This window comes from Massilia sp. TSP1-1-2, assembly GCF_049896185.1.
In the GTDB taxonomy this organism is placed as follows: domain Bacteria; phylum Pseudomonadota; class Gammaproteobacteria; order Burkholderiales; family Burkholderiaceae_D; genus Telluria_A.
Genome location: NZ_JAFCTU010000008.1, coordinates 1 through 56,126 on the forward strand (window position 1 = coordinate 1; position 56,126 = coordinate 56,126).

Sequence of the window (56,126 nt, forward strand, 5' to 3'; positions counted from 1 at the left end):
CCCCCGCGCCCCCCCGCCCCGCCCCCCCCCCCCCCCCCGCCCCCCCCCCCCCCCCCCCCCCCCCCCCCCCCCCACGGCGGCTGGTCGAGAGCGGGCATGCACCGCCGGCTCATCAGCCAGTGCAGCTTCGATGGTGCATACTGGGTGGACCGCTTCCATGGCCGGGTTGGCCGAGCAACCGAGCTCCACATCGAAAGGAAATAATGACTGCCGATATCGACACCTATGCACGCGCGTGGGAATACGTAACGCTCAAGCACATGGGTCAGACCTACGGCGGGCGCAGTGCTGACCAGCAAATTCCTTACATCAACCACCTGGCCAGCGTGGCGGCCGAAGTGGCCTGGGGCATAGGCGGCGAAGCGGGATGGGATGCCGGCCTGGCCATTCAGTGCGCATTGCTGCACGACGTGATCGAAGATACGAACGCCACCTTCGACGACGTGCGTGACCGGTTCGGCATCGCAGTGGCGCGCGGCGTGCAAGCCTTGAGCAAGGATGCGCAGCTCGGCACCAGCGCCTTGCGCATGCAGGACACCCTGCGCCGCATACAACTGGAGCCGAAAGAGGTCTGGGCGGTGAAGCTGGCCGACCGCATCGCCAATTTGTATCATCCGCCGTTTTACTGGAACGCCGACAAGGTCGCGCAATACAAGATCGAGGCGCGTACCATCCTCGATGCGCTCGGTTCGGCCAGCCCTCGGCTTGCGGCCCGCCTGGCCGACAAGATTGCAGCATACGGGGCCTTGCTCTGAAGGCGGGCGAGCCGCCGAAATTGGGCGCGAGGTCCCTTCCGAGTTACAATATGGGGTTCAGGGTCGCGTATGCTGGTAGCGCCCATCGTCAATCGAATTAGAAAGTTTTCCCATGAGTCTGCAATGCGGCATCGTCGGCCTGCCTAACGTCGGCAAGTCCACCCTTTTCAATGCGCTGACCAAGGCCGGCATTCCGGCTGAGAATTATCCGTTCTGCACGATCGAGCCGAACGTGGGCGTGGTCGAAGTGCCGGATCCGCGTATGGATGCGCTCGCGGCGATCGTCAAGCCTGAGCGCATGGTCAACGCCATTGTCGAATTCGTCGACATCGCCGGCCTGGTGGCGGGCGCCTCGAAGGGCGAAGGCCTGGGCAACCAGTTTCTATCGCACATCCGCGAGACCGACGCCATTGTCAACGTGGTGCGCTGCTTTGAAGACGACAACGTGATCCACGTAGCCGGCAAGGTCAGCCCGCTCGACGATATCGAAGTCATCCAGACCGAGCTGGCGCTGGCCGACATGGGCACCGTTGAAAAAGCGATTCACCGCGAAAACAAGAAAGCGCGCTCCGGCGACAAGGATGCGGCCAAGCTGCTGGCCGTCATGGAACGCATGATGCCGTTCCTGAACGACGCCAAGCCGGTACGCGCAATGGGCCTGGACGCCGAAGAGTTGCTGCTGATCAAGCCGCTGTGCCTGATCACCGCCAAGCCGGCCATGTACGTGGCCAACGTGTCCGACACGGGCTTCAAGGATAACCCGCTGCTCGACCAGCTCACGCAATACGCCAAGAGCCAGGGCGCGCCGCTGGTAGCAATTTGCGCCTCGATCGAGTCGGAAATCGCTGATCTGGACGACGCCGACAAAGGCGCCTTCCTGTCCGACATGGGCATGGAAGAGCCGGGACTGGATCGCCTGATCCGCGCCGCCTATAAACTGCTGGGCCTGCAGACTTACTTTACGGCCGGCGTCAAGGAAGTGCGCGCCTGGACCATCCATGTGGGCGACACCGCGCCGCAGGCGGCCGGCGTGATCCACACCGATTTTGAGCGCGGCTTCATTCGCGCCCAGACCATTGCCTACGACGACTTCATTGCGTTCAAGGGCGAGAGCGGCGCCAAGGAGGCGGGCAAGATGCGCGCCGAAGGCAAGGAATATGTCGTCAAGGATGGCGATGTGTTGAACTTCCTGTTCAACGTCTGATTGCAGCCAGTACTTGTGCACAATTAAAAAGCCGCGAAAATTCGCGGCTTTTTTGTTGTGGTGGGAGTGGATTTTCCCAAGCGCTCAAGTCGACGCGCCCTTAGCCGCGCTTCGCCTTGCCATTCCTGCGCCGGCGCATGAACGCGCCGATCCCGATCACGCCAACGGCCGCGATCCCCGCCACCGGCAGAGGCACCGGGTTTGGTCCGGCAGCCAGCGGCGTGTCGCCCCGCAGTTCGGCTGGAAATGGACGCGGACCGACGGGCACGATCTTCCAGTCCTTCTGGTCGGGCGGGGTGCGGGCCATGAATTCGTCGAACGAAAAGATCGGGTTTGAGCCCATCGCGCGGCTCGATGGAATTTGCGGAATGCGCACCAGCACGATCGCTTCGACGTCGTCGCGCAACTGCTTTTCAAAGCCGGTCAGTTCGCGCACCGGCTTGGCCGCGCCGGCGCCGACCAGTTGCATCAGGTCCGTACCGGCCGCGTCGAAGGCAACCGCCGGATACAGGCGCGTCTGCTCTTCGGTCAAGTAATCGTAGATCTTGCGCCCGCTCGCCAGGCTCATGTCCTTGGCCGACAGGTAACCATAGGCGCCGATTGCCTTCAGGCTGCTGGTCGCACCCCGTTGCGGAATATTCCAGCCCAGGGCCTTGAACACATCCACGCTGATGCCGGCGCAATTGGCCGCCGCATGCCGGTAAGTGAAGTCGTGCTTGTAAAAATGGTTGAAGACGCGCTGCACGCCGCCCTGGTAGGCCACGGCCGTGCGCGCACTTCCAAGCACCGCCACCAGCATGTACGAGGGCCGGTAATACTGCTGCCCGCTGTTCAAGTCCATCAGGTAGTTGTCCATCGGGACGGGCGCGGCGACAATCCCTTTTTCGCTGAACGAATCGAGATTGTAGAAGTTGTTCACGACCCAGTCCGACATTTGCCCCTGCTGGCCGATGGTGCCGGTGGCAACCGCAAAGTGCCCGCCGAAGGCTTCATCGTCATCGCCCTGCGCGCCGTTGAGCATGATGCCGATGACCGGCTTGTCCTGCCACTGGCGGCCCTGGCCGGCGCTGCGCTCCCACAGCAGGCGCGTCGAAAACGCACTGGCCGCGCCGCCGCCCGCTTCCTGCACGAACGAGGTCAGGCTCTCGCCCGCAGCAAAGGGGCGCACCGGCATGCTGGCGGCATCGATGGCAAAATCCTTGGGCCAGACGGTGCGCGCCACAAAGGTCGGTGTGCCCGCCACATCCTTCATGCTGCCACGCATGCGCAGCGGCCGCTTGGCAAAGTAAGCCGTCGTCTTTTCATTCCAGTACGACAGATTGGTCGGGATTTTCGATGCCAGGTGCAGCGCGTTCAGGCTGCCGTCCGCGGCGCGCACCTCGCGCCCGTTGGGCAGCAGCGTCACGTCGTCGAACAGATAGGGCGCGCCCAGCCACACCAGGGGCGGATGGGCGAGCGTGGCCGCACCCAGCGTGGCCGACCATTCCTTTACATCCTGCATATTGGCGGCATGCGCGGCATAACCGGACATGGGCTGCGCGCTTTGGGGCACGGCCAGTACATCGTCCTTGAAGTACCATAAGGCTTGCGGCAAGGTGGCGCAGTCGGCGCACTTGCCATCCGTCAGGCGAAAATTCTGCACCGGCAGCAGGCCGATGCTGCCGTCGGCGAGCGCACTCTTCAAACCGGCGGGCGCCGCTGCCGCGGCCTGCGTTGCCGGCGTGACCGATAGCGCCAGCAGGGCGCTGGCGGCGGCAAAATGTTGAAGTTTGAGCATGAAGTCCCCGGTAAAAGTGTATTTAAATTTAATATTGCAGATACTAAACGGTTTTTTGTTCTTTTCCCAATTTTCTGCGCAGAATGGCTGTGGGGTTACCAGGACTGCCAGGACTGGCGGCAATTGGATTTGCGAGGCATACTACCCGCCATTATCTTTACGGAATGAAACAGCATGGCGATTCTCTCGGAAATCATCTTGTACCCTGTTAAGTCCTGTGCCGGCATTTCGGTGCGCGAAGCAACGCTGACCAGCGCCGGCCTGTCGGTCGATGCCGTCTACGACCGCGAGTGGATGGTGGTGGGCGAGGATGGCGTCTTCCTCACCCAGCGCGAGCATCCGCGCATGGCGCTGATCGTGCCGCGCCTGAAAACCGACACGCTCGAATTGCGCGCGTCCGGCATGCTGCGCCTGGAAATTCCGCTCGGCCTGCCTGATCCGGAGCACGAGAAAACGCGCCAGGTCACGCTGTGGGATGACACCTGGCTGGCCTACGACTGCGACGAGACCACCGCCGCCTGGTTTTCGAAAGCAATCGGCGTGGCGTGCCGGCTGGTGCGTTTTCACCCCAGCGTGACGCGCCTGACCAGCACCAAGTGGACCGGCGGCGTCGAAGCGCCGACGCTGTTTTCGGACGGCTACCCGCTGCTGGTGATCGGTTCGGCCTCGCTGGCTGACTTGAACGAAAAGCTGGCCGCAGCCGGGCGCGATGCACTGCCCATGAACCGCTTCCGTCCCAATCTTGTCATCGACGGCATCGACGCCTTCGAGGAAGACTACGCCGACTTGTTCGCCCTGGGCGAGGCGCACCTGAAACCGGTCAAACCCTGCCCGCGCTGCCCGATTCCCTCGGTCGACCAGGGCACCGGCGTGGCCGGTCCCGATCCGCTCGATATCTTGAGCCGCTACCGCGCCAAGCCGGCCTTGGATGGCGCCATCTGCTTTGGCATGAACTGCATCGTCACCCAGGGCGACGGCGAGCGCTTGTACGTCGGCCAGGCGGCGACCATGACGCTCGCCTTTTAAGGCAAAAGAATGCAAAACGCTCGCCGTAGGCGGGGCAGGGCATAATATGGGTCGCGTACGGCAATTGGCGTAACGTTGAGCTAAGTATGAACACGGAACAAGGGAAGGATCTGTATGCATGATGCGGGCGCTTTACCGCGCGACCTGGCCGAAGAAAACGAATCGCTGCGCGCCAGCATGGCCTACATGATGGAACAGGCCGAGCGCAATCACGGCATCATGTGCCGGCACCAGGCGTTCGACCTGGAGATCGTCGGTTCCGACAGCTTTCCCTCCCTGATCACCACCATCTTTCGCAGCTTGCCGGTGATTTCCGAGCTCGATATCGTCACCCTGAGCCTGGTCGACGAAGGCGAAGACATCCGCACCGTCATGAACAAGCTGGGCGTGGATTTCGCCGACTTCCCGCACCTGGTGTTTGTAGCCGCCAGCGGGGCGCTTGGCTTCGTGCCATCGCGCAGCGAGCACACCGGCCCGCCCAAGCCGATGCTCGGCCCCTACATTCCCGCCACCCACCAGCCGATGTTCCCTCACCCTCCCGCCGGCCTGCAAAGCATTGCCCTGGTGCCGCTGCTGCGCAACAAGCGGCTGATCGGCAGCCTGAATCTGGGCAGCCTCGATCCGGTGCGCTTCACGCCGTCGATGGGCACCGACTTTGTCGAGCACATGGCGTCGATCATCGCGATCTGCCTCGAGAACGTAATCAGCAACGAGATGCTCAAGTACATCGGGCTGACCGATTCGCTCACCGGCGTGTATAACCGGCGCTACATCGACCGGCGCCTGATCGAAGAAATTTCGCGCGCGCGGCGCCAGGCTTACCGCATCTCGGTCATGTACATCGACATCGACCACTTCAAGACCGTCAACGACACCGTCGGGCACCAGGGCGGCGACGAAGTGCTGCGCGAAATCTCGGCGCGCATCAAGGATGAATTGCGCGTCTCCGACGCGCTGGGGCGCTTTGGCGGCGAAGAGTTCGTGGTGCTCCTGATCGACGCCGAGCTCGACAGCGCGAGCATGGTGGCGCAGCGCATCCGCGCCAGCATCGCCGACCGCGCCTTTGACCTGACGTGCGGCTTGTCGCTGCCGGTCACGGTCTCGATCGGGGTGGCGACGCTGGACGACTTTGCGCGCGAAAACCCGGTGGAAGGCGTGGCCCAGGTGCTGCTGGCGCAGGCCGATTCTGCGCTGTACAAAGCCAAGCAGGCCGGCCGCAACCGCGTCATCGCGTACCACCCCGAACCGGCATAGCGCCGTCACGACGGCGCAAAATCGGCTATCAAAACTCGAAAAATCGGCCGCCGCCCGCAACCCGTAGGGCGCAAAAGCGCAGCGCATTGCGCCATGCATGCGTCACGTTGTCTAATCGTAGGGCGCAAAAGCGCAGCGCATTGCGCCATGCCTGCATCACGTTGTCTAATGCAGCAAGCGCCCCTCAGCCCGGTCCACCGCCTCGGCCGAGCCGCGCAGCACCACCACGTCGCCCAGCTTGAGTTCCGTGCGCGGCGTCACCTCCAGCCGCTCCTTGCCGCGCCGGATCGTGGTCACCTCGGCGCCCACCTCATGCAGCGCCAGTTCCTCGAGCCGCTTGCCGACCGCCCCCGCGTCGTCGCGCAGCGTCACCGAATGCAGCCGCACATAGGTATGCTCCGGATCGTCCCCGATATCGCTCGCGCCGTGAAAGTAGCCCCGCAGCGACGCATAGCGCTCGTCGCGCGCGCTTTGCACGCGGTGCACCACGCGCCTTAGCGGCACGCCCATCATCACCAGCGCATGCGAGGCGAGCATCAAGCTACCCTCAAGCGCCTCGGGCACCACTTCGGCGGCGCCGGCTTTTTTGAGCAAGTCCAGATCGGTGTCGTCATGGCTGCGCACGATCACCGGCAGCGCGGGTGCGAGCTCGTGCACCAGGTGCAGCACCTTGAGCGCCGACGGCGTGCTCGCATACGTGATCACCAGCGCGCTGGCGCGGTACACGCCAGCGGCGATCAGGCTCTCCCGGCGCGCCGCGTCGCCGTATGACACGTGGGCGCCGGCCGCCTGCGCTTCCTGCACCCGCTCCGGGTCCAGGTCGAGCGCCTGGTAGGCGATTTTTTCCTCGGACAGCAGCGTGGCCAGGCTTTGCCCGCTGCGCCCGAAGCCGGCCACGATCACATGCTTCTGGCTGGCCATGGTGCGCGTGGCGATCTGGGTCAGCTGCAGCGACTGCAGCATCCATTCGTTGGACGAAATCTTCATGACGATCATGTCCGCTTTCTCGATCATGAATGGCGCGGCCAGCATCGAGAGCACCATCGAGGCGAGCACCAGCTGGATGATGAACGGGTCGATCAGATTGGCGTCGGCGGTCAGTGTCAGCAGCACGAAGCCGAATTCGCCGGCCTGCGCCAGGCCCAGGCCGGTGCGAATCGAGGTGCCGTCGGAGGCGCCGAACAGCTTGGCCAGCGCGGCGATCAGCGCGAACTTGACCATTACCGGCCCGCACAGCAAAATCAGCACCAGCCACCAGTTTTCCAGCACCACGCGCACATTGAGCAGCATCCCCACCGTGATGAAAAACAGCCCGAGCAGCACGTCGCGAAACGGCTTGATGTCTTCTTCCACCTGGTGCCGGTACTGGGTTTCGGAAATCAGCATGCCGGCCACGAAAGCGCCCAGCGCCATCGACAGGCCGGCGCGCTCGGTGATCCAGGCCGCGCCCAGCGTGATGAGCAGCAGGTTGAGCATGAACAGCTCCTGCGAGCGGCGCTTGACGACGATGGTGAACCACTTGCGCATGATCTTCTGGCCGATGAACAGCAGCAGCAACAGCACAAAGACCGCCTTCAGGCCCGCCAAGGCCAGCGTGCCCGCCAGTTCGTCGGCCGGTTTGCCCAGCGATGGAATCAGAATGAGCAGCGGCACCACGGCCAGGTCCTGGAACAGCAAGATGCCGATGATCTTGCGGCCATGCGCGCTTTCCAGTTCGAGCCGCTCGGTGAGCATCTTGACGACAATGGCGGTGGACGACATGGCCAGCGCGCCGCCCAGCGCAAAGGCGGCCTGCCACGTGATGCGAATGCTGGCCGGCAGCTGGGTGGCGAGCAGCCACCCGAACAGCATGGTGGCCGCGATCGTGAGCACCACCTGCGCCATGCCCAGCCCGAACACGATGCGGCGCATGGCCATCAGCTGGGAAAGCGAAAACTCCAGGCCGATGGAAAACATCAGGAAGACGACGCCAAATTCGGCCAGCGTTTCGGTGGTATGGTTGTTTTCGGCCAGGCCCAGCGCGTGCGGGCCAATCAGGATGCCAACTGCCAGATAACCGAGCATGGGCGGCAGATGCAGCATGCGGAAGGCGACCACGCCGAGCACCGCACTGCCTAGCAATAAGAGGGTAAGTTCAAGTCCTGAAACCATGCTATGCCGTTGACGTGGAGGGGTAAAACGCTATTTGTTGCGTCTGGCAAGTTTTTTGCTTTCGCAATTCGTTTATACTGCTTCCATGAGTGTAACCGATGAAAAAACAATGCTGAAAGCTTTTGACAAAAACGTCGTCGAGCGCGCCATGGCGATGGCGCGCGAAACGCTGGAAATCGAAACCGACGCCATGCACGCGCTGCAGGACCGGCTGGTCGGCGACGACAGCGTCGGCCAGGCAGTGGCCATGCTGCTCGAATGCGGCGGGCGCGTGGTCGTCTCGGGCATCGGCAAGTCGGGCCACATCGCCCGCAAGATCGCCGCCACGCTCTCGTCCACCGGCACCCCGGCCATGTTTGTCCATCCGGCCGAAGCTGCCCACGGCGACCTGGGCATGGTGACCCCCAAGGACGCCTTTATCGCCATTTCCAATTCCGGCGAAACGGCCGAACTGATGTCGATCCTGCCGATCGTCAAGCGCATGGGCGCGCCGCTGATCGCCATGACGGGCAACCCCAAATCAAGTTTGGCGCTGCTGGCCGACGTGCACCTGGACGTTTCCGTGGCCAAGGAAGCGTGCCCGCTCAATCTGGCGCCAACGGCCAGCACCACCGTCACGCTGGCGCTGGGCGACGCGCTGGCCGTGGCGCTGCTCGACGCGCGCGGCTTCAAGGAAGAAGACTTTGCGCGCTCCCACCCGGGCGGCGCGCTGGGCCGGCGCCTGCTCACCCACGTCAAGGACGTGATGCGCAGCGGCTCGGACGTGCCGATGGTGACGGCCGATGTGCCGCTGGCCGCCGCGCTGCTCGAAATTACCCAAAAGGGCATGGGCATGACCGCCATCGTCGACGCCGACCAGCGTCCAGTGGGCGTGTTCACCGACGGCGACTTGCGCCGCCTGATCGAGAAAGTCCAGGACTTCACCAAGATCACGATCCGCGACGTCATGCATGCCGACCCGCGCCGCGTGCGCCCCGAACAGCTGGCGGTGGACGCGGTGGCCGTCATGGAGCAGTTTCGCATCAACCAGATGCTGGTGGTGGACGACGACGGGCGCCTGGTCGGCGCCCTGCACATCCACGACCTGACGCGCGCAAAGGTAATCTGATGAACCAGCTCGAACACATGCGCCGCGCCGCGGCCGTCAAGGTCATGATCTTCGACGTCGACGGCGTGCTCACCGACGGCAGCCTGACCTACGGCCCGGATGGCGAAACCACCAAGACCTTCAATGTCCTCGACGGCCTGGGCATCCAGCTGCTGCAAAAAAGCGGCGTGGCCACCGCCATCATCAGCGCGCGCGAGTCGCCGATTGTGGTGCGGCGCGCGGCCGACCTGGGCATCATGCATGTCCACCAGGGCATCCACGACAAGCGCATCGCCTTTGCCAGACTGCTGGAAGCGACCGGCTTGACGGCGCAGCAGTGCGGCTATATCGGCGACGACGTGATCGACCTGCCGCTGCTGCTGCAGGTCGGCTTTGCGGTCACCGTGCCCACCGGGCACCCGGAGGTGCAACACCGCGCCCATTACGTCACGCGCGCCGGCGGCGGGCGCGGCGCCGTGCGCGAAGTGTGCGACCTGGTGATGCGCGCGCAGGGCACGTACGAGGCGGCGCTGGCGCCGTATTTCGCGTGACAGGCAAGAATCAGGAATCAGGCCTGCGGGACCCATGCCTGCGGGGCGGGGGCCGCCATGGATAAGCGCACCGCCCATCGCTGGCCGCTGCTGCTGACCATCACGGCGCTCATCTTCTCCGCCTTGGGCAGCTTCTGGCTGGTGCAGGTGATGCAGCGCGGCGACGGCCAGGTCGATCCGGCCGCAGCCGGCAACGAGCCTGACTACATCGTTGAAAAATTCAGTTTCGTGCGCATGACGCCCGAAGGCAAGCCGCGCTACCTGTTCTACGGCGCCAAGCTGACCCACCGTCCGCTGGGCGACGTCTCGGACGTCGAGCAGCCCATGCTGCAAAGTCTGGCGCCCGGCCAGAGTCCAATGACCGTCAAGGCCAACAGCGCGCGCCTGCGGCATGCGGACGACCAGGTCGACCTGTTGGGCAAGGTCGACGTCTTTCGCCCCGCTTCGCCCATGGCGCGCCTGATGCACATGACCACCGAAGCGCTGACCGTGTTTCCGGAAGAAGACCGCATGGAGTCCCGCGTGCGGGTCGACATGGCGCTGGGCGCCAACACCATTACCGGCGTCGGCATGAAGGCCAACAACGCCACGCGCCAGGTGCAGTTTGCCGGCGGTGGCCAGATCATCGTTCCACCCAAGGGCAGTAGAAAATGAAAAAAATAATAGCAATTGCAGTGTTTGGCCTAGTGGCGCTGGGCGCCTCGGCCGAGAAAGCCGACGCCGGCAAGCGCGCGGTAATCGACTACGGCACGCTGCTGGTGGACGAAGTCGCCCAGGTCACCATCGTTACCGGCAACATCGTCGTCACTAAGGGCACGCTGGTGCTGCGCGCTGAAAAAGCGGTGATCAAGACCAGTCCCGAAGAAGACATGCAGGTGACGCTCACGGGCGTGCCCGGCAAGATGGCGACGTTTCGCCAAAAGCGCGACGGCGGCCCCGAGCTGTGGGTCGAAGGCAATGCGCAGCGCATCGAATACGACGAGCGCAGCGGCGTCGTCAAGCTGTTCGGCAGCGCGCATATCCGCCAGATCGAGGGCAGCAACATGACCGACGAAATCAAGAGCGAATTCATTTCGTACGACAGCATGCGCGAGGTATTCACCGCCCGTAACGACGCCAGCGGCGCGAGCAAGCCGGGCGAGGGCCGCGGCCAGCTGATCATCGCGCCGCGCAAGCCGCGCGCCGCGCCGGCGCCAACCGCGCCAACTGCGCCAACGGGGCCGACTGGCACGCCAGCTCCGACGGGCATGCCATGATCGAACCGAAAGCTTGTGGCAGCACGCTGATCGTGCGCGGCCTGCAGAAAAGCTACGGCAAAAAACTGGTCGTGCGCGACGTATCGCTGCAGGTTGAATGCGGCGAGGTAGTCGGCCTGCTGGGGCCCAACGGCGCCGGCAAGACCACCTCGTTCTACATGATCGTGGGCCTGGTGCCGTCGGATGCCGGCTCGATCGACATCAGCGGCGTGGATATCTCCAGCCTGCCGATTCACCGGCGCGCCGCGCTCGGCCTGTCGTACCTGCCGCAGGAAGCGTCGGTGTTTCGGCGCCTGACGGTCGAAGAAAACATCCTCGCCGTGCTGGAACTGCAAAAGGTCAACGGCAAGCGCCTGAGCAAACCAGAACTCAAGGAGCGGCTCGACACGCTGCTGCATGACCTGCAGATCGAAAAGCTGCGCGAGAACCCGGCCATGTCGCTGTCGGGCGGCGAGCGGCGGCGCGTGGAAATCGCGCGTGCGCTGGCCACCAATCCGCGCTTTGTGCTGCTCGACGAACCGTTCGCCGGGGTCGATCCGATCGCCGTGATCGAGATCCAGCGCATCGTGCGGTTCCTGAAGGAGCGCGACATCGGCGTTTTGATCACCGACCACAATGTGCGCGAAACGCTCGGCATTTGCGACCGTGCCTACATCATCAACCAGGGTGCGGTGCTGGCCTCTGGCCGTCCGGACGACATCATCGCAGACGAATCGGTACGCCGCGTTTATCTGGGTGAGCACTTCCGGATGTAAGCAGGTCAAACCGATGAAACAATCCCTGCAACTACGCACCTCGCAGCACCTTGCGCTCACGCCGCAGCTGCAGCAGTCGATCCGCCTGCTGCAGTTGTCCACGCTCGAACTGCACCAGGAACTCGAACAGCTCCTGACCGACAATCCGCTGCTCGAACGGCTTGACGATCCGCTCGACCATTCGGTGCGCCTGCTGGCCGACGGCGCCATCGGCAGCAGCGCCACGCCGGCCGAGGCGCCGCCCGAACCGGGCGCGCAGGATGCACCGGCGCCGGCCGAAGGCCAAAGCGCCGATGCACCCGAGGGGGAAGCTGCCAGCAACAACGACAACAACAACGACAACGACGGCGAGTGGGGTGACCTGGGCCGCGCCAAGAGCAGCGACGACGAAGATTCGCGCCCGCAGCTCGAGGGCAGCGCGACCACCCTGCGCGAGCATCTGATGGAACAGATGCGCGTGCTGGTGCTCGAAGTGCGCGACCGCGCGCTGGTCGAACTGATCGTCGACGCGCTCGACGACAACGGCTACCTGACCGAGACGCTGGAAGAAATCCATGCGCGCATGCCCGAAGAACTCGAGATCGATTTCGATGAATTCAAGACCGCGCTGTCGCTGCTGCAAAGTTTTGATCCGGTCGGCGTGGGCGCGCGCAATGCGTCCGAGTGCCTGGCGCTGCAGATTCGCGCCATGCGCGGCGTGCCGCTGGTGACGCGCCGCATGGCGCTGGCCATCGTCGAAAAGCACCTGACCTGGTTCGCCCAGCGTGAATTCAACAAGCTGAAAAAAGCGCTCGACTGCGACGACGAAGACTTGCGCGAGGCGCAGACCATCATCCGCCGCTGCAATCCGCACCCGGGCGCCGTGTTCGCCTCCGATGTGTCGGACTTCGTGGTCCCGGACGTGATTGTGCGCAAGGCCAAGGGCGGCTGGTCGGTCTCGCTCAACAACGACGTGATGCCGCGCCTGCGCGTGAACAATATGTACGCGAGCCTGCTCAAGCAGGGCAAGGGCGAAGGCCAGATGGGCGCCCAGTTGCAGGAAGCGAAGTGGCTGATCAAAAACATGCGCCAGCGCTTCGACACCATCTTGCGTGTCTCCGAGGCTATTGTTGAGCGCCAGCGCAATTTCTTCAGCCATGGCGCGGTAGCCATGCGTCCCCTTGTGCTGCGCGAAATAGCTGATACACTTGGTCTACACGAGAGTACTATTTCTCGTGTAACAACTCAGAAATTCATGCTGACCCCGCATGGCATGTTTGAGTTGAAATACTTTTTCGGTAGCCATGTCGCCACCGAAGCGGGGGGAGAAGCATCTTCCACGGCGATTCGTGCACTCATCGTGCAATTGACAGGAGCAGAAGACCCTAAAAATCCATTATCCGATAGTAAGATTGCGGACATGCTGGGGGAACAGGGTATGGTCATCGCTCGCCGCACCGTTGCCAAGTACCGCGAAGCGCTCAAAATCCCGCCCGTCAGCCTCAGGAAGTGTCTGTAATCGGCATTTTTATGCCGTTCCTCTGCGCGCCGCGCACGAACGGAAAGTGACACCATTATTAGGAGTGTGTATGAATCTCACAATTAGCGGACATCATCTCGAAGTGACCCCAGCCATCCGTGAATACGTACAAACCAAGCTCGAGCGCGTCAAGCGCCATTTCGATCACGTGATTGATATTGCCGTGATCCTCACCGTGGATAACCTGACTGAAAAAGAAAAACGACAAAAGGCTGAAATCAACCTTCGCCTGTCGGGCAAGACCGTGTATGTAGAAAGCCTGTCGCATGACCTGTACGCCGCTATCGACACCCTGATCGACAAGCTCGACCGTCAAGTCATGAAGTACAAGGACAAGGTCCAGGACCATAATCACCAGGCCATCAAGCACCTGCCTGAAGAAGAACTCCCTGAAGCCATCTAAGGCCCGGGATTCTTGACACGAGGGCGCCTGCGGCGCCCTTTTTGCATCTGCGGAGGCTAAAATATGGGTCTATCCATTTATTGTCAGCCTTCCATGAGCGAATACGTCCAGACCCGCGTTGCCAACCGTACCGGCATCATCACCCTCGACCGTCCCAAAGCGCTTAATTCGCTGTCGCTGCAGATGGTGCGCGACTTGACGGCGGTGCTGCAGGCCTGGCGCGCGGATGACGCCGTCGATGCGGTCGTGCTTGGCAGCAGCAGCCCCAAGGCGCTGTGCGCCGGCGGCGACATCCGTTTTTTCCATGAGGTGGGCGGCAAGAGCCCGATGGGCGGCAGTGCCTTGCTGGAAGACTTTTTTACCGAAGAATACGCGCTCAATCACCTGATCCATTTCTATCCCAAGCCCTACGTGGCGCTGATGGACGGCGTGGTCATGGGCGGCGGGATGGGCATTGCGCAGGGCGGGCCCGACTGCCGTATCCGCATCGTCACCGAAAAAACCAAGATGGCGATGCCGGAAGTAAACATCGGCTTGTTTCCGGACGTGGGCGGCAGCTACTTTTTGTCGCGCGCGCCTGGCCAGCTGGGCAACTACCTGGGCCTGACCGGACTGACGGTCGGCGCGGCCGACGCCCTGTACGCGGGGTTGGCCGACGTGTTCGTGCCGCAAGAGCAGATGGCCGCGCTGGCCGCACGCATCGACAGCACGCCCGGGGCCGAGCTGCGCGCCATGATCGCAGATTTTGCCGCGCCGTATGCGGGGTTCGCCGGCGCCAGTGAACTGGAAGCGCAGCGCAGCCGGATCGACCACCATTTCAGTGCGCCAAGCGTGGCGGCCATCATGCAATCGCTGGCGGGGGACAGCGACGTCTTTGCGCAAAGAGCCCATGCGGCCATGGCCCAGCGCTCGCCGCTGATGATGTGCGTGACGCGCGAACTGCTGCGCCGCGGTGCCGGGCTCGACGTTTCCAGCTGCCTGCGCATGGAGCGCACCTTGGTGCGCCACAATTTTGAGCATGGCGAAGTGCTGGAGGGCGTGCGCGCGCTGGTCATCGACAAGGATAATGCGCCGCAATGGAATCCGCGCACGCTGGACGAAGTGAGTGGTGAGATGGTCGAACGCTTTTTTACGCCGGTGTGGCCGGCTGGCGCGCACCCGCTGCGGCATTTGCAAGGGTGATGCTGTAAAGACACGGCAATGTCGGCGTTTTCCACGCAATTTCGCCGCTAGGGTTGAACCTGAATCAGCTCGCTAAGGAACCAAAGTGGTCAAACCTGACGGGGGTAGTGGGGCCGCTGACGGGCCTCCGAAAGTTTCGCAACTTTTTTTTAAGGGGCCGCTACCGTCGCCCTATTCCGGATGCACGTTGGCCCGTTTCGTTCGCCAAAACGCTACCGGTCAGACACCGGCAAGTGATCATTTCATTGCTTTGCCCACTGAGGACGCACGTTTTTCTGCTGGGTCGTGTACGGTTCGCCAGGCGCCGGCGAGAGTATCCGGAGTTCAACTTGCGCTCATTTCGACATTCATGAGAACCACCGCCTAATTCCAAATGCGCCACCAAGGTTGGTCCCGGACGCCCGTTGGTTTACTCGAATCCGGCGAGTCACCCCCAGTTGCAGTCCGTCGGCGGAACTCGTTCAGCCTGTTTTCATACCATGGGAACTGCGTAGCTCCGTGATAGATCCGCTGCCCTTTTGACCCAAACAGTCCTACTGGCTTTTGAGCGTCGATGACACTCGCGACAAGATCGCGTCCGTCATGCCGTTTATGGGATTTCGAAAGTTCCAGCACAATCGCCTCGGCGGACAAACCCTCGTCAATCAGTCGCCTTACCTCCTGAAAGGCTGCAAGTTCATCATCGAGCCAATTTTCGTAAAACGCGAGAAGCGAAGTGGCAGTCTCGGTGAAGCCGTCCTCATCCAAATCTCGAAACACGATCGCGTTCGCCTTCGGTCCCGACGAAATGACATAAGTTCGATGTCCGCAGCCTTGCTCACCGATGAATATGTATTTAGCATCCTCTGTCTGCAGCGAATTGACGGGCACGGTTCCGTAATATGGCCCCACGCCGCCATCGCCGACCTCGCGATAGAAGCCTGCGAGTTCACTTGGAAGTGCGCAGCCAAGACGTGCTTCCGCAGCGGCGATCTCCCCTTCACTCAATGGGGCTGCCGCTTCGTATTGATGAAGTTCCGCGCCGAAGGCTTGGCGTTGCGCGTCCAACTGTCTCAGACGTTGAATTTTTTCAAGTACCAGTTCCCACATCAGTTAATTCTCCGTGCACATGTCGGCAAATGGCAGCCATGAACCCGACATCATCGAAGTCAGAGCACACTGCAAAATCTGACAGTCTAAACCCGCTACTCAACAGGAGTGCCTTGATGATGCCCTATCACCGACTTCCGCGAGTGTCAGGTTATGGCCGGTCCCTGTCGGTCGATGGTACTCGACGGCATAGCGACGGCCTCAACTGGGCGGTCACGTCAGCAAATTCGTGCACAAACACAACATCTGTGGAGTGCGTCATTGAGCTCCAATTCAAAGCTAAAGAACCGACGGTCTGCCGTCAGAAGTATTCCGCCGAGTCCGAAGGAAAACCAAAGTACAAAACCCTCGGATGCTGCGACGATTACGGACGTGTCGAGGTCAATCCCCTGCTTGCTTAGAAAATTCCGGGCTCCAGCAGGAATCCACTCGCGCTAAAATGCTCCGCTGCGGCAAGCATTTCGTGAAACGCTAGTTCGTTCTGTTGTTGAACATTCCGTTGAAGCGACATGAGGAAAACTGTTTGGCGTGAATGAGTAAACGGAGAAAAAATCATTTAGCTTAGCCGCAGTACCAAGGCCGCTCGATGCAATGACCGCTTTGGCCGAAAGCGGCCTTTGTCCGGCTGAGTGTACGGCCAACCGTGTTATTTTCGCAAGCAACTATTACGGCCCCTGAGCAGTTCGATCGGGGTGTACCCAAACGGGTTACTTGAGCGAGGCGCCACTAGTCTCAACAGGGAAGTTTTTCCGTTGTCGCAATGGTAGGTTGGACAGGTCTACATTTGCCGTTCATGCAAGCACGAGCGCCGTTCCATTTTCAGTAAAAACCCAGGTAGTTCGCGTCCAGATCGGCGCCAAGTGCGAGCACGGTTGTTCTCCAACGCGCGCCGCTACGTCTAGCACTGCTCGCGGTGGCGCAGCACGACCCGCTCGGTCGGGCTGAAGTGAGCGGCCAAGCGCTCGGCCATGTAGACCGAGCGGTGCTGGCCCCCTGTGCAGCCGAGCGCCACCGTCAAGTAGCTGCGGTTGTCGGTCTTAAACGACGGCAACCACTTGGCAATAAAAGCCCGTATGTCTTCCAGCAATTCGGCCGCGCTTGGCTGGGCGTCGAGGAAGGCGATCACGGGCGCATCCATGCCGGTCAGCGGGCGCAGCGTCAGGTCGTAGTAGGGGTTGGGCAAGGCCCGCACGTCGAACACAAAGTCGGCGTCCAGCGGCACGCCCAGCTTGAAGGCGAAGGACTCGAAGAACAGCGTGATGGGCGCGCGTTCAATCTCGACGAGCTCCTTGATCCACGCGCGCAGCTTGTTGGCTGACAATTCCGACGTATCGATCACATGGCCCAGTTGTTCGATGGCGGACAGGCGCTCGCGCTCTTCGAGGATGCATTCGATCAGCGTGCGGCGCGAAGCCGGGTTTTCGTCCGGGCGCAACTGGTGCGACAGCGGGTGGCTGCGACGGGTCTCGGAAAACCGTGCCACCAGCGAATGGGTGTTTGCCGTGAGGAACATGACTTTGACGTCATGGCCTTCGTCCTTGAGCATGCGAATATTGGCAGGCAGTTCCACCAGCGATTCGGCGCTGCGCGCGTCGACCGCGACGGCCAGTGATTCGGTCCCGTCGGCGATCAGGGCGGTTACCAGGCTCGGCAGAAGGGCGGGTGGAAGGTTGTCAACGCAATAGTAGCCGGAATCCTCCAGCACCTTGACTGCCACTGATTTGCCGGAACCTGAAATACCTGTAATGAGTACGATGCGCATGGTAATTATGATACCGCATGCGACCGTCTTTTGCGGGACGGAAACGTATATGTGTGACTTTTCCAATACTTCGAATCGCTGATGTCGCCGGCTATTTTTGGGACGCTCAGCAATCCGGTCTCAGCTGCGATTCCAAACCAGGCAGTAACGGGTAGTTTCTAGTCCCCCGACATCGCCTGCCGCTGGCGCTCCATAAATTCCTGCAACGTATCAATGCCCCGCAATTGCAGAATCGTATTGCGCACGGCCGCCTCCAGCAGCACCGCAATATTCCGGCCCGCAGCCACCGGAATGACAACCTTCCTCACCGGCAGCCCCAATACATCTTCGGTTGGAAACAAAAACGGCAGCCGTTCGACTTCTTCCTCCAGCGCGCTCCTGCGTACCAGATGCACGATCAGCTTGAGCCGCATTTTGCGCCGGACCGCCGTCTCGCCAAAGATCGCCTTAATATCCAGCAATCCCAGGCCGCGCACTTCCAGCAGGTTCTGCAGCAATGGCGGGCAGCGCCCCTCGATCATGTTGGGCGCAATGCGCGAAAACTCGACCGCATCGTCGGCCACCAGGCCATGACTGCGTGATATCAGCTCCAGCCCCAGCTCGCTCTTGCCTAGGCCCGAGTCGCCGGTAATCAACACGCCCACGCCCAGCACATCCATGAAAACGCCATGCATGATGATGCGCTGCGCCAGCTTTTTGGACAGATACACGCGTAGAAAGTCAATCACCTGTGCAGCGGGCAAGGGCGTTGAAAACAGGGGAATATTCTGCTCGTCGCAAATAGCGAGAATGTCGGCCGGCGTGTCCAGTCCCTGCGCGATGATCAGCGCCGGCGGCCCGCCAGCGATCAGCTCGCCAATGACATGGCTGCGCGAGCCGCTTTTAAGACGGTGGTAATAGGTTAATTCTTGGTGGCCAAACACCTGGATGCGGCCCGGGTGTATCAGGTTCAGGTGGCCGACCTGGTCGGCGGCGGAGGCAACGTCGCCCGAGATCAGGCGCTCGCCGCCCGGAAAGCCGGCGAACCAGCCAAGCTGCAGGCTTTCGCGATTGTCGTCGTAAAGCCGTTGGATGGTCAGCGGGGTTTGCAGCATGGACGGGCGTCTTCAGGTTGGTGGGGGCTATGTCAATGGCGGCGCCCGGCACCGGGAAGTTTAACCCAAGGCCTGTAGACTTGGTTGCCAATTGGTGATGCGCGAATGGACCGACTTGGGATCAGGATCGGTCGCCAGGGCGGTGCGGAAAGCGTCGTCGGAAAACATTTCAGCGATTTCGGACAGGATTTCCAGGTGCTGCTGCGTCACGTGATCGGGAATGAGCAGGAAAAACAGCAGGTTCACCGGCTGGCCGTCGGGCGACTCGAATGGAATGGGTTCAGCCAGGCGCACGAACGCGCCCAGCGGCGACTTGAGGCTCTTGCTGCCCTTGATGCGCCCGTGCGGCACGGCAACGCCATGTCCGAGGCCGGTCGAGCCCAGCCGTTCGCGCGCGAACAGGTTGTCCGAGACGGTCGAACGGGCAATGCCGCAATTGTTCTCGAAAATGAGTCCAGCCTGCTCGAAAGCACGCTTCTTGCTGGATACTTCCAAATCGAGTAACACGTTCTCGAGCGAGAGGATTTTGCTGAGGTTAGTCATAACACGAGTCAAATGGTGCAATGCACAAATGTGCTTGCGAGCCCGAATTATAGGCCTGTTTTACAGCGATGGCATTCAAATTTGTCGTCGGCAAGGATCCGCCTTGCATTGACCTTTTGCAAGAGGAATGGCGACTTACACAACAGGATCGGCATGGCGCAATGCCGGCCCCTGCAAAACATGAAGAACGCATGGAAAAATGTAGCGTTCGCCCACTTTTTGCTACGAAAATTTCCGGCAAACCAACAATACGGATAGTCTATTCGCTACCTGGCAAAACCTCAGCATACTATCATTACTGTTGTTTTTTTGTAAATCACAGCGCTATAGGCAAGACCGAGCATGCCAATGCTCACAGAAACGTATTCCCGAGCGTCAATCAGGTCAAAGCTTGATTGGTCAGCCTTTGCGATGGGTCAAATTACTGGCGTGCCGTCCGCAGGTTCTTTGGCGGCGGTCCACTGAAATTGCTGCGCCAGGGATTGATGTCCAGTCCGCCGCGCCGCGTATAGCGCGCATACACGGCCAGTTTTTGCGGCGCGCACTGGCGCAAGATATCGACAAAAATGCGTTCCACGCACTGCTCGTGGAACTCGTTATGCTCGCGAAAACCAATCAGGTACTTAAGTAAGCCTTCCTGCTCGATCTGCGGACCCACGTAGCGGATCTGCACACTCGCCCAGTCCGGCTGCCCGGTGACCAGGCAGTTTGACTTGAGTAAATGCGACACCAGCTTTTCCTCGACCGGTGCCTCGCCACGCGCCGAACTGAGCAGCGAAGGCGAGGGCGAATACTGGTCGATGTCGACGTCGAGCCGGTCCAGCAACAGGCCGTCGAGTTCGCCCATCTTGACGCCTTCGAAGCCGTCCGGCTGGGTCAGCACAATGTGCACCGGCGCGCCAAAGCCGTTCGACAAGTCTTCGCGCAGCAGCGCGAGCAGCGCATCGGTGTTGGCCAGGCGCGTCTGGTTGAAGGAATTGAGATACAGCTTGAATGACTTCGATTCAATGATGTTGGGCGAATCGGCCGGCGCGCTGATGGTGGCAATGGCCACCTGCGGCTTGCCGCGCATGTTCAGCCACGACAGTTCGTAAGCGTTCCAGATATCCACGCCAAAAAACGGCAGCGTGCCCGTCAGCTGCAGTTCGTCGCGCTTTTGCTGGCGTGGAATTGGAAACAGCAACTCGGGCGCGTACTGGGTTTGGTACGCGGCGCTCTTGCCCAGTGGTGATTGATCAGCAGTATTGGTCATGCGTTTATTGTATCAAGTACCCAGGAACAGTTTGTACACGGGGTTGAGGCTTTCGTCCCAATAGCGGTAGCCAAGCGTGGTCAGGAACTGGCGGAACTCGTCCATTTCACCGGTCGGCACTTGCAGCCCCACTAGAATACGCCCGACGTCGCCGCCCTGGTTACGATAATGGAACAGCGAGATATTCCAGTTCGGCGCCATGCTCGACAGGAAGCGCATCAGCGCACCCGGCCGCTCGGGGAATTCGAAACGATACAGCAGCTCGTCTTCGGCCAGCGCGCTCTTGCCGCCGACCAAATGGCGGATGTGCAGCTTGGCCAGTTCGTCATGCGTCAGGTCGAGCGTGCGAAAGTCGCTCTGCTCGAAGGTACGCGCCAGCTCGCTCGATTCGCCGCGGCTGGCGATCTGGATGCCGACGAACAGGTGGGCATCCCTGGCGTCGCTGATGCGGTAGTTAAATTCAGTCACATTGCGCGGGCCGACCAGTTCGCAAAAGCGCTTGAAGCTGCCGCGCTTTTCCGGAATCGTCACGGCAAACACGGCTTCGCGCGCTTCGCCCAGCTCGGCGCGCTCGGCAACAAAGCGCAACCGGTCGAAGTTCATATTGGCGCCGCAGGCGATTGAAATGAGCGTCTCGTTGCGGATCGGGTTTTTCGACAGGGCCGAGCGCTCCACGTACGCCTTGGCGCCGGCAATGGCCAGCGCGCCCGATGGCTCGAGAATGCTGCGCGTATCCTGGAATACGTCCTTGATCGCCGCGCAGATGGCGTCGGTGTCGACGATGATGATTTCATCCACATACTGTTGCGCCAGGCGGAACGTTTCCTCGCCCACCAGGCGCACCGCCGTGCCGTCAGCAAACAAGCCCACATCGGCCAGCGTTACACGCTCGCCCGCTTTGAGCGAACGGGCCATCGCGTCCGAATCCATCGATTGCACGCCGATGATGCGGATGTCGGGACGGATCTGCTTGACGTAAGCGGCCACGCCGCCAATCAGGCCCCCGCCGCCGATCGCCACGAAAATGGCGTGAATCGGGCCGGAGTGCTGGCGCAGGATTTCCATGCCGATCGTGCCCTGGCCGGCGATCACGTCCGGGTCGTCGAACGGGTGCACAAAGGCCAGCTTTTGCTCCTTTTCCAGCGTCAGCGCATGGTTGTAGGCGTCGGTGTAAGAGTCGCCATGCAGGATCACCTCGACATTGGCGCCGCCAAAGGTCTTGACCGCATCGACCTTGACGCTCGGCGTGGTGGTTGGCATCACGATCACGGCGCGGCAGCCAAGGCGCGCTGCCGACATTGCGACGCCTTGCGCGTGGTTGCCGGCCGACGCGCAAATCACGCCGCGCTTGAGTTGGGCCGGCGCCAGGTTGGCCATCTTGTTGTACGCCCCCCGAATCTTGAAGCTGAACACGTCCTGCATGTCTTCGCGCTTGAAGTAAATGCGGTTTTCGAAGCGCTGCGACAGGATAGGCGCCAGTTCGAGCGGCGTTTCGGAAGCGACGTCGTACACGCGCGCGGTCAGTATTTTCTTCAGGTAGTCGATGGTCATAGTCTGCAGACAGGTAAATTCTTGGGCCGGCCGCGCCGAAACGCGATTCTAAGATGACGCTGGACTGTGTCGTCGGCGGATGACCGAGGCTGCAGTGCGATGCGCCAGCCCGGGTAGCGGGCTCGGCGTATCGTGTCGTTGCAATAGTTATTCCTCATTATAATGGACCGGTCCTGTCACCGCCGAGTCGCCATGTCCTCGCCCTCCGCATTACCTTATGGTTGAACGCGCCGTCTACTGGCTGCTGGCGCTGCTCGCCGCCCCCGCCGTCGGCCTGTCGTCCGTATTCGTCATCGCCTTTGTTTCGGCCACGCTGGTCCCGCTGGGGTCCGAGCCGGCCGTGTTCGCCGTCATCAAGGTCAACCCCGCCATGTTCTGGCCCGCCATTCTGGTGGCCACGTGCGGCAATACGCTTGGGGGCGCGCTCGACTACTTTTTGGGATACCGCGCCAAGGTCGCCTTTGCCAAGGAGCGCGAAAGCCGCTGGTTCGGCTGGCTGGCGCGCTACGGCGCCAAGACCATGCTGCTGTCGTGGGTGCCGGTGATTGGCGATCCGCTGTGCACGCTGGGCGGCTGGCTGCACCTGCCGTTCTGGCCCAGCATTGTCTACATGGCCATCGGCAAATTCATGCGCTACCTGACCATGACCGCAGCCCTGTTGTACATTCCCGACAGCTTCTGGAAAAATCTGGCGGCAATGCTGTGGTGATTTAGTGGTGGCTATAGGCGTTTTTCCAGCACCACCCGGATGACCATGCGGTTCGTTTCCACGAAACGCCGGTTAAAGGCGCCGGCGTCGCTGCTGTAGGAGCGCTCGCTTACCTGGTCCTGCTGCAGCGCTTCAGACACTGACAGGCGCCACTTGGTCGTTTCGTTCAGCTTCCACAGCGCATACAGGTCCAGCCTGCGCACCGGGCCGGTATAGGCCCGTTGCTGTTCGCTTGAGCGCACGGGCCCCCCGAACTGCAGGTTCAGGTTCATGCCCACCGTGTACGCCGGGGCAGGGCGGTAGTCCAGCCCCACATTGGCGGTGCCCGCTACCTGCTCGGCCAGCCGGTTGTACGGACCCGGAATGGCGTCCAGCTCGGACCAGTTGTAGCCCACGTTGGCGTGCACATCCAGCTTGGGACTCGGCGCAAATTTGGTGTCAGCTTCGAGTCCGGCCACATTCGCATTGCCCTTGTTAATGGGCGTCGAGAGCCAGGGGCGGATGTTCGGGTCCACGTACTGCACGGTTACGCCCTGCACGCGCCGCACGTACGTGGACACGCTGACCACGCCATCCTTGCCGAAGTATTTTTCGTAGCCGGCGTCCAGGCCCCACGCCAGTTCCGGGCGCAGTTCCGGGTTCCCGCGCACGTCCGGATTGGTCGGGCTGTTGCCGTTGTTGGTCGTATAGCGGCGGGGCACCAGCAAACTCGTGAGCGGCGCCTTGTAGGTGCGCGACAGGGACAGCCGGACCTGGTCATTGCCGCAGCCGGGCAGCTTCCACAGCAGCGTTGCCACGGGACTGAACACGCTTGACGAATTGCGCACGCGCCCGTCCATCGTGCGCCCTTGCACATCGGTCTGCAAGCCTTCCCAGCGCAAGCCCAGGTAGGCTTGCAGGCGCGGCGTGATGGCCCATTCATCCTGCGCGAACAGTGCCATCCGGTTGACGCTGGCCTGGTAGTCCTCGTCCACCACTTCGGGCACGGCGTTGCCGGTGGTGGTGTCGTGCTGGTTGCGAAATTCGGTGCGCCGCGTCAGTCCGCCATCCCAGCCCAGGCCCAGACTGTGCGCGCTGCCCAGCGGCGTCAGGTACTTGCCACTGAGCGTGGTGGTCTGGTCGAGTGCATCGGAGAGCACACGCCGGGCCAGGGTCGCCGTGCTGCCCGCGCCCGCAAATAAAAAGTCGGACGTGCGGTCGTAGCGGTTGACGGCCGCCTTGGCCTCCAGCTTGCTGGCGCCGATGGTGCGAATCCATGTCACGTCGCTGCGCAGTGACTTGCGCGTCAGATCGATGCGCAAGCAGTTGTCCGGGTAGCTCGTGTACGCGCCGGCCAGCAGCGTCTCGGCGGCACAAGCGCTCGTGGTCACGCCATTGCGCTCAATCGTCGCGCCCCATGCGAGTGAGTCGCCGCCGCCCAGCTTCCAGGTCAGGCGCGGCTTGAACGATATTTTGGCTATGTTGGTGCCGCCGGTGGCGCGGATGATGCGCTCGTTGATAATACTGCCCGCGGCATCGCGTTCGGTCTCGTAGCTTGACTCATCAAAATGAAAATTCGGGCGCGACAGCTCAACGCCCAGCGACCAGGCCAGTTCGCCCTGCTGGTCGGCCCAGCGCAGCGCGACCGAGGGCTCGACCAGGTAGCCGCGCGCCGCGCCGGCGCCAGCGGTCAGATCGCGCTGCGCCCGCGCATGGTTCTTGCGCATGATGATGTTGATCGTGCCCGCCATCGCCTGGGCGCCAAATTCGGCCGAGCCGCTGCGCATGATGTCGATCCGCTCGATCATCGACGGCGCCAGGCTGTCGATCGCAAAGCCTGGGGGCGCGGCTTCGCCGTCGATCAGAATCTGGGTGTAGCCCGCGCCCATGCCGCGCATGCGCACTTCGCCATTGAGCACGGCGATGCCCGGCTGGCGCCGCAGCAGCGCCGCGACGTTGACGTCGCCATAGCGCGCAATGTCGTCGCGTGTGACGCTCAAGCGGGCGAAGGTGTCGTCGCGGCGCTGGTCAAGGCCGTTCGGGGCGCGAATTGTAACTTTCTGTATTGGCGCGGGCGCACTTTGCGCAACGGCAGCGCAGGAAGCAAGCAAAACAGGCAAGGCAAGCAAAACAGGGTGGCGCATAAAAGTGGTGTTTGGGCGTTGGGCGCTTGGCCGGATACCGTAGTTTGAAGCAGTGGCCGGGCGGGCAGCGCAGCAAGTGACGAATCGCCGCAACTGCGTGACCAAAGGCGCCTGGCTGTGCTAATCGGCAGTGGGGGCGCCAGTATAATTGGACATCATGAACAATCATCCCCATTCTTTGCGGCGCACGCTGTCGTCGATCGGCGTCATCGTGCTGTTGTGGGGCGCCTTGATCGTACTCGGTTCGCTCGGCAGCATGAGCGACGAGGCCCGGCGCGGCGACTCCCCGGTTTTCTCGGCCCTGCTGGCAGGCTGGTTTTTCGATCACGTGCTGCTGATCGTGCTTACCTGCGCCTGTCATGAACTGTTCCGGCGCCGTCCCGACCTGGTCGCCAGCCGCCGCTCCTTTGCTCTGATGTGCATCGCGCTGGTGCTGTGCTTCGTGCCGGTCCAGGTCCTGTTCCAGACGGCCATGCGGCAAGTCCTGGAGGACAAACCCGTCCTTCCCGGCGGCCTTCTGACGGCTTTGCCCCAGATATATTCCCTGCATTTCTTCTTTGAATTCACCTGGGCCACCTTCACCTTCACCGCCGTCGTCGCCGTTTGCAACTGGCGCGATGCGCGCGAACGCCGGCAAGCATGGATGCAGTCGCAAAACGAGAATTTCGCCCTGCGCCTGGAACTTGAGCAGCAGCGCTTGCTCGCGCTGCGCGGCCAGTTGAATCCCCATTTCCTGTTCAATGCCTTGAACGCCATCAGCGCCCTGGTGCGCACCCAGGATGGGAAGATGGCGCTGGCCGGCATCGGCCACCTGAGCGACCTGCTGCGCTACGCGCTGCAGGCCAGCGAGCGCGAACACGTCAGCCTGGTCGATGAGCGCCAGTTCGTGGCCGATTATCTGGCCTTGCAAAAAATGCGCTATGGCGCGCGATTGCAGGTGCACATCGACGGTGACGACGCGCGCGGCCTGGCCGGCGACGTGCCGCCGCTGCTGCTGCAGCCGCTGATCGAAAACGCGCTGCGGCACGACCTTGACTGCCATGCAGGGCCCAGCGATATCCGGCTCGTGTTCGGGGGTGACGCCGAGCGCCTGACGATCAGCGTATCGAACCCGCTCAGCGATGGGCGCACCACCAACCCCGGCCTGGGACTGGGCTTGCACCATTCGCGCTCGCGCCTGCAACTGGCCTACGGCGCCGCCGCCACGCTCAGTGCGGCTCCGGCCAACGGACGCTTCCTGGTGTCGATCAGCATGCCGCGCCACGCACTGGCCGCATGACGATCCGCGCGCTGATCGTCGACGACGAGGAGCCGGCCCGCGTTAACCTGCGCTGCGCGCTGGCCGACTATCCTGCCTGGCAAGTGGTTGACGAATGCGCCAGCGTGGCGTGCGCCAAACGCGTGCTCGGTGAAACCGAGGTGGATGTGGTGTTCCTCGACATTCAGATGCCGGCCGACTCGGGCCTGGTGCTGGCGCGTTCGCTGGCCGCCAGCGCCCATCCGCCGCTGGTCATTTTCGTAACCGCTCATAACGTGTTCGCCGTCGATGCCTTCGAGGTCCACGCGCTGGACTATTTGCTCAAGCCGCTCAACGACGAACGCCTGGCCGGGGCCATTGCGCGCGCCGCGCTGATGCTCGAACAGCGCCAGCGCGCCGGCTACGGCCAGGCGCTGCGTGCCTATGTGGCCGACGCCGGCCAGTACCTGCAGCAGCTCAGCGTGAAGTCGGTGGGCCGCATCGAGTGCGTGCAACTGGCCGACGTGCGCTGGATCGAAGCGTCGGGCAACTACGTGCTGCTGCACCAGGCCGGACGCAGCATCATGCACCGCACCCCGCTCGGCGCCCTGGTCAAGCGGCTCGATCCGGCCTGCTTCATGCAGGTGCACCGCGGGGTGGTGGTGCGGGTGGACCAGCTGCACACCTGCGAGGCGGCGGGCGACGGCACCTATCGCCTCGGCCTGCACTGCGGCGCAGTGGTCAGCGCCAGCGAACGCTATAGCGCGGCGGTGCGCCAACGGATGGGCGAGCGCGCAGCAGGCTAGCCTTGCGCCTTTGCCGATGCTTCAACGAACAGGCGCATCGCGAGCAGGCCGTGCCCGACCGTCCTTGGGGGCCAGGCTCATCCTTGACGAGGGCAAAATCTTCCGGACGCTGGTATTCGGACATGACATCCTTTGCGTTGGTTTTGACAAGATTAAGAATCTTACAGGGCCGCGATTGCCCCCGATGAAAAATCCGAGCCATGCTTCAGATTATTTGCCTTTTCTGCAGTGTGCCATTTTTGCAGTGTCAGATTGATGCATTTACTTGCAATAATTTTTGCAAGTGAACAGATAACCATGCAATCTATTGAGGATTGCCTGCTTGCCAGCAGGTGCAAACGGCCATGGCGCCAGCGTGGTGCACCGCAATACGCTAGAATGGATTCCCCTTAGGGTCAGTCGCAAAGTCCACGCATACATGAACGCCCCCGCACAAATTACCGCCTTGCTGGCGGAAACGCCGAAAGGCCACGCAGCAACCCGCCTGCGCGAAATTCCCTACAACTACACCTCGTTCTCGGATCGCGAAATCGTCATCCGCTTGCTTGGCGAGTCCTCGTGGGAATTGCTCGACCAGTTGCGCGGTGCGCGCCAGACCGGCCGGTCGGCGCGCATGCTGTACGAGGTGCTGGGCGACATCTGGGTGGTGCGGCGCAATCCCTACCTGCAGGACGACATGCTGGACAACCCGAAGCGGCGCCAGGAACTGATCGACGCGCTGCATCACCGGCTGGCCGAAGTCGACAAGCGGCGCCTGACGGTCGACACCGGCGAGGGCGCAGACGCGAATCCGGAAGCTACGCGCATGCGCAGCGACAGCGTTGAAAAACTGCTCAAGGCCGCCAGCAAAGCGGTCGAAGACTTCGGCAACGAATTCCGCCAGACCTGGGACCTGCGCAAGAAAACCACCAAGGTGCTGGGCCGCTACACCGAAAAGCACAACATCTGCTTTGACGGCATGAAGCGCGTCGCGCACGTGACCGACGCTACCGACTGGCGCGTCGAGTATCCGTTCGTGGTGCTCACGCCCGACACCGAAGATGAAATGGCAGGCCTGGTCAAGGGCTGCATCGAACTAGGCCTGACCATCATCCCGCGCGGCGGCGGCACCGGCTACACGGGCGGCGCGATTCCATTGACGCCCATGTCGGCCGTCATCAACACCGAAAAACTGATCACGCTGGGCGACGTCGAAATGACCATGCTGCCCGGCGTGGACCGCGAATACGCGACCATTTACTCGGGCGCGGGCGTGGTCACCAAGCGCGTATCCGACGCCGCCGACAAGGCCGGCTTCGTGTTCGCGGTCGACCCGACGTCGGCCGAGGCATCCTGCATCGGCGGCAATATCGCCATGAACGCGGGCGGTAAAAAAGCCGTGTTGTGGGGCACCGCGCTCGACAATTTGGCGTCTTGGCGCATGGTCGACCCGAACGGCGACTGGCTGGAAGTCACCCGCCTCGAACACAATCTGGGCAAGATCCACGATGCGCCGGTGGCCAAGTTCAAGCTCGAATGGACCCATCCGTCGGTGCGTGGCGAGCGGCGCGACGCGCCGTTTCGGACCGAAGAACTGGTCATCGCGGGCAGCAAGTTCCGCAAAGAGGGCCTGGGCAAGGACGTCACCGACAAGTTTTTGTCCGGCCTGCCCGGCATCCAGAAGGAAGGCTGCGACGGCCTGATTACGTCCGGCCGCTGGATTTTGCACAAGATGCCCAAGTTCGCGCGCACCGTCTGCCTGGAGTTTTTCGGCCAGGCGCGCGACGCCATTCCATCGATCGTCGAAATCAAGGATTACCTGGACGGCTTGCCGGCCAAGGGCGGCGACGCCTTTGCCACGGTGCGTCTGGCGGGCCTGGAGCACCTCGATGAACGCTACCTGCGCGCGGTCGGCTACGCCACCAAATCGAAGCGCGGCGTGCTGCCCAAGATGGCGCTGTTTGGCGACATCGTCGGCGACGACGAAAACGCGGTCGCGCAGGCCGCCTCGGAAGTGGTGCGCATTGCGAACACCCGCGTGGGCGAAGGCTTTGTCGCCGTCAGCCCTGAGGCGCGCAAAAAATTCTGGCTCGACCGCGCCCGCACCGCGGCCATCGCCAAGCACACCAACGCCTTCAAGATCAATGAAGACGTGGTCATTCCGCTTAACCGCATGGGCGAATACACCGACGGCATCGAGCGCATCAACATCGAGCTGTCGATCAAGAACAAGCTGCAGCTGGCCGACAGCCTGATCGACTTTTTCGCCGCCGGTCATCTGCCGGTCGGGAAAAGCGACGACGCTGCGGGCGAAGCGATCGGCGCCGAGGAAATGCTGGGCGACCGCGTGCCGCAGGCGCAGGACGTGCTGAACGGCGCGCGTGCGCGCTGGACCTTCATTCTGGCCAACCTCGACAAGCCGCTGGCGCAAGTGGCCGAGTCGCTCTACGCGCTCGGCCTGGACCGCCTGGCCGTGGTGTTCGACGCGCGCCTGGCGCAGCAGCCCCATGCTACGCTGTTCGACGTGGTGCAGGACCGCACCGTGCGCATCTCCTGGAAGCAGGAAATTCGCGCCCAGATGCGCCAGATATTCAATGGCGCCGCGTTCAAGCTGATCGTCGACGAGTGCACTGCGCACCACCAGAAAATTTTGCGTTCGCGCGTGTTCGTGGCGCTGCACATGCACGCCGGCGACGGCAACGTGCACACCAATTTGCCGGTCAATTCCGACGACTACGCGATGCTGCAGGACGCGCATGAAGCGGTCGCGCGCATCATGAAGCTGGCGCGCTCGCTCGACGGCGTGATCTCGGGCGAACACGGCATCGGCATCACCAAGCTCGAATTTTTGACCGAAGACGAAATCGGCGAGTTTCGCGACTACAAGCTGCGCATCGATCCGGAAGGGCGCTTCAACAAGGGCAAACTGCTCAACCTGCCCGAGTTCGGCGCCGACCTGCGCAATGCCTATACACCGTCGTTCGGCCTGATGGGCCACGAATCGCTGATCATGCAGCAAAGCGATATCGGCGAGATCGCCACCAGCATCAAGGATTGCCTTCGCTGCGGCAAATGCAAACCGGTGTGCGCCACCCACGTGCCGCGCGCGAACCTGCTCTATTCGCCGCGCGACAAGATCCTCGCCACGTCGGCGCTGATCGAAGCGTTCCTGTACGAAGAACAAACCCGGCGCGGCGTCTCCATCAAGCACTGGGAAGAGTTTGAAGACGTGGCCGACCACTGCACCGTGTGCCACAAGTGCGTCACGCCATGCCCGGTGAATATCGACTTCGGCGAAGTGTCGATGAACATGCGTAATCTGCTGCGCAAGATGGATAAAAAGAGCTTCAAGCCGGTACTGGCAAGCTCCATGTTCTTCCTTAACGCAACCGACCCGACCACGATCAACGCTGCGCGTACCGTGATGTTCGGCTGGGGTTTCAAGGCCCAGCGGCTGGGCAACCGCGTGCTGAAAAAGTTCGCCAAGAAGCAGACCAGGGCGCCGTTGCCGACGACCGGAAAAGCGCCCGTGCGTGAACAGGTGATCCACTTCATCAACAAGAAAATGCCGGGCAACCTGCCCAAGAAAACGGCCCGCGCACTGCTCGATATCGAAGACGACAAGGTGATTCCGATCATTCGCAATCCGAAGACGACGACGGCCGATACGGAAGCAGTGTTCTACTTCCCTGGCTGCGGCTCGGAGCGCCTGTTCTCGCAAGTGGGCCTGGCCACGCAAGCCATGCTGTGGGAAGTGGGCGTGCAAACGGTGCTGCCGCCAGGGTACCTGTGCTGCGGCTATCCCCAGCGCGGCAACGGCGAATTCGACAAGGCCGAGAAGATGATGACCGATAACCGCGTGCTGTTCCACCGCATGGCCAACACGCTCAATTATCTGGACATCAAGACCGTACTCGTTTCCTGCGGCACCTGCTACGACCAGCTCGCGACCTACGAGTTCGACAAGATTTTCCCGGGTTGCCGCATCATGGATATCCACGAATACCTGCTTGAAAAAGGCGTCAAGCTCGAAGGCGTCAACGGTACGCGCTACATGTACCACGAGCCTTGCCATAATCCGATGAAGCTGCAGGATTCGGTCAAGACCGTCAACGCGCTCATTTCGACGATCGACAACGTCAAGATCGAGAAGAACGATCGCTGCTGCGGCGACGCCGGCACGCTGGCCGTGTCGCGCCCCGACATCTCCACCCAGGTGCGCTTTCGCAAGGAAGAAGAGATGATCAAGGGCGCCGACAAGCTGCGCGCCGACGGTTTCACGGGCGACGTGAAAATCCTCACCAGCTGCCCGGCATGCCTGGGCGGCGTCTCGCGCTACAGCGAAGATGCGGGCACCACGGCCGACTACATCGTCATCGAGATCGCCAGGCACCTGCTGGGCGAGAACTGGATGCCCGAGTATGTGGCGCGCGCCAACAACGGCGGCATCGAAAGGGTGCTGGTATGACGGTTGCCACTGCCTGCGAATTGTGCGAGCTGGCCGTCGCCCCGATTTACCGCGATGACAAGCTGTCGGTGATTCTGGTTGACGATGCGGCCTACCCGGGTTTTTGCCGCGTCATCTGGAACGACCATGTCAAGGAAATGAGCGACCTGTCGCCCCCTGACCGCATGCTGGTGAACGACGCGGTGTGGCACGTTGAACTGGCGCTGCGCGCCGTCATGGCGCCGGGGAAGGTCAACGTGGCCAGCCTTGGCAACATGACGCCGCACCTGCACTGGCACGTGATACCGCGCTTCGCCGACGACGCGCACTTTCCCAATCCCGTGTGGGGCGCTGCCGTGCGCGTGACCGAAGAACCAATCCTGGCGGCGCGCCGCGCGCTGCTGCCAACACTGGCGGCCGATATCGTCCGCCGACTGGGCAAATAATGAATCCGACTGCACTGACCGTCCACCAGAAATCCCGCGTGCTCGATATTGCCTTTGACGACGGCAGTGCGTTCTCGCTGCCGTTCGAACTGCTGCGCGTGTATTCGCCGTCGGCCGAGGTGCGCGGCCACGGGCAGGGGCAGGAAGTGCTCCAGCTGGGCAAGCGCGAGGTAGGCATCACGGGCGTGGAACCGGTTGGCAATTATGCGATTCAGCCGACGTTCTCGGACGGCCACAATACCGGGCTGTTTTCGTGGGATTACCTGTACAAGCTGGGCAAGGAGCAAGCCGCGCTATGGAATGATTACATGGGCCGCTTGCAGGCGGCCGGCTTTGAAGGCGACAGCGGACGCGATAGCGGCGCCGTCATCGAGGGCGCGGCGACGGCCGCCAAAGGCTGCGGGCACAAGCACTAGTCTGGTGGTATTGGCGGGCCAGATCCCGCTCATTCGGGTCAAGAAAAGGTGTGGTCCCGGTCTTCGATCCCATACCGCTCGCTAAGCCGCTCGCGTTTGCCGGGTTGAAAATTTATCCTGGCTGAATCCCGTCCCACAGCCTCCAGCAAGCGCGGATTCATCACCGCAAAAAACAGCGGCGGGACATAGGCCAGCAAGAACATGCCGAAGTAGCCGTTCGGCAGACGTGGCACCTCATCAAAATTGCGCAGCGACTGGTAGCGCCGCGAAGCATGGGCGTGATGGTCGGAGTGGCGCTGCAAGTGAAACAGCATCCAGTTGGTCACCACGTGATTGCTGTTCCACGAGTGGTGCGGCTGGCACGGCTCTGGCTTGCCATTGGGCGCAATCTGGCGCAGCAGGCCGTAATGCTCGATATAGTTTGCCGAGGTCAGCAGGAAGTTGGCCCACAGCGACATCGCCAGCATGAACAGCAGGATGCCCGCTCCCAGCCACGCACCGAGCGCCGTCCACAGCAGGATCGTCAGCGTCAGCGGCTGCAGGACTTCATTTTTCCAATGCCATGGCGCGCCGCCTAGCCGCTGCCTTTCGAGCGCCCAGGCGCGGCGCCACGCGCCCGGCAGTTCGCGCAGGGCAAACGCGTAAATCGATTCACCCATGCGCGCCGAGGCGGGGTCGTCAGGCGTGGCCACATGCCGGTGATGGCCCCGGTTATGCTCCACATAAAAGTGCCCGTAACCGGTTGGCGCCAGCACCAGCTTGGCCAATGTTTGCTCGAGCACCGTCCGCTTGTGACCGAGTTCGTGACCGACATTGATGCAAAAACCGCCCATCATGCCGGTGCTGATCACCACCGCCAGGCAGGCATGCCACGGCAAGTGCTGCGTGGCCACGAACCAGGCGCAAAAGATGATGCAGGGCCACATGGCCGCCACCAGCGCATACGTGATGTAGCGGTAATAACGGTCGGCCTCCAGGCTTGCCACGGCATCCTCGGGTGGATTGCTGCGGTCTTCGCCGATCAGCATGTCGAGCAGGGGAATCAGGATGTACGTGACGGCAACCGGCACCCACAAGCCCCAGGCCTGGTGACGCCACAAGTACACGGCCGGGCCGACGACCAGCGAGGCAGGCACCAGCAGCGACAGCAGCCAGGAGTAGCGTTTCGGATCGCGGTAGGCGTTCATCAAGTCAGGGTTCCTGGGATTGTATAAAGCGCAACAAGCCATTGTAACAGTGGTTTGGCCCCGAATCTGATGTCAAATCTGATCCCGATTCCGGCGCAGGTGCATTCCCCGCGCGCCCGTACAACGATGACGCTTGTATAATGCAGCCACGTTAAACGGCCTCCCTACTATGACAAACAGCACCCATTTCGGTTACAAAACGGTTTCCGAGGACGACAAGGTTCACGAAGTCGCCAAGGTCTTCCATTCGGTCGCCTCCAAGTACGACGTCATGAACGACCTGATGTCGGGCGGGCTGCACCGACTCTGGAAGACATTTACCATCGCCAACGCGGCGGTGCGGCCCGGCTTCAAGGTGCTCGATATCGCCGGCGGCACGGGTGACCTGGCCAAGGCATTCGCCAAGCAGGCGGGCAAGACTGGCGAAGTCTGGCTCACCGACATCAATGAATCGATGTTGCGCGTGGGCCGCGACCGCCTGCTTAACAAAGGCCTGGTTACACCAACCTTGCTGTGCGACGCCGAAAAGCTGCCTTTCCCGGACAATTATTTCGACCGTGTCAGCGTGGCCTTTGGCCTGCGCAACATGACGCACAAGGACCAGGCGCTGGCGGAAATGCACCGCGTTCTCAAGCCGGGCGGCAAGCTGCTGGTGCTGGAATTTTCCAAGGTTGCCGCGCCGCTGCAAAAGCCGTACGACGTGTATTCGTTCTCGGTGCTGCCTTGGCTGGGACAAAAAATCGCCGGCGACGCGGAAAGTTATCGCTATCTCGCCGAATCGATACGCATGCACCCGGATCAGGAAACCCTCAAGACCATGATGCAAACGGCAGGCCTGGAGCGCGTCGAATATTTCAATCTGACCGCTGGCGTTGCCGCCTTGCACACTGGTATCAAGTTATAAGGATGACTGCATGAAAAAACTTTTACTGAGCATGATGATTGCCTTGGCCAATTTGCCGGCCATGGCCCAAACCAATACACCGGTCGCGCCCGCTGAAAACGGCTGGAATGCGTTCCTCACGGGCCTTGGCGTTAGCGGCGACACGGCGCACCTGATCGTCACCCTGCTGGCACTCGCGCTGGCCGTCGGCGCCGTGCTGTTCATGGTGCGCATGGTCAAGCGCAAAGACACGCCGGCCAGTCCCGCGCTGTCGGGCTCGACCAAGCAGATTTTGCCGACCGAGCCGCCCAAGCGCAGCGGCCACGTCAAGCCCAAGCCGGTGCCTGTGCCAGTGGTGCCGGTGGCGCCCGTCCTCACGCCCGCGCAAAAATGGGGCATGCCCGAAGGCTTTGACGACCAGCTCTTCCTGCAGCAAGCCAAAGCGAGTTTTGTGCGCATGCAAGCAGCCTGGGACAAGGCGGACACCAACGATCTGCGCGAGTTCACCACGCCGCAAGTGTTTGCAGAACTCAAAGCGCAGGTCGAGCAGCGCCCGCAAAGCAACGACGTGACCGACGTGGTGGCCATCGATGCTGAATTGCTCGGCATCGAAACCATGGGCGAAGACCATCTTGCCAGCGTCAAGTTCAACGGCATGATTAAATCGTCGGCCACCGCCGTGGCCGAACCGTTTGCCGAAGTGTGGAACCTGGCCAAGCCCTTGAACGGCAGTGGCGGCTGGATGTTGGCCGGAATACAGCAGCTTTCTTAATATAAATGTGGAAAGTTCCTGCGCTGCGGGAAATGTGCCCGGCAAACTGGTAAGATCAAATCGCCCGCTTTCAGGGCGGTTTTGCTTTCATATGCGTATAAAGAATGCCACCTTCGAACTCCTTTACTTCCCAGTCAACGCTCATGGCGCCCGTCGTCGCGGCCATCAATCACTTGCTGGCACAGGAAGCGTGGGCGCGCGATGCGCTCGCCATGCACGCAGGAAAACAAGCCTGCATCGACGCGAGCACAGTCACGCTGCGCTTGCGCGTAACGGCCGATGGCATGGTCGAAGCGAGCAATGCGGACGACACGGCCAACGTCACCATCCGCGTCAAGCTGGCCGACTTGCCGCTGATCGCCCACAACCACGAGCGCGCGTTTTCCTACGTTAAGATCGAGGGCGACGCCGAGTTCGCCAATACGATATCGCAACTGGGCAAGGGCTTGCGCTGGGAAGCCGAGCACGACCTCGAACGCTTCATCGGCCCCATCGCCGCCAACCGCGTGGTCGGCAGCGCCAAGGGCTTGTTCGACGCGGCCCGCACGGGCCAGCAAAAACTGGCGGAAAACGTTGCCGAATACTTCCTCGAAGAAAATCCCTTGCTGATTCGCCCGGCCATGGTCGAGGAATACGCAGGCGAAGTGAGCCGCCTGCGTGACGACGTCGAGCGCACCGCCAAGCGCATCGCCAAGCTGGAAAGCCGGCTGGCGCCCCGCAATGCCGAGCCCGGCATGACTCCCCGCATTGCCGGGCAACAGGATTTGGACATTTAATGATATTGAAATTCCTGCGACTGCTTAAAATTCTTCGCGTCGCGATCAAGTATGGTCTCGACGAGATCGCCATTTCCGGACTCAAGGTCCCGCGCACGGCCAAGCTAATCGATACCGTCATTTTCTGGCGCGACATATCCGCCCCGCGCGGCGTGCGCCTGCGCATGGCGCTTGAAGAGTTGGGGCCGATTTTCGTCAAGTTCGGCCAAGTGCTCTCTACCCGGCGCGACCTGGTCGCCCCTGACCTGGCCGACGAACTTGCGCGCCTGCAAGACCGCGTGCCCCCGTTCAGCTCGGATCTGGCCATTGCCCAGATTACCAAGTCGCTGCGCGCGCATCCGGACGAACTGTTCGCCACGTTTGAACGCACGCCGGTGGCGTCGGCATCGATTGCCCAGGTCCACTTCGCAACCTTAAAAAATGGCAAGGAAGTCGCGGTCAAGGTGCTGCGGCCCGGCATGAAAAAATCGATCGACGAAGATGTGGCGCTGATGCACATCGCCGCCGACTGGATCGGCCGCGTGTGGGCCGACGGCAAGCGCTTGAAGCCCAAGGAAGTGGTCGCCGAGTTCGATAAATACCTGCACGACGAACTGGACCTGATGCGCGAGGCGGCCAACGCCAGCCAGCTGCGGCGCAACTTTGCCGGCTCCAATTTGCTGATGGTGCCGGAAATGTACTGGGACTATTGCTCCAACAGCGTGATCGTGATGGAACGCATGCACGGCATTCCCGTGTCGCAAATTGAACGGCTGGCGGCCGAGGGTGTCGACCTGAAAAAACTGTCCAGCGATGGGGTAGAAATTTTTTTCACCCAAGTGTTCCGCGACGGCTTTTTCCATGCTGATATGCACCCGGGTAATATTCTAGTGTCGGTCGCGCCGGAAACAATGGGCCGCTATATTGCGCTTGACTTCGGCATCGTCGGCACGCTCAACGACTTCGACAAGGATTACCTGTCGCAAAACTTCCTGGCGTTTTTCCGGCGCGATTACAAGCGCGTGGCCGAGGCGCATATCGAATCAGGCTGGGCGCCGCGCGAAACGCGGGTCGACGAGTTAGAGTCTGCTGTGCGCGCAACGTGCGAGCCGATCTTCGACCGTCCGCTGAAAGATATCTCGTTCGGCCAGATTTTGCTGCGCCTGTTCCAGACCTCGCGCCGCTTCAATGTCGAGATCCAGCCGCAACTGGTGCTGTTGCAAAAGACGCTGCTCAATATTGAAGGCCTGGGCCGCCAGCTCGATCCCGACCTTGACCTGTGGAAGACCGCCAAACCCTACCTGGAGCGCTGGATGGGCGAGCAGGTCGGCATCCAGGGCATGGTCGAGCGTCTCAAGGCCGAGGCGCCGCGCTTTACCCACATCCTCCCCCAGTTGCCGCGCCTGGTGCACCGCGCGCTGACGCAAGCGGCCGAGCCTAGGTCAGCCAATGATGAACTCCTGCGCCTGCTGGTAGTCGAACAAAGGCGGACCAACCGGATGCTGTCGTTCTTCGTGTACTTTGTTGGCACGTTTGGCACAGCCCTGATTGCCTACAGCGTCTACGCGCGCTGGTATCACTAGCCTGGCCATGGTCGATTTTTCGCGCCGCGATCCTTTGCAGCCCGGGTTTTGGGATGAGCGCTTTGAGCGTGGTTTCACGCCCTGGGACAGGGGCGGGGTGCCGCTTGCCTTGCGCGACTTCGTGGCGCGCTCGGTCGGTGCCAGGCGCACCTTGATTCCCGGGTGCGGATCGGCATACGAGCTTGCGTTCCTGAGCAACGTGGGGTGGGACGCGACGGCGATTGATTTTTCGCCGGCGGCGGTGGGCGTTGCCAAGGCGGCGGTGGGGCAGTGGGCCGAGCGGGTCGTGGAGGCAGATTTTTTCAAATATGAATCCGCGCTCCCGCTTGAGCTGATCTATGAGCGGGCGTTTCTGTGTGCGCTGCCGCGGGCGATGTGGCCGCAGTTGGCGGCGCGCTACGCCCAGTTGTTGCCGCCGGGCGCGCTGCTGGCGGGGTTTTTCTTTTTCGATGATGCGCAGAAAGGGCCACCGTTCGGGATCGCGCCCGAGCAGCTCGCTGGGCTGCTGACACCTTATTTCGTCAGGATCGAGGATGCTGCGGTTGAAGATTCGATCCCCGTCTTTGCAGGCAAAGAGCGCTGGCAAGTCTGGCAGCGAAAACCCGCTACGCACCCAAGGTAGGGCGGAAAAGGACGCAGTTTGCATTGCGCCAAGCGCCGTCGACGACTCATGGCGGAATGCGGACTGCGTCCTTTTCCGCCCTACGAGTAACGACACCCCGAACACGAATAGGGTCTTGCCGATTCAAGTTATTCACCGGTAGTCGTTTCGCCAATAAAAAAGCCCGCCGAAGCGGGCTTTTGCGCTTCTAGTGGCTTAGTGCGGCAGTGCTGCAGGTGCTGGTGCCGCTGCGGGCGCTGCCCCCGGCGCAACTGCCGGCGTTGCAGGCTGTCCAACGATATCGATCTTGGCCTTGGCCTTCATGTCGTCAAAGAACGTCTTCAGGTTCTGGCGCTGGATCTGCTGCTTGAGCTGCTCCGACACTTGCTCCATCGGTGGCGGCGTCAGCGCGCGCGAATCGTCGAGCACGATCACGTGGTAGCCGAACTGCGACTTGATCGGCGCTTCGGTGAACTTGCCTTTTTCCAGCTTGGCGACAGCGGCGCCAAATTCAGGCACCATGCCGGCCGGGTTAAACCAGCCCAGGTCGCCACCGTTGGCCTTCGAACCCGGATCCATTGACTTTTCCTTGGCCAGTGCGGCAAAAGACTTGATGTCTTTTTTCAGCTTGGCGATGATGTCTTTCGCTTCCGCTTCGCTCGCTACCAGGATGTGGCGCGCCTTGTATTCGTTGCCGCCAGCCTTGGCATTGAGCTTGTCGTACTCGGCCTTGACCATGGCATCGGTCACCGGATGGGCCTTGATGTAGTCCTGTACGAAAGCCTGGGCCAGTACCGACTGCTTCAGGATTTCCAGCTGGCGTACCGTTTCGGGCGCCTTGTCCAGGCCTTTTTTCTGGCCTTCGGCGGCAACCATGGTCTGCATGGCCAGGTTGTCGATGATCGCCTTGCGCAGTTCCGGGCTGTCCGGCTGGCCTTGGGCGGTACGCTCCTTGACCATCATCTCGACGGTGGCCGCGTAAATCGGCGTGCCGTTGACCGTAGCGGCAACCTTGTTATCGCTGGCGCCAGCGCTGGCAGGCGCGGTGGCGGTGGCGGTTACGGGTGCGCCGTCCACTTTTTTGGTGCATGCCGACAATGCCAGCACGGAGGCGGCGCCGATCATCAAAACGCGAGACTTCATCAACATCGTGAGATTCCTTATTTAAGTTAGCCCGGCTCATGCCGGCGCAGCAGGTCCGCATCTTACCAGCTTGCGCGGGCAATGGACTGTCCAGGTCGCCGAGTTTATGCTGGCAGCCTTAAAAAAGGCTTATAATTCAGGGTTTTGACGATTTTTGCGGAGTATTCAATGCCGATTTACGCTTACCGCTGCGATGAATGCGGTTTTGCCAAAGATGTACTGCAGAAGATTTCAGACCCGGTGTTGACGGTCTGCCTGTCTTGTGGAAAGCCATCTTTCAAGAAACAACTGACCGCCGCCGGCTTCCAGCTCAAGGGTACGGGCTGGTACGCCACCGACTTCCGCGGCGGCGCTGCGCCGTCCACGGCCATCCCGACCGGTCCGGCCGAAGCGGGCGCGCCAGCAGCCCCCGCAGCCAAGGAGGCAACGCCCGCCGCGGCGGCGGCTGCCCCGACGACAGCCACGCCTGGCAGCGGGACGGCCTGAAGCAATCGTCGCCCCACCTTGATCGAGAGTGTTAATGCGTAAATATTTCATCACCGGCTTGCTGATCCTGGTTCCGTTCGGCATCACCGTGTGGGTGCTCAGCTCGGTCATTGCGATTATGGACCAGTCGCTGCTGTTGCTGCCTGCCGCCTGGCAAAAGCCGCATATCGGCAGCTACAACATCCACGGCCTGGGCGCGATCCTGACGGTGGCCATTGTGTTCGTTACCGGTTTGCTGTGCAATAACCTGATCGGCAACTACCTGGTGCGGCTGTGGGAACGCCTGCTGCATCGCATTCCCGTGGTCAGTTCGCTCTACGGCAGCGTCAAGCAAGTGTCCGACACCTTGTTTTCGTCGTCCGGCAATGCGTTTCGCAAGGCTGTGCTGCTGCCGTATCCGCACGAGCACAGCTATACAATCGGCTTTCTGACCGGCGTGCCCGGCGGCGACGTCAAGAACTACCTGAGCGGCGACTACGTGAGCGTGTACGTGCCCACCACACCCAACCCCACCTCCGGATTTTTCCTGATGATGGAACGCAGCCGCGTGGTCGAACTCGACATGACGGTCGACGCCGCATTGAAGTATATCGTCTCGATGGGCGTCGTCGCTCCCGAGCATTTGCCAACCAAATAATTAACCTAGACTGAAAATAATATGTCCTCGATGCGTACAAACTACTGCGGCCTTGTCACTGAAGAATCGCTCGGCCAAACCGTCAGCCTGTGCGGCTGGGTTCATCGCGTGCGCGACCATGGTGGCGTCATTTTCATCGACCTGCGCGACCGCGAAGGCCTGGTGCAGGTGGTTTGCAATCCCGGCAACGCCGACATGTTCAAGGTCGCCTCCACGGTACGCAACGAGTACTGCCTGCGCATCACCGGCGTGGTGACCGAGCGGATCGGCAACACCGTCAATGTCAACCTCAAGTCAGGCAAGATCGAAGTCGTCGCCAGCGCCGTGGAAGTGCTCAACGCGTCGGTGCCGGTGCCGTTCCAGATGGACGACGACAACCTGTCCGAGACCACCCGCCTGACGCACCGCGTGCTCGATTTGCGTCGTCCGCAAATGCAGAACAACCTGCGCCTGCGCTACAAGGTGACGATGGAAGTGCGCAAGTACCTCGACAACCTGGGTTTCATCGACATCGAAACGCCGATGCTCACCAAGTCGACCCCGGAAGGCGCGCGCGACTACCTGGTGCCGTCGCGTGTCAACGCGGGCAGCTTTTTTGCCTTGCCGCAGTCGCCGCAGCTGTTCAAGCAGCTGCTGATGGTCGCCAACTTCGACCGCTACTACCAGATCACCAAGTGCTTCCGTGACGAAGACTTGCGCGCCGACCGCCAGCCGGAATTTACCCAGATCGACTGCGAAACGTCGTTCCTGACCGAGCAGGAAATCCGCGACCTGTTCGAAGACATGATCCGCATCGTCTTCAAGAATACGCTGAACATCGACCTGCCAAACCCGTTCCCGGTGATGGACTTTGCCACTGCGATGGGCCTGTATGGCTCGGACAAGCCGGACATGCGCGTCAAACTCGCCTTTACCGACCTGACCGAAGTGATGAAGTCGGTCGAGTTCAAGGTATTTGCCGGCGCGGCCAACATGGTTGGCGGCCGCGTGGTCGGCATGCGCGTACCGCAAGGCGCGAGCATGCCGCGTTCCGAGATCGATGCCTATGACCAGTTCGTGCGCATCTATGGCGCCAAGGGCCTCGCTTACATCAAGGTCAACGAGAAAGCCAAGGGCCGTGACGGCTTGCAGTCGCCGATCGTCAAGAACCTTGACGACGCCGCGCTGGCCAAAATGATCGAGCTGACGGGCGCCGAAGACGGCGACCTGATTTTCTTCGGCGCCGACAAGGCCAAGGTCGTCAACGACGCCATCGGCGCGCTGCGCGTTAAAATCGGCCATTCTGACTTCGGCAAAAAGGCCGGCCTGTTCGACGACGTCTGGAAGCCATTGTGGGTGGTGGATTTCCCGATGTTCGACTACGACGAAGAGAGCGACCGCTGGACCGCGACGCACCACCCCTTCACGGCGCCGAAAGACGGCCACGAAGACATGCTCGAGACCAATCCGGGCGCCTGCATCGCCAAGGCTTACGACATGGTCTTGAACGGCTGGGAGCTGGGCGGCGGTTCGATCCGTATCCACCGCGAAGAAGTGCAGAGCAAAGTGTTCCGCGCTCTCAAGATCGATGCTGAAGAAGCGCAGCTCAAGTTTGGCTTCCTGCTCGACGCGCTGCAATACGGCGCGCCGCCGCATGGTGGCCTGGCCTTCGGCCTGGACCGGATTGTCACGATGATGACCGGTTCGGACTCGATCCGCGACGTGATCGCCTTCCCGAAAACCCAGCGCGCGCAATGCCTGCTGACCAATGCACCGTCCGAAGTCGACGAGAAGCAATTGCGCGAACTGCATATCCGCCTGCGCAACGCCGAGCCAAAAGTCGTCTAAGCAACATTTAAACGCATCTCAAACGGGGTCAGTTCCCCCATTGCGACACTGCCTCATCTGTAACGCTAGTGGAAACTACGTTACAGATGAGGCCGTGTCGCAATGGGGTAACTGACCCCGTTGGCGTTTGCGTTCGCGTGGGCTTAGCGCACTAGTGGGTTCGTTATCACGACAGTGTCCAGCCTCTTTTCAGCCGTCTTGAGTTCGGCGATGTCCCGCTCGAATTTGTTGTGCGGACCAGACAACGAGGCGTGGCGCAGCACGAGTTCCCCTTTGCTGGTAAATCTGGTCATGTACTTGACGTAGAAATTTCCGAGGTAGTTCAACTGGCCGGCCACAACTGTAATGTCGGGACTATCGTAGATCTGAAAGGTTTGTAAGTTCCGATAGTCGGCGCCGATCGCTATCTCTTTAATGCGATATTTCCCCGGCGGCACTGAGTGAATGAACAGGACTGGTGGGACGACATTCGGCTCGTGCGCAAGTTTGGTCTGCAGGTTGGGCACATCGCGGCCCGTGCTGAGATAAGTGATTTTTTTGCTGCCGTTGACGGCTTCAAGGTGAATGGTGGCGATGAGCCGTCCCATTTGCGCAAACTCCTGAATCGGCATCACGTACTCGAAACTGCTCGCTACCGCCCCCTGACCTTGCTCCATGACGGGCCGGGCAGGGTCGCCCAAGGGCGTGGCCAGCGGGTCGATGGCGTTGTCGATCGCCTTGATCGCGGCGCACCCCGCCAGTGTGGCCAACGCGGCCACGGTAATAAAGCGGCATGCTATGGAAACGCTGCGCCGAAGAGCGGGTGGGGTGCGCGTAGAAAAACTCGATTGAAACATGGGGCAGCTCCAGTGATGACGCGGCAATCTACGGGTGTGAGACGCGGTCGGTTTGATGCTTGGTTGAATGGATCCGGTGCGCCGGTGACCCGGCACAGCGTGTACCGGCAGTAGGCGTTGTTGAACTCGCGTCAGTATTGCACACTTGAAATATTCTTCAAAAGAAATCATTGATGTGGCCTGGAACCGGGGCGCCGGCACGACAGAGCGGAAAAATTTCTTCAGCAATGGCGCCATAGGCCTGACAACGACCGAGAGGCCTTTCAAGCCTTGGTCCAGCATCATCGCTGCAGTCGTAGTATTCTTGCGGTTCGTCCATTTTGCATGGAGCTACGTTGCACAAAATTCCCGAATCCGTCCTGGTCGTCATCCACACGCCCGCACTGGAAGTGCTGCTCATCGAGCGCGCCGACAAACCAGGCTTCTGGCAATCGGTCACCGGCTCGCTTGACGCCCCCGACGAACCGCTGCTTGCCACCGCCAGGCGCGAACTGTTCGAGGAAACCGGCATCGTCGCCGACGGGGAGATCATCGCCCTGCATGACTGGCATTTGTCCAACATCTACGAAATCTACCCCGTCTGGCGGCACCGCTATGCCCCCGGCGTCACTCACAACACCGAACACGTTTTCGGCGTGTGCGTCCCGCGCGACACGCCCATCATTCTCAGCCCGCGCGAACACTTGCAATACGCGTGGCTGCCCTACATGGCCGCCGCCGACCGCTGTTTTTCATCGTCCAACGCGGAAGCCATCCTCCAGTTGCCGCAACGCATGTAATTCCTCTGGCCCGCGTTGCCCTCTTGCGCTATCCTTGCGCCGATGAAGAGAACAACGCGCCGGCTAGCCATCCTGTCGCTGGCCTGCCTGTGCGCGGCCGGTGCCGCGGCCCGCCCGCGCCTGCACATCACCACCGAGAGTTCGCCGCCGTCGGCGATGATGGGCCAGTCCATGGTGATCGGCTTTGCGACCGAAAAAGTCCGGCGCATCATGGAACGTGTCGGCATCGATTACGAGATCGAGATGCTGCCCTGGAAGCGCGCCTACCTGCTGGCGCAAACCAAGACCAACACCTGCGTCTACTCCACCACCCGCGTGCCGGAGCGCGAAGCGCTGTTCAAGTGGATCGGCCCCACGCACGCAAACGACTGGACGCTGTTTGGCCGGGCCGATCGCCGCTACCGCATCGCCTCCATCGAAGACGCGCGCGCTTACCGCATCGGCGCCTACAACGGCGACGTGCGCAGCGAGGCGCTGATCGCCCAGGGCTTCATCGTCCACACCGTGCAGGACAAGCTGGCCAACCCGCGCAAGCTACTGGTCAACCGCATCGACCTGTGGGCCTCGAGCATGCGCGTTGGCAGCGCCATCGTGGCGGAAAATGGCTGGGGCGGGCAGATTGTGCCGGTGCTGACCTTCCGCCGCACCGAGCTTTACCTGGCCTGCAATCCGGGCTTGCCCGACGCGCTGGTGAGAAAAATGAACACTGCCCTGCGCGCGATGAACAGCGAAGGCGTGTCGGCAGTCATCGAGAAAAAATACCATTATGCCGGCACCGGTGTACAGCGCTAGCCTGTGCGCCGGGCTGCTGGCGGCCACGCTGATGCAGCCGGCGCTCGCGCTCAAACTGACGCTGACGGCGGAGACGACCTATCCGGCCGTGATGACGCAGGGCGCGCGCGTCACCGGCCACGCCGCCGAAAAAATCCATGAGATCATGCGCCGCACCGGCATCGACTACAGCATGGCGACCATGCCCTGGAAGCGCGCCTACACGCTGGCCGCGACGGCGCAGAACACCTGCGTGTTCATGACCAGCCGGACGCCGGAGCGGGAGCCGCTGTTCAAATGGATTGGCCCGATTTCGTAGGCCGACTGGGTGCTGTATGGATGCGCCGATCGCTATGCCATCATGCAAAGCGTGGAGCAGGCGCGCGGCCTGCGGATCAGTTCGTACAACGGCGACTCGCGCGGCCAGTGGCTGGCGGACCATGGCATGAACGTTGAATTTGTCCAGAACGACGAGTCCAATCCCAAGAAGCTGATGCTCGACCGGATCGACTTGTGGGCCAATAGCACCCGTTCATCGGGTCCGATGCCAGCCAGGCTGGGGTTGACGGGGAAGGTGGTGCCGCTGCTGACGTTCCATCAGGCCAAGCTGTACCTGGCTTGCAATCGCGCGCTGCCGTAGCCTGTGGCCGCGCGTATGAACGCAGCATTGCACGATATGGAAATGGACGGCACCTACCGGGCCATCGAACTCAGGTTCGACTACTTGCAGGCGCCATGAATCAGAGCGAGCGGTCCTCGATCAGCTCCAGCTTCCAGCAAGCGGACTTGCGGAAAAAGTAGGCTTTCTGGTAGCCGCGTTCCGTGTTGAAGATGGTGGCCTGGGCCTTGTCGGCGGTGATGGCATCGACCCGAAACGCTAGATGGTCGGCCTTGCGCTTGGCGGCCGACGGCAGCAGGGGGAAGCTCAGTTTCGCCTGGGGCAAGGCAACCTTGATTGCGCGCGGCTTTTCCGCCGAGTGGTCGAGCAGCACGTGGGCCAGCGGGTACTCGGTGAACGCCTTTTGCACGGCCGCGCTTTCGGCGTAGGCTTTGAAGAAGGGCTCGAACTTGTCCGATGGACAGGCAGGCGCGGCGGCAAAGGCCGGTTGCGCCAGCAGCAAGGCGATGGTCGCCGGCAACATCAAAAGAGCTTTCATGGTGGGAGCTTTCGATTGTAAAGATGCCAGACTTTAGCACTTTGCCGCCGGATTGCCCGCACAGGCGCCGCCCTGTCCCGTACCTGTACCTGCGCCGGCGTCCGTTCGTGCGCTGTTCGGGCGGATCGCAGGCATCGCCCCAGAACAGGCGCCGCGCCACCGTCGCCGTCAGCAGGCGTTCCTGCTGCGCCGCGCTGCCGGATTGCCGGATACCGGCCAGTTGCAGGTGGTGTAAGCCAAAAAGGTGGGCCAGTGCGCGGTCGGCCACCGCCAGGATGCGGATCACCTGATACACGGTCGGCCACGCGGCGCCCTGGCCGCCGAAGCGGACCGGAATCGACAGCGTGAGCAGACCGCTTTCGCGGATCAATTCACGTTCGGCGGCGCGGGCAAGTTGCGTGGCGAGCGCACTGGCGACGGCGACGGGATCGGGGAGCGCGATGGCATGCATGATGCAAGACCCTGAGGTAAGCGATGCGGCCAGTATTGCACCGGCGCCAGCCTGCCGGAACGAAGATTTGCGGCCTTCGATATGCGCAAAACGCTCGAACGGAAACCGCATATTCAAGCGTGAAAGCATTCGTTCGTATTTTCAGGCCTGCGCCGTACGCTGTAGCCATCCACTGACTGACAACCTACCCGGAACGGACACACCATGAGCGTATTACTATTGGGCGGAAGTCCCTCGGCTTCATCGAGCGGTGGCAGGCTGCTGCACTACATCGGCGACCGGCTGGTGGCGCAGGGCCATCGCTGCGCCCGGCTGCAAGTGCGCGACTTGCCGGCACAGGCCCTGCTGCATGGCGACACGCAGGACGCGGCCATTGCCGCAGCGCTGGCGCTGGTGCGCGAAGCGCGCGCCATCGTCATCGCCACCCCGGTCTACAAGGCGTCCTACACCGGCATCCTGAAAGCTTTCCTTGACCTGCTGCCGCAAGATGGGCTGGACGGCAAGCTGGTGCTGCCGCTGGCCACCGGCGGCAGCCAGTCACACATGCTGGTGCTCGACTACGCGCTGCGCCCGGTACTGGCGTCGCTCTCGCCACGCGCCATCTTGCCGGGCATTTACGCCACGTCGGCCCAGCTGCCGTGGAGCGTTGAAGGCGGCCTGGCGCCCGACGCGCCGATTGCTGCGCGCCTGGCACGTGGCGTGGCCCAGCTGTCGGCCGACCTCCACACCCTATCCCGGCTCTCGCAGCCCGACACTACGAAAGAGACTTGCACATGACTCACCATACCCGCCATACCCACCATACCGGCCAGCGCACCGCCCGCCGCCTGACCCTGGGACTGTTGTTTGCCGCTGCCGTCGGCGCCGGCCTGCCTGCCGGCGCCCAGGCCCAGGCCAGCAAGGAAGTGCGGATCGGTTACCAGAAATACGGCACGCTGACGCTGCTCAAAGGCCGCGCCACACTTGAAGCGCGGCTGGCGCAAAAGGGTATCACGGTCAAGTGGACCGAGTTTCCGGCAGGCCCGGTGCTGCTGGAAGGCTTGAACGTAGGCAGCATCGACTTTGGCACGGTGGGCGAGGCGCCGCCGATCTTCGCGCAGGCGGCCGGCGCCAATCTGGTCTACGTCGGCAACGAGCCGCCGTCGCCTGCGACCGAAGCGATCGTGGTGCCCAAGGACTCGGCGATTCGCAGCCTCGCCGACTTGAAAGGCAAGAAAATCGCCCTCAACAAAGGCTCGAACGTACACTACTTGCTGGTCAAGGCGCTGGAAAAGGCCGGCATCGACTACCACGATGTGCAGACCATTTTCCTGCCCCCGGCCGATGCCCGTGCTTCGTTCGAGCGCGGTGCGGTCGATGCCTGGGCGATCTGGGATCCGTTCCTGGCGGCCGCCGAAAAGCAGCTCGGCGCGCGCGTACTGGCCGACGGCAAGGGCCTGGTCGCCAATCACCAGTTCTACCTCGCCGCGCGCCCTTACGCGCAGGCCAACCAGGAAACGCTGCGCATCGTGCTCGACGAAGTGGCCAAGGTCGACGACTGGGGCCGCAAAAATCCAAAGGAGGTCAGCGCGATCCTGTCCAAACAGACCGGTCTCGAGCCGGCCGTGGTCGAGCTGGCGGCCAGCCGCTATTCCTATGGCGTCAAGCCGGTCAGCGCCGAAGTGGTCGTCGAACAGCAGAAGATCGCCGACGTCTTTGCGCGCCTCAAGCTGATCCCGAAAACCATCGTCGTCAAAGACGCGCAGCTGCCGTTCAAGCTGTAAGCACAGGAGTCTTCCATGTCACTCAATGTATTCTGGTTCATACCGACCCACGGCGACAGCCGCTATCTTGGCACCACGCAGGGCGCGCGCCCGGTCGATGCCGACTATCTCAAGCAGGTGGCAGTAGCCGCCGACACGCTCGGCTACGACGGCGTGCTGCTGCCCACCGGGCGCTCGTGCGAAGATGCCTGGGTGGTTGCATCGTCGCTGATCGCGGTCACCCAAAAGCTCAAGTTCCTGGTCGCGATCCGGCCGGGTTTGTCGAGCCCCGGCCTGTCGGTGCGGATGGCCTCCACCTTCGACCGCCTCTCCAACGGGCGCCTCTTGATCAACGTCGTCACCGGCGGCGACCAAGGCGAGCTGGAGGCGGACGGCGTGTTTGCCGATCACAGCAAGCGCTACGAAATTTCGGACGAATTCCTGCGCGTGTGGCGCGCCACGATGGCGGGCGAGGGTGGCGCTGCCGGCTATGATTTCGAGGGCAAGCACATCCAGGTCAAAGGCGCCAAGACCTTGTACCCGCCAGTGCAAAAGCCGTATCCGCCGCTGTACTTCGGCGGCTCGTCGGAACCGGCGCACGAACTGGCGGCCGAGCAAATGGACGTCTACCTGACCTGGGGCGAGCCGCCGGCCGCCGTGGCCGAAAAAATTGCCGACATTCGCGCCCGCGCCGCCAAACGGGGACGCACGCTGCGCTTCGGCATCCGATTGCACGTGATCGTGCGCGAAACCAACGAGGCGGCCTGGCGCGCGGCCGACGAATTGATCAGCCACCTGGACGACGACGTCATCGCCAAGGCGCAGGCCGCGTTCGCCAAGATGGATTCGGTCGGCCAGCGCCGCATGGCGGCCCTGCATGGCGGGCGGCGCGACCGGCTCGAAGTCTCGCCCAACCTGTGGGCGGGCGTGGGCCTGGTGCGCGGCGGTGCCGGCACCGCGCTGGTGGGCGACGCTGAAACGGTGGCCGCGCGCATGCAGGAATACGCCGATCTTGGCATCGACACCTTCATCCTGTCGGGCTACCCGCACCTGGAAGAATCGTACCGCTTCGCCGAGCTGGTGTTCCCGCTGCTGGGCAAGGGCAAGGCACATGGCGAGCAATCGATCAGCGGCCCGTTTGGCGAAATGATGGCCAGCGATATCAAGCCGCAGAAGGCGGCCTGAGATGGCGCCCCGCGTACCAGAACCGGCGCGCGCGTCGCTGCTGGCGCCGTGGGCGGTGCCGCTGACGCTGGTCGTGGCCTGGCAGGTGGCGGCGCAAGGGGGCTGGCTGTCGAGCCGCATCTTGCCCGAACCGTGGGCCGTGGCCAAGGCGTTCTGGACGCTCGCCGCGTCCGGCGAACTGTGGGTGCACTTGCGCACGAGCCTGTGGCGCGCGGCGAGCGGCTTTGCCATCGGCGGCGGTCTGGGTCTGCTGCTCGGCCTGTTGAACGGCAGCGTCAAGCGCGCCGAGACGCTGCTCGACACCACCTTGCAAATGATCCGCAACATCCCGGCGCTGGCCCTGATCCCGCTGGTCATCCTGTGGTTCGGCATTGACGAGACGGCCAAGCTGTTCTTGCTGGCCATTGGCGTGTTCTTCCCGGTTTACCTGAATACCTTCCACGGCATTCGCTCGGCCGACCAGGGCCTCATTGAAATGGCGCGCAGCTATGGCGTGGCGGGCTGGCCGCTGTACCGCGACGTGATTTTGCCGGCCGCGCTGCCGTCGATCCTGGTGGGGGTGCGCTTTTCGCTGGGGCTGGTGTGGGTGCTGCTGATCGTGGCCGAGACCATTTCGGCCCAGTCGGGGATCGGCTACATGACAATGAATGCGCGCGAATTCCTGCAGACCGACATCGTCCTGGTCGGCATCTTGCTGTACGCGCTGCTGGGCAAGGGCGCCGACCTGTTCTCGCGCGCACTGGAACGTTATTTCCTGCGCTGGAATCCGGCTTACCGCTAACCAAGGGACCCCATGCATAATACCCGTATCGAAAAAGACACCGTGCGCGCCGCCGCGCCGGCCGAACATGGCGTGAGCCTGGTGCTGGCCGGCGCCAGCAAGGCGTATGCCGCGCGCACCGTGCTGGACAATATCGACCTGCGCCTCGCGCCCGGCGAATTTGTCGCCGTCATCGGGCGCAGCGGCTGCGGCAAGAGCACGCTGCTGCGCGCCATCGCCGGACTCGAACAGCTCGACGCCGGTACCGTGTCGATCGGCGACGGCGGGAGCAAGCCGGAAGTGCGCATCATGTTCCAGGAAGCGCGCCTGCTGCCCTGGAAAAGTGTGATCGATAACGTCGCGCTGGGCTTGACCGGTGCGACCGCGCGCGTGTCCGAAGCGCTGGCCACGGTCGGCCTGCGCGAGCGCGCGCGCGAATGGCCGGCCGTGCTCTCGGGTGGACAGCGCCAGCGCGTGGCCCTGGCGCGTGCGCTGGTGCACGCGCCGCGCCTGCTGCTGCTCGACGAGCCGCTTGGCGCGCTCGATGCGCTGACCCGGATCGACATGCAGCAGCTGATCGAAGCGCTGTGGATTGAGCAGGGTTTTACCGCCGTGCTGGTCACGCACGACGTGACGGAGGCGCTGGCGCTGGCCGACCGCGTGCTGCTGATCGAGGATGGCCGCATTGGCCTGGACTTGCGGGTGGAACTGCCGCGCGGGGCGCGGCGCGGTTCGGCCGCCTTTGCTGCACTCGAACAGCAGGTCCTGGCGCGGGTGCTGGGACGGCAGGTGCAATCTGGCTAAGGAGACAAGTTGCGCACGATAGAGTTTCTTCTGAAGAACTCTGGCTGATGGGGTTAGAATGTTCCTATGAAGATTCGTGTCGCCACCTACAACATCCATAAAGGCGTGTCCTCCATCCGGAGCACACCCCGCGTACTTGCCCTCAAAAAGGCCATCGGCGAATTCGGCGCCGACGTCGTGTTCCTGCAAGAAGTGCAAGGGCGGCACGATCGCTTGTCCGGCAAGTTTGGCGAGGAAAGCCGCGGCCACCGCCATTGGCCCGACGCGTCCCAGCACGAGTACCTGGCCGACGACCTGCATGGCCACGCGGCCTATGGCATGAACGCCGTCTACGACCATGGCCACCACGGCAACGCCCTGCTTAGCTCGTATCCGATCGAAAACTCGCACAACCACGACGTTTCCGACCACGCGTACGAGCAGCGCGGCATCTTGCACTGCGTGATCAATACCGCATCGAGTCCGATCCACTGCTTCGTGGTCCACCTTGGGCTGTTCGAGTCCGGCCGCGGACGCCAGACCCAGGCGCTGATCGATTGCGTCAACGCGTCGGCTGCGAACGGCGAACCGGTGATCATCGCCGGCGACTTCAATGACTGGCGCAACACGCTCAGCGGCAAGCTGCGCGATGCGCTCGGCGTGGTGGAAGTGTTCGACGAGCTGGGCAAAACCTCGAAAATCGGCGACCTGGTGCGCAACCTGTCAGGGCGCGAAAAGATCATTCATCCAGCGCGCACGTTCCCGGCCGCACTGCCATGGTTCCGCCTCGACCGCATTTATGTGCGCGGCTTCAAGGTCGATACCGCACAGGTGTTGCATGGTACTTTATGGGCCAAGCTGTCGGACCACGCCCCGATCGTCGCCAATCTCAAACTGGCGTGAGAAACTGCAAGCAACCCTGAAGCACTATGCGTTCGGTTAATCTTGTTGCCCACAACGACATCACGCTGCTGGAAACCGGTCTCGCACTGTTTCCGGCCATGCTGGCCGCCATCGAAGGCGCCCAGTATGAAATCTATTTTGAAACCTACATTTTTGCCGATGACGCCACCGGCCGCGCCGTCGAGCAGGCACTGATTGCGGCCAGCCGGCGCGGCGTGCGCGTGCGCGTCGTCACCGACTGGTTCGGGACCGGCGGCAAACAGTGCACGCGCCTGGGCATCGCCTTTGCCGCCGCAGGGGTGCGCTACCGCGCCTTTAACGCCTGGTTCAAGCGCGGCGTGGCCCGCACCCACCGCAAGATCACCGTCGTCGACCGCGAAGTGGCCTATGTCGGCGGGATCAACATCAACGATGACTGGTATTGCGACTATGACGCGACCAAGCGCCTGCCGGCCCCGCGCTGGGATTTTGCCGCACAAATTCGCGGCCCGCTGGTCGCCACCATCCACCATGAAATGCAGGCCCAGTGGGCCCGGGTAGGGCGCCTGGGCCTGATCAAGCGCATCGGCCTGTTTCGCGAAATGCGCCAGCAGCAGCTGCCCGACGGCGACAAGCCGATGCTGGCCGCCTTTATCGTGCGCGACAGCCTGCGCAACCGCCACACGATCCAGCGCGCTTACCTGCAAGCCATCGGCCGCGCCAAGAAAAGCATTTTGCTGGTCAATCCGTATTTCGCGCCGGGGCACAAATTTCGCAAGGCGCTGGCAGTGGCCGGCCAGCGCGGGGTCGAGGTCAAGCTCCTGATCGGCGTGGGCGAGATCACGCTGCAAGACATGGTGGCGCGCTCGTTCTACCCCAAGCTGCTTGCCGCCGGCGTCAAAGTCTACGAGTACCGCAAGACCCAGCTGCACGCCAAGGTGGCGGTGATCGACGAGGACTGGTCGACCGTAGGTTCAAGCAACTGCGACGGCCTGTCGCTGTTTTTGAACCAGGAAGCGAACATCGTCGTCAAGGACGTCGGCTTTGCCACGGTGATGCGCGAGCGGATTCAAAAAGGCCTGGCCGAGGGCGTGCCGATCTGCGCGGAAGAATTCGAACACGTGGGCTGGTGGCGCCGCACCGGCTACGGGACGGCGTATTTTTTCTATAGAATGGCGATGCGGATCTTCGCAATCGGTTACGCTTGACCGACATGGACAACGATGGACAACGATGGATAACGTACGCATCGACAAGTGGCTCTGGGCCGCGCGCTTTTTTAAAACCCGTTCGCTGGCGACCGACGCCGTCGACACTGGCCGGGTGCGCCTGGAAGGCGAGCGCATCAAGCCGGCCCGCGCGGTAAAGATTGACGACAAGCTATTAATCGACAATGGCGCGGAACTGTGGGAAGTGCGCGTGCTGGGCATTTCCGACGTGCGCGGCGCGGCGCCAATCGCCCGTCTTCTCTATGATGAAACCCATGAAAGCGTGGCCAAACGCGAGCACGACCATGAGGCGCGCAAGCTCTACCGCGAGCCCGGCACCACCATCAAGGGCCGTCCCACCAAGCGCGACCGCCGCGCCCTCTCCAAGGCCAGCGAATAAGCGAGCAAATGGTCGTTATTGGTGCGGCGCACCAATAGAACATCACTTCTAAGTTCCCGTTTGACATTTACTCGGTAGTGGATAATAGTACGAGCGTTCAGATTTCATTTGCGCATGCGTCATTTCCAACCAAACAGCGAGTAAGCTTATTAACACTTCAGCCAAATTCATGCGCAAGGGCGAGCTCACCAGAGCTGCAATCCTCGATGTCGCGCTCGACCTCGCCAGCCGCGAAGGTCTGGAAGGCCTCACCATAGGTCTTCTTGCCGACAAGATGAACATGAGCAAATCCGGCGTTTTCGCCCACTTCGGTTCGCGCGAGGATTTGCAGATGGAAGTGCTCAAGCTGTACCACCACCGCTTCGAGCAGGAAGTGTTTTTCCCCTCCGTCAAGGAAGCGCGCGGCATCGCCCGTTTGACGTCGATGTACGCGCGCTGGATCAAGCGCGTGAGCGTTGAAATCGCCTCCGGCTGCATCTATATTAGTGGCGCCGTCGAATACGACGACCGTCCGGGTCCGATCCGCGAGGAGCTGGTCTCGATGGTGCGTGCTTGGCAGGGGGCGCTGCTGCGCTGTGTCGAGCAGTCGATTGAAATCGGCGACCTGAAAGCGGACACCGACGCCGGCCAGATGGTCTACGAAATGTACGGCCTGATTCTGGCCCTGCACCACGATGCGCGCTTTTTGCGCATGCCGGGCAGCGTGGACCGCGCACGCACGGGCTTTGAACGCCTGATCATGAATTACCAGAATACCGCAGCCCAGTAAGCAGCTTCACCACGTCACTTCAATAACACTTTACGAACACCCCGCCCGGTATGGCATTTTGCCCGCCGGGTCATCAATCAAAAGATCGTCAGGAGAAAATCATGGGTCAATACGTCGCGCCAATCCGGGACATGCAGTTTTTGCTGCACGAATTCCTCAACGTCACCGACGAATTGAAGCAGATGCCGAAATTCGAAGACGTTGACACCGACATCATCAACCAGGTGCTGGAAGAAGGCGCCAAGTTCACCCAGAACGTGCTGTTCCCGCTGAACCATTCGGGCGACCGCGAAGGCTGCCATTTCGACGCGGCCAGCAAGTCGGTCACCACGCCAAAAGGCTTCAAGGAAGCCTACAAGCAGTACGTCGAAGGCGGCTGGGCTGCGCTCGCGTGCGATCCGCAATACGGCGGCCAGGGTTTGCCGATCGTGGTGAACAACTCGTTCTACGAGATGCTCAACTCGTCCAACCAGGCCTGGTCGATGTATCCCGGCCTGTCGCACGGCGCCTACGAGTGCCTGCTCGAGCACGGTACCGAAGAACAGAAAAAAACCTACCTGCCGAAGCTTGTTTCCGGCGAGTGGACCGGCACCATGTGCCTGACCGAATCGCATTGCGGCACCGACCTTGGCATGCTGCGCTCCAAGGCGCTGCCACAGGAAGACGGTTCCTGGTCGATCACCGGCTCGAAGATCTTCATCTCGGCGGGCGAGCACGATATGTCCGAAAACATCATCCACCTGGTGCTGGCCCGCGTGCCTGACGCGCCGGAAGGCTCGAAAGGCATTTCGCTGTTCCTGGTGCCGAAATTCCTGCCCAACGCTGACGGTTCGGTTGGCGAGCGCAATGGCATTGCCTGCGGCGCGATCGAAGAAAAAATGGGCATCCATGGCAACTCGACCTGCCAGATGAACCTGGACGGCGCCAAAGGCTGGATCATCGGCCAGCCGAACAAGGGTTTGAACGCCATGTTCGTGTTCATGAACGCGGCCCGCCTGGGCGTTGGCATGCAGTCGCTGGGCCTGACCGAAGTGGCGTACCAGAACGCGCTGGTCTATGCCAAGGACCGCATCCAGATGCGCAGCCTGTCGGGCGTAAAAGCGCCGGACAAGCAGGCCGACCCGATCATCGTGCACGCCGACGTGCGCCGCATGCTGCTCACGGCCAAGGCCTACGCCGAAGGCGCGCGCGCTTTCTCGTCGTATGTCGCGCTCAAGATCGACCAGGAACTGAACCATACCGACGAAGACGTACGCAAGGAAGCGGCCGACGAAGTTGCGCTGCTCACACCAATCATCAAGGCCTTCATTACCGACAACGCCTGGGTGGCGACGTCGGAAGCCATGCAAGTCTACGGCGGCCACGGCTACATCTCGGAGTGGGGCATGGAGCAGTACGTGCGCGACGCGCGCATCAACATGATTTACGAAGGCACCAACACGATTCAGGCGCTCGACCTGCTCGGTCGCAAGGTCCTGATGGACAACGGCGCCAAGCTGCGCAAGTTCGGCGGGAAGATCAAGGCCTTCGTTGAAGACAACGGCACCGATGAAGCGCTGTCCGAGTTCATCACGCCGCTGGGCGACTTGGGCGACAAGGTCACCAAGCTGACCATGGAAATTGGCATGAAGGCGTTCCAGAATCCGGACGAAGTGGGCGCCGCCGCTGTGCCTTACCTGCGCGTTGTCGGCCACCTGATCTACAGCTACTTTTTCGCCCAGATGGCGAAGATCGCGCTGGCCAAGGAAGACTCGGGCGACAATTTTTACAAAGCCAAACTGGCCACGGCACGCTTTTACTTTGCACGCCTGCAGCCCGAGACGGCAATGCTGATTCGCCAGGCACGTTCGGGTTCGGCCAATCTGATGGCGCTTGACGCTGATTTGTTTTAAGACACCAGCTACTGCATTTCGGCCCGCGCCTCACGCACATCTTCCTCGCGAACGCAGGGATCCAGTTTCGCTGGTTCGCTACGAACTTGGGTCCCCGCTTGCGCGAGGACAATGTGGCGGGGGAGCGGGGACCGCGTGAAACAGACGCATTTAGAAAAACCAAGGAAAGCCATGACAAATTTTATCGTTAAAAAAGTCGCCGTCCTGGGCGCCGGCGTGATGGGCGCGCAGATCGCTGCCCACTGCGTCAACGCCAAGGTACC

General features: G+C 61.9%; 54 protein-coding genes and 1 pseudogene (1 of these 55 running past the window's edge). 41 read left to right on the forward strand and 14 right to left on the reverse strand.

What is annotated here, in order from left to right; translation table 11 throughout:
- Positions 1-203: 203 nt before the first annotated feature.
- Positions 204-755, forward strand: a complete 552-nt coding sequence (locus ACP7BV_RS08715) for an HD domain-containing protein (protein WP_426103418.1) — start codon at positions 204-206, stop codon at positions 753-755.
- Positions 756-867: 112 nt separating this feature from the next.
- Positions 868-1,959 carry a redox-regulated ATPase YchF gene (gene ychF / locus ACP7BV_RS08720; protein ID WP_426103419.1) on the forward strand — a complete coding sequence of 364 codons (1,092 nt, stop codon included), beginning with the start codon at positions 868-870 and terminating at the stop codon, positions 1,957-1,959.
- A 100-nt stretch (positions 1,960-2,059) separates the two neighbouring features.
- Here the strand turns inward: ychF and ACP7BV_RS08725 are convergent, their stop codons facing one another.
- Positions 2,060-3,736: a hypothetical protein gene (locus ACP7BV_RS08725; RefSeq protein WP_426103420.1), complete on the reverse strand. Its 1,677-nt coding sequence runs from the start codon at positions 3,734-3,736 to the stop codon at positions 2,060-2,062.
- 174 nt (positions 3,737-3,910) lie between these two features.
- Between ACP7BV_RS08725 and ACP7BV_RS08730 the strand changes: the two genes are divergently transcribed.
- Both ACP7BV_RS08730 and ACP7BV_RS08735 read left to right on the forward strand, forming a co-directional pair.
- Positions 3,911-4,762 (forward strand): MOSC domain-containing protein, encoded by an 852-nt coding sequence (locus ACP7BV_RS08730; protein WP_426103421.1) that lies wholly within the window; start codon positions 3,911-3,913, stop codon positions 4,760-4,762.
- Between the two features lie 114 nt (positions 4,763-4,876).
- Positions 4,877-6,016, forward strand: coding sequence for a DUF484 family protein (locus tag ACP7BV_RS08735; RefSeq protein WP_426103422.1), 1,140 nt, complete (start codon positions 4,877-4,879; stop codon positions 6,014-6,016).
- Between the two features lie 165 nt (positions 6,017-6,181).
- Here ACP7BV_RS08735 and ACP7BV_RS08740 read toward each other — a convergent pair whose 3' ends face one another.
- Positions 6,182-8,167: a monovalent cation:proton antiporter-2 (CPA2) family protein gene (locus ACP7BV_RS08740; RefSeq protein ID WP_426103423.1), complete on the reverse strand. Its 1,986-nt coding sequence runs from the start codon at positions 8,165-8,167 to the stop codon at positions 6,182-6,184.
- A gap of 85 nt (positions 8,168-8,252) precedes the next feature.
- Here ACP7BV_RS08740 and ACP7BV_RS08745 point away from each other — a divergent pair, with 85 nt between their 5' ends.
- From ACP7BV_RS08745 to ACP7BV_RS08780, 8 genes are all read left to right on the forward strand, one after another.
- Positions 8,253-9,275: a KpsF/GutQ family sugar-phosphate isomerase gene (locus ACP7BV_RS08745; RefSeq protein WP_426103424.1), complete on the forward strand. Its 1,023-nt coding sequence runs from the start codon at positions 8,253-8,255 to the stop codon at positions 9,273-9,275.
- Positions 9,275-9,805, forward strand: coding sequence for a KdsC family phosphatase (locus tag ACP7BV_RS08750; RefSeq protein ID WP_426103425.1), 531 nt, complete (start codon positions 9,275-9,277; stop codon positions 9,803-9,805). Before ACP7BV_RS08745 ends, ACP7BV_RS08750 begins: the two co-directional genes overlap by 1 nt.
- A 57-nt stretch (positions 9,806-9,862) precedes the next feature.
- Positions 9,863-10,459 carry an LPS export ABC transporter periplasmic protein LptC gene (gene lptC / locus ACP7BV_RS08755; protein ID WP_426103426.1) on the forward strand — a complete coding sequence of 199 codons (597 nt, stop codon included), beginning with the start codon at positions 9,863-9,865 and terminating at the stop codon, positions 10,457-10,459.
- Positions 10,456-11,061, forward strand: a complete 606-nt coding sequence (gene lptA, locus ACP7BV_RS08760; RefSeq protein WP_426103427.1) for a lipopolysaccharide transport periplasmic protein LptA — start codon at positions 10,456-10,458, stop codon at positions 11,059-11,061. Before lptC ends, lptA begins: the two co-directional genes overlap by 4 nt.
- On the forward strand, positions 11,058-11,816 hold the full coding sequence (lptB, locus tag ACP7BV_RS08765; RefSeq protein WP_426103428.1) for an LPS export ABC transporter ATP-binding protein: 759 nt from the start codon (positions 11,058-11,060) through the stop codon (positions 11,814-11,816). Before lptA ends, lptB begins: the two co-directional genes overlap by 4 nt.
- Before the next feature lie 13 nt (positions 11,817-11,829).
- On the forward strand, positions 11,830-13,314 hold the full coding sequence (locus ACP7BV_RS08770; RefSeq protein ID WP_426103429.1) for an RNA polymerase factor sigma-54: 1,485 nt from the start codon (positions 11,830-11,832) through the stop codon (positions 13,312-13,314).
- A 70-nt stretch (positions 13,315-13,384) separates the two neighbouring features.
- Positions 13,385-13,738 (forward strand): ribosome hibernation-promoting factor, HPF/YfiA family, encoded by a 354-nt coding sequence (gene hpf / locus ACP7BV_RS08775; RefSeq protein ID WP_426103430.1) that lies wholly within the window; start codon positions 13,385-13,387, stop codon positions 13,736-13,738.
- A gap of 93 nt (positions 13,739-13,831) precedes the next feature.
- The gene (locus ACP7BV_RS08780; protein ID WP_426103431.1) at positions 13,832-14,920 is read left to right on the forward strand and encodes an enoyl-CoA hydratase/isomerase family protein; all 1,089 of its coding nucleotides are present in this window, start codon (positions 13,832-13,834) and stop codon (positions 14,918-14,920) included.
- Positions 14,921-15,283: 363 nt separating this feature from the next.
- Here ACP7BV_RS08780 and ACP7BV_RS08785 read toward each other — a convergent pair whose 3' ends face one another.
- From ACP7BV_RS08785 to ilvA, 6 genes are all read right to left on the reverse strand, one after another.
- Positions 15,284-16,009 (reverse strand): SMI1/KNR4 family protein, encoded by a 726-nt coding sequence (locus ACP7BV_RS08785; protein WP_426103432.1) that lies wholly within the window; start codon positions 16,007-16,009, stop codon positions 15,284-15,286.
- 898 nt (positions 16,010-16,907) lie between these two features.
- Positions 16,908-17,771 carry an RNase adapter RapZ gene (rapZ, locus tag ACP7BV_RS08790; RefSeq protein ID WP_426103433.1) on the reverse strand — a complete coding sequence of 288 codons (864 nt, stop codon included), beginning with the start codon at positions 17,769-17,771 and terminating at the stop codon, positions 16,908-16,910.
- Between the two features lie 158 nt (positions 17,772-17,929).
- Positions 17,930-18,865: an HPr(Ser) kinase/phosphatase gene (gene hprK, locus ACP7BV_RS08795; RefSeq protein WP_426103434.1), complete on the reverse strand. Its 936-nt coding sequence runs from the start codon at positions 18,863-18,865 to the stop codon at positions 17,930-17,932.
- Positions 18,866-18,925: 60 nt separating this feature from the next.
- The gene (locus ACP7BV_RS08800; RefSeq protein ID WP_426103435.1) at positions 18,926-19,408 is read right to left on the reverse strand and encodes a PTS sugar transporter subunit IIA; all 483 of its coding nucleotides are present in this window, start codon (positions 19,406-19,408) and stop codon (positions 18,926-18,928) included.
- Positions 19,409-19,829: 421 nt separating this feature from the next.
- Positions 19,830-20,660, reverse strand: coding sequence for an NADPH-dependent 7-cyano-7-deazaguanine reductase QueF (gene queF / locus ACP7BV_RS08805; protein WP_426103436.1), 831 nt, complete (start codon positions 20,658-20,660; stop codon positions 19,830-19,832).
- Positions 20,661-20,672: 12 nt separating this feature from the next.
- The gene (gene ilvA, locus ACP7BV_RS08810) at positions 20,673-22,211 is read right to left on the reverse strand and encodes a threonine ammonia-lyase, biosynthetic (protein ID WP_426103437.1); all 1,539 of its coding nucleotides are present in this window, start codon (positions 22,209-22,211) and stop codon (positions 20,673-20,675) included.
- Positions 22,212-22,428: 217 nt separating this feature from the next.
- Here ilvA and ACP7BV_RS08815 point away from each other — a divergent pair, with 217 nt between their 5' ends.
- Entirely contained in the window at positions 22,429-22,920 is a 492-nt protein-coding gene (locus ACP7BV_RS08815) for a YqaA family protein (RefSeq protein WP_426103438.1), read from the forward strand.
- 11 nt (positions 22,921-22,931) lie between these two features.
- Here the strand turns inward: ACP7BV_RS08815 and ACP7BV_RS08820 are convergent, their stop codons facing one another.
- Entirely contained in the window at positions 22,932-25,043 is a 2,112-nt protein-coding gene (locus ACP7BV_RS08820; RefSeq protein WP_426103439.1) for a TonB-dependent receptor plug domain-containing protein, read from the reverse strand.
- Between the two features lie 157 nt (positions 25,044-25,200).
- Here ACP7BV_RS08820 and ACP7BV_RS08825 point away from each other — a divergent pair, with 157 nt between their 5' ends.
- The 5 genes from ACP7BV_RS08825 (at position 25,201) to ACP7BV_RS08845 (ending at position 32,374) form a co-directional block, all read left to right on the forward strand.
- On the forward strand, positions 25,201-26,322 hold the full coding sequence (locus ACP7BV_RS08825) for a sensor histidine kinase (RefSeq protein ID WP_426103440.1): 1,122 nt from the start codon (positions 25,201-25,203) through the stop codon (positions 26,320-26,322).
- Complete coding sequence (locus ACP7BV_RS08830; RefSeq protein WP_426103441.1) at positions 26,319-27,086, forward strand: LytR/AlgR family response regulator transcription factor; 768 nt, start codon at positions 26,319-26,321, stop codon at positions 27,084-27,086. The genes ACP7BV_RS08825 and ACP7BV_RS08830 overlap by 4 nt, the downstream gene beginning before the upstream one ends.
- A 418-nt stretch (positions 27,087-27,504) precedes the next feature.
- A complete protein-coding gene (locus ACP7BV_RS08835; RefSeq protein WP_426103442.1) occupies positions 27,505-31,533 on the forward strand; it encodes a DUF3683 domain-containing protein in 4,029 nt (1,342 codons plus the stop codon).
- Entirely contained in the window at positions 31,530-31,958 is a 429-nt protein-coding gene (locus tag ACP7BV_RS08840) for an HIT family protein (RefSeq protein ID WP_426103443.1), read from the forward strand. Before ACP7BV_RS08835 ends, ACP7BV_RS08840 begins: the two co-directional genes overlap by 4 nt.
- A complete protein-coding gene (locus ACP7BV_RS08845; protein WP_426103444.1) occupies positions 31,958-32,374 on the forward strand; it encodes a gamma-butyrobetaine hydroxylase-like domain-containing protein in 417 nt (138 codons plus the stop codon). The genes ACP7BV_RS08840 and ACP7BV_RS08845 overlap by 1 nt, the downstream gene beginning before the upstream one ends.
- Before the next feature lie 38 nt (positions 32,375-32,412).
- Here ACP7BV_RS08845 and ACP7BV_RS08850 read toward each other — a convergent pair whose 3' ends face one another.
- Positions 32,413-33,561 (reverse strand): alkane 1-monooxygenase, encoded by a 1,149-nt coding sequence (locus ACP7BV_RS08850; protein ID WP_426103445.1) that lies wholly within the window; start codon positions 33,559-33,561, stop codon positions 32,413-32,415.
- A 169-nt stretch (positions 33,562-33,730) separates the two neighbouring features.
- Between ACP7BV_RS08850 and ubiE the strand changes: the two genes are divergently transcribed.
- The 5 genes from ubiE to ACP7BV_RS08875 all read left to right on the forward strand — a co-directional run bounded on the left by ubiE (position 33,731) and on the right by ACP7BV_RS08875 (position 38,176).
- A complete protein-coding gene (gene ubiE / locus ACP7BV_RS08855; protein ID WP_426103446.1) occupies positions 33,731-34,465 on the forward strand; it encodes a bifunctional demethylmenaquinone methyltransferase/2-methoxy-6-polyprenyl-1,4-benzoquinol methylase UbiE in 735 nt (244 codons plus the stop codon).
- Positions 34,466-34,475: 10 nt separating this feature from the next.
- On the forward strand, positions 34,476-35,216 hold the full coding sequence (locus ACP7BV_RS08860; RefSeq protein WP_426103447.1) for a Tim44 domain-containing protein: 741 nt from the start codon (positions 34,476-34,478) through the stop codon (positions 35,214-35,216).
- A 143-nt stretch (positions 35,217-35,359) separates the two neighbouring features.
- Positions 35,360-35,992: a ubiquinone biosynthesis accessory factor UbiJ gene (locus ACP7BV_RS08865; RefSeq protein ID WP_426103448.1), complete on the forward strand. Its 633-nt coding sequence runs from the start codon at positions 35,360-35,362 to the stop codon at positions 35,990-35,992.
- Positions 35,992-37,554, forward strand: coding sequence for a ubiquinone biosynthesis regulatory protein kinase UbiB (ubiB, locus tag ACP7BV_RS08870; protein WP_426103449.1), 1,563 nt, complete (start codon positions 35,992-35,994; stop codon positions 37,552-37,554). Before ACP7BV_RS08865 ends, ubiB begins: the two co-directional genes overlap by 1 nt.
- Positions 37,555-37,561: 7 nt before the next feature.
- Positions 37,562-38,176, forward strand: a complete 615-nt coding sequence (locus tag ACP7BV_RS08875; protein ID WP_426103450.1) for an SAM-dependent methyltransferase — start codon at positions 37,562-37,564, stop codon at positions 38,174-38,176.
- Between the two features lie 195 nt (positions 38,177-38,371).
- Here ACP7BV_RS08875 and ACP7BV_RS08880 read toward each other — a convergent pair whose 3' ends face one another.
- Positions 38,372-39,298, reverse strand: a complete 927-nt coding sequence (locus ACP7BV_RS08880; protein WP_426103451.1) for a peptidylprolyl isomerase — start codon at positions 39,296-39,298, stop codon at positions 38,372-38,374.
- Between the two features lie 168 nt (positions 39,299-39,466).
- Between ACP7BV_RS08880 and ACP7BV_RS08885 the strand changes: the two genes are divergently transcribed.
- The 3 genes from ACP7BV_RS08885 to aspS are packed head-to-tail and all read left to right on the forward strand — an operon-like array spanning position 39,467 to position 42,248.
- Positions 39,467-39,784 (forward strand): FmdB family zinc ribbon protein, encoded by a 318-nt coding sequence (locus tag ACP7BV_RS08885; protein ID WP_426103452.1) that lies wholly within the window; start codon positions 39,467-39,469, stop codon positions 39,782-39,784.
- Positions 39,785-39,818: 34 nt separating this feature from the next.
- Positions 39,819-40,421 carry a DUF502 domain-containing protein gene (locus ACP7BV_RS08890; protein WP_426103453.1) on the forward strand — a complete coding sequence of 201 codons (603 nt, stop codon included), beginning with the start codon at positions 39,819-39,821 and terminating at the stop codon, positions 40,419-40,421.
- Between the two features lie 30 nt (positions 40,422-40,451).
- Complete coding sequence (gene aspS, locus ACP7BV_RS08895) at positions 40,452-42,248, forward strand: aspartate--tRNA ligase (RefSeq protein ID WP_426103597.1); 1,797 nt, start codon at positions 40,452-40,454, stop codon at positions 42,246-42,248.
- Positions 42,249-42,391: 143 nt separating this feature from the next.
- On the opposite strand, the gene ACP7BV_RS08900 is transcribed toward aspS, so the two are convergent.
- Positions 42,392-43,084, reverse strand: a complete 693-nt coding sequence (locus ACP7BV_RS08900) for a hypothetical protein (RefSeq protein WP_426103454.1) — start codon at positions 43,082-43,084, stop codon at positions 42,392-42,394.
- Between the two features lie 335 nt (positions 43,085-43,419).
- On the opposite strand from ACP7BV_RS08900, the gene nudB reads away from it, so the two are divergent.
- The 4 genes from nudB to ACP7BV_RS08920 are packed head-to-tail and all read left to right on the forward strand — an operon-like array spanning position 43,420 to position 45,274.
- Entirely contained in the window at positions 43,420-43,863 is a 444-nt protein-coding gene (gene nudB, locus ACP7BV_RS08905; protein WP_426103455.1) for a dihydroneopterin triphosphate diphosphatase, read from the forward strand.
- 42 nt (positions 43,864-43,905) lie between these two features.
- Complete coding sequence (locus ACP7BV_RS08910; protein ID WP_426103456.1) at positions 43,906-44,655, forward strand: substrate-binding periplasmic protein; 750 nt, start codon at positions 43,906-43,908, stop codon at positions 44,653-44,655.
- Entirely contained in the window at positions 44,630-44,953 is a 324-nt protein-coding gene (locus ACP7BV_RS08915) for a hypothetical protein (protein ID WP_426103457.1), read from the forward strand. The genes ACP7BV_RS08910 and ACP7BV_RS08915 overlap by 26 nt, the downstream gene beginning before the upstream one ends.
- Before the next feature lie 42 nt (positions 44,954-44,995).
- Positions 44,996-45,274 (forward strand): hypothetical protein, encoded by a 279-nt coding sequence (locus tag ACP7BV_RS08920; protein WP_426103458.1) that lies wholly within the window; start codon positions 44,996-44,998, stop codon positions 45,272-45,274.
- A gap of 100 nt (positions 45,275-45,374) precedes the next feature.
- Here ACP7BV_RS08920 and ACP7BV_RS08925 read toward each other — a convergent pair whose 3' ends face one another.
- The gene (locus tag ACP7BV_RS08925; RefSeq protein WP_426103602.1) at positions 45,375-45,791 is read right to left on the reverse strand and encodes a hypothetical protein; all 417 of its coding nucleotides are present in this window, start codon (positions 45,789-45,791) and stop codon (positions 45,375-45,377) included.
- Between the two features lie 169 nt (positions 45,792-45,960).
- A pseudogene (locus ACP7BV_RS08930) lies at positions 45,961-46,371 on the reverse strand (acyl-CoA dehydrogenase family protein); the annotation flags it as partial.
- A gap of 75 nt (positions 46,372-46,446) precedes the next feature.
- On the opposite strand from ACP7BV_RS08930, the gene ssuE reads away from it, so the two are divergent.
- From ssuE to ACP7BV_RS08985, 11 genes are all read left to right on the forward strand, one after another.
- Positions 46,447-47,019 carry an NADPH-dependent FMN reductase gene (gene ssuE, locus ACP7BV_RS08935; RefSeq protein ID WP_426103459.1) on the forward strand — a complete coding sequence of 191 codons (573 nt, stop codon included), beginning with the start codon at positions 46,447-46,449 and terminating at the stop codon, positions 47,017-47,019.
- Positions 47,016-48,005, forward strand: coding sequence for a sulfonate ABC transporter substrate-binding protein (locus ACP7BV_RS08940; protein ID WP_426103460.1), 990 nt, complete (start codon positions 47,016-47,018; stop codon positions 48,003-48,005). Before ssuE ends, ACP7BV_RS08940 begins: the two co-directional genes overlap by 4 nt.
- Positions 48,006-48,020: 15 nt before the next feature.
- Positions 48,021-49,169 carry an FMNH2-dependent alkanesulfonate monooxygenase gene (gene ssuD / locus ACP7BV_RS08945; protein ID WP_426103461.1) on the forward strand — a complete coding sequence of 383 codons (1,149 nt, stop codon included), beginning with the start codon at positions 48,021-48,023 and terminating at the stop codon, positions 49,167-49,169.
- Between the two features lies 1 nt (position 49,170).
- Positions 49,171-49,950 (forward strand): aliphatic sulfonate ABC transporter permease SsuC, encoded by a 780-nt coding sequence (gene ssuC / locus ACP7BV_RS08950; RefSeq protein WP_426103462.1) that lies wholly within the window; start codon positions 49,171-49,173, stop codon positions 49,948-49,950.
- A gap of 12 nt (positions 49,951-49,962) precedes the next feature.
- Positions 49,963-50,733, forward strand: a complete 771-nt coding sequence (locus tag ACP7BV_RS08955) for an ATP-binding cassette domain-containing protein (protein WP_426103463.1) — start codon at positions 49,963-49,965, stop codon at positions 50,731-50,733.
- A 66-nt stretch (positions 50,734-50,799) separates the two neighbouring features.
- The gene (locus tag ACP7BV_RS08960; RefSeq protein WP_426103464.1) at positions 50,800-51,615 is read left to right on the forward strand and encodes an endonuclease/exonuclease/phosphatase family protein; all 816 of its coding nucleotides are present in this window, start codon (positions 50,800-50,802) and stop codon (positions 51,613-51,615) included.
- Between the two features lie 26 nt (positions 51,616-51,641).
- A complete protein-coding gene (locus ACP7BV_RS08965) occupies positions 51,642-52,802 on the forward strand; it encodes a phospholipase D-like domain-containing protein (protein ID WP_426103465.1) in 1,161 nt (386 codons plus the stop codon).
- Positions 52,803-52,827: 25 nt separating this feature from the next.
- Positions 52,828-53,202, forward strand: coding sequence for an RNA-binding S4 domain-containing protein (locus tag ACP7BV_RS08970; protein ID WP_426103466.1), 375 nt, complete (start codon positions 52,828-52,830; stop codon positions 53,200-53,202).
- A gap of 169 nt (positions 53,203-53,371) precedes the next feature.
- Positions 53,372-53,971, forward strand: a complete 600-nt coding sequence (locus tag ACP7BV_RS08975) for a TetR/AcrR family transcriptional regulator (protein WP_426103467.1) — start codon at positions 53,372-53,374, stop codon at positions 53,969-53,971.
- A gap of 101 nt (positions 53,972-54,072) precedes the next feature.
- On the forward strand, positions 54,073-55,863 hold the full coding sequence (locus ACP7BV_RS08980; RefSeq protein ID WP_426103468.1) for an acyl-CoA dehydrogenase C-terminal domain-containing protein: 1,791 nt from the start codon (positions 54,073-54,075) through the stop codon (positions 55,861-55,863).
- A 171-nt stretch (positions 55,864-56,034) separates the two neighbouring features.
- A protein-coding gene (locus ACP7BV_RS08985; RefSeq protein WP_426103469.1) for a 3-hydroxyacyl-CoA dehydrogenase/enoyl-CoA hydratase family protein crosses the window boundary here: on the forward strand, positions 56,035-56,126 show its start. 2,305 nt of this gene lie beyond the right edge of the window; the window shows 92 of its 2,397 coding nt (coding positions 1-92); it begins with the start codon at positions 56,035-56,037; its stop codon lies off the right edge, out of view.

Coding starts and splice junctions, on each gene's coding strand:
- ACP7BV_RS08715 (WP_426103418.1), top strand. CDS start 204: ATGACTGCCGATATCGACACCTATGCACGCGCGTGGGAATACGTAACG.
- ychF (WP_426103419.1), top strand. CDS start 868: ATGAGTCTGCAATGCGGCATCGTCGGCCTGCCTAACGTCGGCAAGTCC.
- ACP7BV_RS08725 (WP_426103420.1), bottom strand. CDS start 3,736: ATGCTCAAACTTCAACATTTTGCCGCCGCCAGCGCCCTGCTGGCGCTA.
- ACP7BV_RS08730 (WP_426103421.1), top strand. CDS start 3,911: ATGGCGATTCTCTCGGAAATCATCTTGTACCCTGTTAAGTCCTGTGCC.
- ACP7BV_RS08735 (WP_426103422.1), top strand. CDS start 4,877: ATGCATGATGCGGGCGCTTTACCGCGCGACCTGGCCGAAGAAAACGAA.
- ACP7BV_RS08740 (WP_426103423.1), bottom strand. CDS start 8,167: ATGGTTTCAGGACTTGAACTTACCCTCTTATTGCTAGGCAGTGCGGTG.
- ACP7BV_RS08745 (WP_426103424.1), top strand. CDS start 8,253: ATGAGTGTAACCGATGAAAAAACAATGCTGAAAGCTTTTGACAAAAAC.
- ACP7BV_RS08750 (WP_426103425.1), top strand. CDS start 9,275: ATGAACCAGCTCGAACACATGCGCCGCGCCGCGGCCGTCAAGGTCATG.
- lptC (WP_426103426.1), top strand. CDS start 9,863: ATGGATAAGCGCACCGCCCATCGCTGGCCGCTGCTGCTGACCATCACG.
- lptA (WP_426103427.1), top strand. CDS start 10,456: ATGAAAAAAATAATAGCAATTGCAGTGTTTGGCCTAGTGGCGCTGGGC.
- lptB (WP_426103428.1), top strand. CDS start 11,058: ATGATCGAACCGAAAGCTTGTGGCAGCACGCTGATCGTGCGCGGCCTG.
- ACP7BV_RS08770 (WP_426103429.1), top strand. CDS start 11,830: ATGAAACAATCCCTGCAACTACGCACCTCGCAGCACCTTGCGCTCACG.
- hpf (WP_426103430.1), top strand. CDS start 13,385: ATGAATCTCACAATTAGCGGACATCATCTCGAAGTGACCCCAGCCATC.
- ACP7BV_RS08780 (WP_426103431.1), top strand. CDS start 13,832: ATGAGCGAATACGTCCAGACCCGCGTTGCCAACCGTACCGGCATCATC.
- ACP7BV_RS08785 (WP_426103432.1), bottom strand. CDS start 16,009: ATGTGGGAACTGGTACTTGAAAAAATTCAACGTCTGAGACAGTTGGAC.
- rapZ (WP_426103433.1), bottom strand. CDS start 17,771: ATGCGCATCGTACTCATTACAGGTATTTCAGGTTCCGGCAAATCAGTG.
- hprK (WP_426103434.1), bottom strand. CDS start 18,865: ATGCTGCAAACCCCGCTGACCATCCAACGGCTTTACGACGACAATCGC.
- ACP7BV_RS08800 (WP_426103435.1), bottom strand. CDS start 19,408: ATGACTAACCTCAGCAAAATCCTCTCGCTCGAGAACGTGTTACTCGAT.
- queF (WP_426103436.1), bottom strand. CDS start 20,660: ATGACCAATACTGCTGATCAATCACCACTGGGCAAGAGCGCCGCGTAC.
- ilvA (WP_426103437.1), bottom strand. CDS start 22,211: ATGACCATCGACTACCTGAAGAAAATACTGACCGCGCGCGTGTACGAC.
- ACP7BV_RS08815 (WP_426103438.1), top strand. CDS start 22,429: ATGGTTGAACGCGCCGTCTACTGGCTGCTGGCGCTGCTCGCCGCCCCC.
- ACP7BV_RS08820 (WP_426103439.1), bottom strand. CDS start 25,043: ATGCGCCACCCTGTTTTGCTTGCCTTGCCTGTTTTGCTTGCTTCCTGC.
- ACP7BV_RS08825 (WP_426103440.1), top strand. CDS start 25,201: ATGAACAATCATCCCCATTCTTTGCGGCGCACGCTGTCGTCGATCGGC.
- ACP7BV_RS08830 (WP_426103441.1), top strand. CDS start 26,319: ATGACGATCCGCGCGCTGATCGTCGACGACGAGGAGCCGGCCCGCGTT.
- ACP7BV_RS08835 (WP_426103442.1), top strand. CDS start 27,505: ATGAACGCCCCCGCACAAATTACCGCCTTGCTGGCGGAAACGCCGAAA.
- ACP7BV_RS08840 (WP_426103443.1), top strand. CDS start 31,530: ATGACGGTTGCCACTGCCTGCGAATTGTGCGAGCTGGCCGTCGCCCCG.
- ACP7BV_RS08845 (WP_426103444.1), top strand. CDS start 31,958: ATGAATCCGACTGCACTGACCGTCCACCAGAAATCCCGCGTGCTCGAT.
- ACP7BV_RS08850 (WP_426103445.1), bottom strand. CDS start 33,561: ATGAACGCCTACCGCGATCCGAAACGCTACTCCTGGCTGCTGTCGCTG.
- ubiE (WP_426103446.1), top strand. CDS start 33,731: ATGACAAACAGCACCCATTTCGGTTACAAAACGGTTTCCGAGGACGAC.
- ACP7BV_RS08860 (WP_426103447.1), top strand. CDS start 34,476: ATGAAAAAACTTTTACTGAGCATGATGATTGCCTTGGCCAATTTGCCG.
- ACP7BV_RS08865 (WP_426103448.1), top strand. CDS start 35,360: ATGGCGCCCGTCGTCGCGGCCATCAATCACTTGCTGGCACAGGAAGCG.
- ubiB (WP_426103449.1), top strand. CDS start 35,992: ATGATATTGAAATTCCTGCGACTGCTTAAAATTCTTCGCGTCGCGATC.
- ACP7BV_RS08875 (WP_426103450.1), top strand. CDS start 37,562: ATGGTCGATTTTTCGCGCCGCGATCCTTTGCAGCCCGGGTTTTGGGAT.
- ACP7BV_RS08880 (WP_426103451.1), bottom strand. CDS start 39,298: ATGAAGTCTCGCGTTTTGATGATCGGCGCCGCCTCCGTGCTGGCATTG.
- ACP7BV_RS08885 (WP_426103452.1), top strand. CDS start 39,467: ATGCCGATTTACGCTTACCGCTGCGATGAATGCGGTTTTGCCAAAGAT.
- ACP7BV_RS08890 (WP_426103453.1), top strand. CDS start 39,819: ATGCGTAAATATTTCATCACCGGCTTGCTGATCCTGGTTCCGTTCGGC.
- aspS (WP_426103597.1), top strand. CDS start 40,452: ATGCGTACAAACTACTGCGGCCTTGTCACTGAAGAATCGCTCGGCCAA.
- ACP7BV_RS08900 (WP_426103454.1), bottom strand. CDS start 43,084: ATGTTTCAATCGAGTTTTTCTACGCGCACCCCACCCGCTCTTCGGCGC.
- ACP7BV_RS08910 (WP_426103456.1), top strand. CDS start 43,906: ATGAAGAGAACAACGCGCCGGCTAGCCATCCTGTCGCTGGCCTGCCTG.
- ACP7BV_RS08915 (WP_426103457.1), top strand. CDS start 44,630: ATGCCGGCACCGGTGTACAGCGCTAGCCTGTGCGCCGGGCTGCTGGCG.
- ACP7BV_RS08920 (WP_426103458.1), top strand. CDS start 44,996: ATGCAAAGCGTGGAGCAGGCGCGCGGCCTGCGGATCAGTTCGTACAAC.
- ACP7BV_RS08925 (WP_426103602.1), bottom strand. CDS start 45,791: ATGAAAGCTCTTTTGATGTTGCCGGCGACCATCGCCTTGCTGCTGGCG.
- ssuE (WP_426103459.1), top strand. CDS start 46,447: ATGAGCGTATTACTATTGGGCGGAAGTCCCTCGGCTTCATCGAGCGGT.
- ACP7BV_RS08940 (WP_426103460.1), top strand. CDS start 47,016: ATGACTCACCATACCCGCCATACCCACCATACCGGCCAGCGCACCGCC.
- ssuD (WP_426103461.1), top strand. CDS start 48,021: ATGTCACTCAATGTATTCTGGTTCATACCGACCCACGGCGACAGCCGC.
- ssuC (WP_426103462.1), top strand. CDS start 49,171: ATGGCGCCCCGCGTACCAGAACCGGCGCGCGCGTCGCTGCTGGCGCCG.
- ACP7BV_RS08955 (WP_426103463.1), top strand. CDS start 49,963: ATGCATAATACCCGTATCGAAAAAGACACCGTGCGCGCCGCCGCGCCG.
- ACP7BV_RS08960 (WP_426103464.1), top strand. CDS start 50,800: ATGAAGATTCGTGTCGCCACCTACAACATCCATAAAGGCGTGTCCTCC.
- ACP7BV_RS08965 (WP_426103465.1), top strand. CDS start 51,642: ATGCGTTCGGTTAATCTTGTTGCCCACAACGACATCACGCTGCTGGAA.
- ACP7BV_RS08970 (WP_426103466.1), top strand. CDS start 52,828: ATGGATAACGTACGCATCGACAAGTGGCTCTGGGCCGCGCGCTTTTTT.
- ACP7BV_RS08975 (WP_426103467.1), top strand. CDS start 53,372: ATGCGCAAGGGCGAGCTCACCAGAGCTGCAATCCTCGATGTCGCGCTC.
- ACP7BV_RS08980 (WP_426103468.1), top strand. CDS start 54,073: ATGGGTCAATACGTCGCGCCAATCCGGGACATGCAGTTTTTGCTGCAC.